This is a genomic window from Kitasatospora sp. NPDC088351, assembly GCF_040685575.1.
GTDB lineage: Bacteria > Actinomycetota > Actinomycetes > Streptomycetales > Streptomycetaceae > Kitasatospora.
Genome location: NZ_JBFBIL010000045.1, coordinates 1 through 57,671 on the forward strand (window position 1 = coordinate 1; position 57,671 = coordinate 57,671).

Sequence of the window (57,671 nt, forward strand, 5' to 3'; positions counted from 1 at the left end):
GGTCCGATATCCGCTCATCCGCAGGCGACTTGACCTGCCCCACCCTCGCCACACCACAACCAACGAGACACCGACCACAAAGTCACCGGCATTGGCCCTAGGCCGGCCGGTGCGCCCGGCCGAACTCCTCGGCGTCCCACCGGCCACCCAGCTCCGGGGCCAGCGAGGCGAGCGCCAGGGCGGCGAAGTCCCCGGCGCCGGCGGCCCGTTCGGGCAGCGCGCCGAGCAGGGGCGCGCCCGCCGAGCGCGGCAGGTCGGCGAGGTTGCACCGGTCGGCGAGGCCGGGCGCGTCCGGCCAGGCGCCGATGACCACCCCGAGCAGGTCGAGGCCGCGGGCGGCCAGCGCCTCGGCCGAGAGGGCGACGATGTTGAGCGTGCCCAGACCGGCCGTGGCCACCAGCAGCACCGCCACCGGCAGGCCGCGGTCGCGGGTGGCCCGGGCCTGGTCGGCCAGGGTGCGGCCCTCGTCGTCGTAGCGGACCAGCAGGCCGCCCGCGCCCTCGACCAGGACGAGGTCGTGGCCCTCGGCGAGCTCCGCGACGGTGGCCGCCACCCGCTCGGGCGAGACGCGGGGCAGCCCGGCCCGGCGGGCCGCCGTGTCCGGGGCCAACGGCTCCGGGTAGCGGCCGAGTTCGCGGGTGGTCAGCCGGCCGGCCAGCCGGGCCACCTCCTCGGCGTCCCCGGGCTCGCCCGGGCCGACGCCGGTCTGCCCGGGCTTGAGCACCGCGACCCGCAGGCCCGCCTGGAGGGCGGCGGAGGCGACGGCGGCCGTGGCCACCGTCTTGCCGACCTCGGTGTTGGTGCCCGTGACGAACAGGATCCGGGCGCTCATCCGGCCACCGCCGCGGCCGTCACGGCGGCGCAGATCCGCGCCACGTCCTCGTCCCCCGTCACATAGGGCGGCATGGTGTAGATCAGGTCCCGGAAGGGGCGCAGCCAGACGCCCTCCCGCGCCGCCGCCTCGGTGGCCGCCGCCACGTCCACCGGGTGGTCCAGCTGTACGACGCCGATCGCCCCCCGCACCCGGACGTCCCGCACCCCGGGCGCGTCCGCCGCGCCCGCCAGGCCGTCCCGCAGGGCGACTTCGATCCGCTTCACCTCCAGCTGCCAGTCCTGCCCGAGCAGCAGGTCGATCGACGCGTTGGCGACGGCGGCGGCCAGCGGATTGCCCATGAACGTCGGGCCGTGCGCCAGCACCGGCATCTCGCCCCGGCTGATCCCGTCCGCGACCTCGCTCGTGCACAGGGCCGCGGCCATGGTCAGATAGCCGCCGGTCAGCGCCTTGCCCAGGCACATCACGTCCGGCGAGACGCCCGCGTGGTCGGCGGCGAACAGGGCGCCGCTGCGCCCGAACCCGGTGGCGATCTCGTCGAAGACGAGCAGCACGCCGTGGCGGTCGCAGAGTTCGCGGAGCATCCGCAGATAGGCCGGGGAGTGGAACCGCATCCCGCCGGCGCCCTGCACCACCGGTTCGACGATCACCGCGGCCAGCTCACCGGCGTGACGCTCCATCAGTTCGTCGAACCGGTCGGCGTATTCGGTGTCCAGCGGGGCGTCGAAGCCGGCCGGCGGCTGCGGCGCGAAGAGCTGGTCGGGCAGTACGCCGCCCCACAGGTGGTGCATGCCGCCCTGCGGGTCGCAGACCGACATCGGGTGGAAGGTGTCCCCGTGGTAGCCGCCGCGCCAGGTGAGCAGCCGCCGCTTCTCCGGGCGGCCGACGGACTGCCAGTACTGCAGGCACATCTTCATCGCGACCTCGACGGCCACCGACCCGGAGTCGGCCAGGAAGACGTGCCGCAGCGGCTCCGGCGTGATCTCCACCAGCCGGGCGGCCAGCCGGACGGCGGGCTCGTGGGTGAGCCCGCCGAACATCACATGGCTCATCCGGCCCAGCTGCTCGCGCACCGCCTCGTCCAGCACCGGGTGTCCGTAGCCGTGGATCGCCGCCCACCAGGACGACATCCCGTCGATCAGCTCGCGCCGGCCGCCCGCGACGGGCTCGGCGAGCCGCAGCCGGACGCCGGACGCGGACTCGACCACGTACGGGGTGGCGGTGCCTGGCATCGGCCCGTACGGGTGCCAGACGTGCGCCCGGTCGAGCGCGAGGAGGGTGTCCGCGGACAGCTGGGTCATGATGAGGGTTCCCCCGGATCGTCAGGCGTTGGGCGCGAGTTCGGTGCCGGCGCCGCGTCGGCGGACCCGGACGAGGCCGTTGCGCGGCTCGTCGTTCTGGTCCTCCTCGGCGGCGGGCTCGTCGCCGTGGCCGCCGCAGGGCCCGCAGCCGCCGCCGGTGCCGCAGGGGGAGACGGCGGCGCCGGGGGCGGCGCCGCAGGAGCCGGCCTGGGCCGTGACGTCCGCGCGGTGCCGGGGCAGGGTGGCCTCGCCGGCGCCCTCGACCTCGAAGCCCGCGTCCTTGATCATGTCGAGGTCGGCCTGCCCGGCCTGGCCCTCGCTGGTCAGGTAGTCGCCGAGGAAGATCGAGTTGGCGATGTGCAGGCCCAGCGGCTGCATCGAGCGCAGGTGCACCTCGCGCCCGCCGGCGATCCGGACCTCGACGTCCGGGCAGACGAAGCGGACCATCGCCAGGATGCGCAGGCAGCGCTGCGGGGTGAGGTTCCACTCCTTGGCCAGCGGGGTGCCCTCGAACGGGATCAGGAAGTTGACCGGCACCGAGTCCGAGCCCAGCTCGCGCAGCGCGAAGACCACGTCCACCAGGTCCGCGTCCGTCTCGCCCATGCCCGCGATCAGGCCGGAGCAGGCGGACAGGCCCGCGCCGTGCGCCTTCCGCACGGTGTCCACCCGGTCCGCGTAGGTGTGGGTGGTGGCGATGTCGCCGTAGGTGCCCTCGGAGGTGTTGAGGTTGTGGTTGTAGGCGTCGGCGCCGGCCGCCTTGAGTCGCTCGGCCTGGTTGTCGGAGAGCAGGCCCAGGCAGGCGCAGATCTCGACCGCCGGGTCGGCGCCCTTGATGGCGGCGATGGTGTCGGTGACCCGGTCGATGTCACGGTCCGTCGGGCCGCGGCCGCTGGCCACCAGGCAGACCCGCTTGGCGCCGCCGGAGACCCCGGCCCTGGCCGCGTCGGCGGCCTGGTCCGGCTTGAGCCAGGTGTACTTGAGGATCTCGGCCTTGGAGCCCAGACGCTGGGAACAGTACGAGCAGTCCTCCGGGCAGAGCCCGCTCTTCAGGTTCACCAGGTAGTTGAGCTTCACCCGGCGGCCGAACCACCGCCGGCGCACCCGGCCGGCGGCCGCGACCACGTCGAGCAGCTCGTCGTCGGTGGTGGCGAGGACGGCCAGGGCCTCTTCCCGGGTGGGGGTTTCGCCGCGCAGGCCCTTGGCGGTGAGGGTATCGAGCAGATCCATGGGCCTGATCCTGCCTGCTGGTCCGTGAGCGACGCCAGAGCAAACCCACCAGAAGATCCAGGGGAGGATGTGCGAGTTGTCACAGTGTCGCAGCTCACGGTAGTGGCGCTGGTCACGTCGGCGAGCCGCGGCCGGTGCGGCCCGTTACCCGTCGGTAGCGGATGATGATCGTCAACGACCGCCCCCGTGATCTGCGCCACCCGCGCACTGCTTAGAATCTGCGCCATGACCACGCAGGGGGAGCGCACCCCGTCATCGGGAGAGCAGGAAGAGCACGGATCCGGCACGCCGGCCGGAGCGTACCGGGGGAGAAGGATCAGTGCCCGCCGGGCCGTGGGCTGGATCGTCGTGGTCGGTGTGGTGGCGGCCGGCGGCTGGATCATCACCCGCCCGACGCCCGGCGACTTCATACCCGGCCTCGGCCCGTCCAGCAAGGACGCGAGCAAGACGCCGCGGGTGGTCGGCGCACCGCCGCCGCGCACCGTGACCGACCCCGAGGGCCTCAACGTCGACACCTACTTCCCCGCCCAGCGGCTGGTCGAGGTCGGCGCCTACAAGGGCAAGCGCTCCGGCGTCCGGCAGGGTGTCGACTGCGCCGAGGCGCTCCAGGACCGGACCCAGGACCCGCTGCGCGACAGCGGCTGCCAGGGCTATCTCACCGTCAGCTTCGTCGGCCAGGAGAAGGCGGTGCTCAGCAGCGTCACCGTGCTGCGCTTCCCCGACCAGGCCACCGCCACCAGGGCCACCGAGGCCCTGCGGGCCAAGCCGGGCGCGCTCGCCTTCATCCTGCAGGACGCCACCACCGCCCCCGCGCAGCCGGCCGGTACCGCCAAGCCCGGCTCGGAGCCCCGCGTCGAGGCCGTCGGGCACTACGTGACCGTCACCAGTTCGCGCCCCGGCGAGGGCCGCACCGCGACGGCCACCGCCTCCGGCGGCGCCACCCCGTCCGGTGCGGCGTCCACCGCCGCGGCCGGCTCGGAGCAGGCGCTGGAAGAGGCGACCCGGGCGATCTCCTACTCGGTGGGCCTGCCGTTCATCTGGATGTGACGGTGGCCGCGTCCTGGGGCCGTGATCCGGGCAGCGCCGATGAGCGGAGCCGATGAACAGGGCTGATGATCCGACAACAGCGGGGGCCCGCGCCTGTGCGCGAGCCCCCGCTTCCGTTCCGTCCTCCGGGCGTCAGCCGCCCAGCCGGTCCACGGCGGTGATCCGGACCACCGCCCGGCCCTCCTCGTCCGAGCCGTACAGGTCGACCTCGGCGCTGATGCCCCAGTCGTGGTCGTCCTCCGGGTCGTCGAAGATCTGCCGGACCCGCCAGGCGGAGTCCTCCTCCTCGATCAGCAGCATCTTCGGGCCACGCGCGTCCGGTCCGGTGCCGAGGTCGTCGTACTCCTCCCAGTACCCGTCCATGGCGTCCGCCCAGCGGTCCCCGTCCCAGCCGTTCTCGCCGTCCAGCTCGCCGAGCGCGTCGTAGTGCTCCAGCGCCGCCAGCTCCACCCGGCGGAACATCTCGTTGCGCACCAGCACCCGGAACGCCCGCGCGTTCGCCGTCACCGGCGCCGGCTTGTCGTCCAGGGTGACCTCCGCCGCCTGCGGCTCGGTCGGGTTGGCCAGTTGCTCCCACTCGTCCAGCAGGCTGGAGTCGACCTGGCGGACCAGCTCGCCGAGCCAGGCGATGACGTCCTTGAGGTCGTCCGTCTTGAGGTCGTCGGGGACGGTCTGCTCCAGCGCCTTGTACGCGCCGGCGAGGTAGCGCAGCACGATGCCCTCGGTACGGGCCAGCTCGTAGTGGCCGACGTAGTCGGTGAAGGTCATCGCCCGCTCGTACAGGTCGCGGACCACCGACTTCGGCTGGAGCTGGTGGTCGCCGATCCACGGGTGCGCCCGCCGGTACACCTCGTAGGCGTGGGTGAGCAGCTCCTCCAGCGGCTTCGGGTAGGTGATCTCCTGGAGGCGCTCCATCCGCTCCTCGTACTCGATGCCGTCGCGCTTCATCTCGCCGATGGCCTCGCCGCGCGCCTTGTTCTGCTGCGAGGCGAGGATCTGGCGCGGGTCGTCGAGGGTCGCCTCGACGACCGAGACGACGTCCATCGCGTACGAGGGCGAGGTCGGGTCGAGCAGTTCGAAGGCGGCCAGCGCGAAGGTGGAGAGCGGCTGGTTGAGCGCGAAGTTCTCCTGGAGGTCCAGGGTGAGGCGGACGATCCGGCCCTCGGCGTCCGGCTCCGGCAGCCGCTCGACCACGCCGCCCTCCAGCAGCGAGCGGTAGATGGCGATCGCGGTGCGGATGTGCCGGCGCTGGGCGGTGCGGTCCTCGTGGTTGTCGGTGAGCAGGTGGCGCATCGCCTCGAAGGCGTTGCCGGGCCGGCCGATCACCGACAGCAGCATCGCGTGGCTCACCTTGAAGCGGGAGACCAGCGGCTCGGGATCGGCGCCGATCAGCCGGTCGAAGGTCTCCTCGGTCCAGCCGACGAAGCCCTCGGGGGCCTTCTTCCGGACGACCTTGCGCTTCTTCTTGGGGTCGTCGCCCGCCTTGGCGATCGCCTTGTCGTTCTCGATCACGTGCTCCGGCGCCTGGGCGACCACCTGTCCGACGGTGTCGAACCCGGCCCGTCCGGCGCGGCCCGCGATCTGGTGGAACTCCCGGGCGCGCAGCATCCGGACCCGCACACCGTCGTACTTGGAGAGCGCGGTGAACAGCACCGTGCGGATCGGCACGTTGACGCCCACACCGAGGGTGTCCGTTCCGCAGATCACCTTCAACAGGCCCGCCTGCGCGAGCCGTTCGACCAGCCGGCGGTACTTGGGCAGCATCCCCGCGTGGTGCACGCCGATGCCGTGGCGAACGAACCGGGACAGGTTGCGGCCGAACTTGGTGGTGAAGCGGAAGTTGCCGATGAGGGAGGCGATGGCGTCCTTCTCCGCCTTCGAGCACATGTTGATGCTCATCAGCGACTGCGCCCGGTCGACGGCCTCCTTCTGGGTGAAGTGCACGACGTAGACCGGGGCCTGACCGGTCTTCAGCAACTCCTCCAGGGTGTCGTGCAGGGTGGTGCGGCGGTACTCGTAGAACAGTGGGACGGGCCGGGTGACGGAGCGGACCACGGTGGTCGGCCGGCCGGTGCGGCGGGTCAGGTCCTCCTCGAAGCGGCGCACGTCACCGAGCGTCGCGGACATCAGCAGGAACTGCGCCTGCGGGAGTTCGAGGATCGGGATCTGCCAGGCCCAGCCGCGGTCCGGCTCGGCGTAGAAGTGGAACTCGTCCATGACCACCTGGCCGACGTCGGCCCGCCGCCCGTCGCGCAGCGCGATCTGCGCCAGCACCTCGGCCGTGCAGCAGATGATCGGCGCGGTCGGGTTCACGCTCGCGTCGCCGGTCATCATGCCGACCTGCTCGGTGCCGAAGATCTTGCACAGGTCGAAGAACTTCTCCGACACCAGCGCCTTGATCGGCGCCGTGTAGAAGGTCCGCTTGCCCTCGGCCAGCGCCGCGAAGTGCGCCCCGGCCGCGACCAGGCTCTTGCCCGACCCGGTCGGCGTCGCGAGGATCACGTTGTTCCCCGACACCAGCTCGATCAGCGCCTCCTCCTGGGCCGGGTACAGCGCGATCCCCCGCTCCTGCGCCCAGACGGCGAACGTCTCGTACAGCGCGTCGGGTGTGGCGGGCTTCGGCATCAGATCAAGGAGGGTCACCCCGCTATCTTGCCTGGTCGCCGTAGTCCCCGGCAAAGCCCGGCGCCGCTCACCGGGCGGGAACGGCGGGCGGGGCCTCCACCGGACCGAGGCCCTCGCGGCGCTCACCGGCGATCGCCCTCCGTACGGTCCGCCGGCCGACGGCGGCCAGGACCCCCCACCCGCGGACGGAACGGCCGGTCCGGCGTGTACCCCGGCGCACGTTGCCCGGCCCGTGGCGCGCGTGCCAGAGTGCCGCCATGGCTCACCGCACCGTGTCCGAACCGCACCTCGCCGCCCCCGCCGCCGTCTTCGACTGGCTCGACGAGGCGGCCGGCCTGCGCGCCGCGGCGGGCCTCACCCGCACCCTGCGCAGCCGGCCGGCCGAGGACCGGGTGCTCGACCTCGCGGGCAACGACTACCTCGGGCTGACCCGCCACCCGGCCGTCACCCGGGCCGCCGCCGACGCCGCCCTGCGCTGGGGCGGCGGCGCCACCGGCTCCCGGCTGGTCACCGGCACCACCGCCCTGCACACCGAACTCGAAACCGAGCTGGCCGAGTTCTGCGGGGCGGAGGCCGCGCTGGTGTTCTCCTCCGGCTACACCGCCAACCTCGCCGCGCTCACCGCGCTCACCGACCCCGACACCCTGATCGTCTCGGACGCCTACAACCACGCCTCGCTGATCGACGGCTGCCGGCTCGCCCGCGGCGACGTCCACCGCGCCCCGCACAGCGACCCGGACGCCGTCCGCGCCGTCCTCGCCGGACGCGCCCGGCGGCGGGCCCTGGTGGTCACCGACTCCGTGTTCTCCGTGGACGGCAACGCCGCCCCGCTGCCCGAACTCTCCGCCGCCGCCCGCGCGCACGGCGCCGCGCTGCTGGTGGACGACGCACACGGGCTCGGCGTTCTCGGCCCCGGCGGCGCCGGGGCGCTGGCGGCCGCCGGCCTCGCGGGGGAGCCGGACACCGTCGCCACCGTCACCCTCTCCAAGTCGCTCGGCGCGCAGGGCGGCGCGGTGCTCGGCCCGCGCCGGGTGATCCGCCATCTCACCGAGACGGCCCGCACCTTCATCTTCGACACCGGCCTCGCCCCGGCCGCCGCCGGCGCCGCCCTCGGCGCGCTGCGCCTGCTGCGCGCCGAACCGCACCGGGCCGACCGCGCCCGCGAGGTCGCCCGCACGCTCGCCACCCGGCTCGCCGCCGCGGGCCTGCACGCCTCCACCCCGGACGCCGCCGTCGTGTCGGTCCGCGCCCCCGGCCCCGAGGCCGCCGTCACCTGGGCCGCCGACTGCCGCCGGGCCGGGCTCGCCGTCGGGTGCTTCCGCCCGCCCTCCGTCCCGGACGGCGTCTCCCGGCTGCGCCTCACCGCGCGCGGCGATCTGACGGACGCCCAGATCGCCGACGCGGTGCGGATCGTCGCGGCCACCGCACCCACCCGGTAGCCCGTCGGCCCGGTCAGACCCCGGCCAGCTCCAGCAGGAACGCCGTCCCCGCGTCGCGTCGGCCCGCCGCCGCCCGCGGAGCGGCGATGAGCACGGCGGTGGCGCGGCACCAGGCGAGCACCCGCTCCGGGTCGGAGCCGGGGACGAGGGCGGTCAGGCCGGTGATCCGTTCCTCCAGGGCGGGCCGGTCGGTGACACCGTCGATCACCCAGTCCACCAGGTCGAAGTCCGGATCCCCGAGGGACGGCCGCGGGTCGATCGCCACCGGGCCGGCCGGGCCGTCCAGGACGTTGCCCGGGTGCAGATCGCCGTGGACCAGCGCGAGCGGACCGCCCGCCGCCAGGTCCAGCGCCGACGCCCGCGCCCGGGCCGGCACCGCGCCCGGGGCCCGCCGCTCGGTGAGGTCGAACAGGAAGTCCACCCGCCCGGCCAACGGCGACAGCACCGACCCGCCCGCCGGTCCCGCCACGGGAACCGACCGCAGCGCGGCCAGCAGCGGCGCGACCTCCGCCGGCCGCCAGGCGCGCTCCCGCAGCGTCGAACCCGGCCTGACGTCCGCCAGCAGCAGCGCGCTCGACGCCGCGTCGTACTCCAGCAGCCGCACCACCGAGGGCAGCCCCGCCCACGCCCGCAGCGCGGCGGCCTCCTGCGCGGCCACCGAGGGGTCGGGGGTGAGCTTCAGCCAGACGGTGTCCCCGGCCGCCCGCGCGCAGCGGAAGACCCGGGCCGTCCCGCCCCCGCCGGCCGCCCGGACCGTCAGGCCCCAGCGCCGGGCCAGCCCGTCCACCAGCGCCGGCAGCGCCTCGCACCACGCCTCGGCGGACGGCCCGAACCGGACCGCCAGCCGGGCCCGCACCCCGTCCGGGACCACGGACAACCGCTCCGCGCTCACGGGCGCCCCGCCACCAGCAGCGTCTCCGCGCCGACCGGGCGGTAGCCGGCCGCCTGGAACGCCCGGACGCTCGCCGCGTTGCCGGGCGCCTGCTGCGCCCAGATCCACTCGCCCTCCGGCAGCAGGTGCCGGGCGCTCAGCGCCAGCGCCCGCCCGAGACCCCGGCCGCGCGCCCGCGGCCCGACCTCGATCGCGCCCTCCCACCGCCCGGCCACCCCGCGCCCCAGGACCAGCACCCCGCCGTCCACCGTGAACACCCGCACGTCCTCCCGGTAGCGCAGGGCGCGCACCACCCGGGGGTGCTCCCGGTCCGTGACCGGCTCCAGCGGCAGCGGCGGCACACCGGGCAGCCGGCCGGCCACCGTCAGCAGGTCGATGCTGCCCGCCACCCGGCCGGTGCGCTCGGTGAACGCCGTCAGAAAGGGCGGACAGAGCGGGGCGGCCAGCGGATCGCCCGGCACGGCGGCGAGCACGCCCCGCACCCAGGCCGGGTCCTCGTCGGTGAACACCACCGCATGGGCGGAGAACGACAGCACCCCGGCCTCGCGCGGCGACGGCTGCGGCACCACCGTCACCCCGCCGTCCGGCGGCGGGAACGCCCCGTTCGCCGCGTCGGCCAGGATCTCCCGCAGCCCGCGCCCGCCCATTCCCGCACCCCTCCGCCACCACCGGCCCCCGAAGGGCGTCAGCCTACGTGATCACCGCCGGGCCGGCGCCGGGCTCACCGCTTCCTGGCCCGGCTCGGCTGCACCCGGGGCGGCTCCCCGGCCGCCTTGGGGTGGTCCGGCGGATACGGCAGCTCGCCGAGGCCGTCGTCCCGCAGCTGCCGCTCGTACAGCTCCAGCAGCGCGTCCAGCCGGTACGCCTCGCCGTCCATCCCGGCCTGCGGATCGCCGGCCTCGGCGAACCGGGCGGGCACCGTCCGCAGGTCGAAGTCCTCCGGTACGGCGTCGTCCAGCTCCTCCCAGCGCAACGGCGTGGAGGCCGTCGCACGCGGCCGGGCGCGCAGCGAGTACGCGGACGCGATGGTCCGGTCCCGGGCCATCTGGTTGTAGTCCACGAAGATCCGCTCGCCGCGCTCCTCCTTCCACCACGCGGTGGTCACCCGCCCCGGCATCCGCTGCTCCAGCACCCGGCCGAGCGCGATCACCGCGTGCCGGCCGTCGGTGAACGTCCACCGCGGCTCCAGCGGCACGTACACGTGCAGGCCGCGGCCGCCGGACGTCTTCGGCCAGCCGCGCAGCCCGTACTCCTCCAGCAGCGCGCGCAGCTCGTGCGCGGCCCGGACGGCGTCGCGGAAGTCGGTGCCGGGCTGCGGGTCGAGGTCGATCCGCAGCTCGTCCGGGTGGTCGGTGTCGGAGCGCCGCACCGGCCAGGGGTGGAAGGTGAGACAGCCCAGGTTGGCCGCCCAGAGGACGGCGGCCGGCTCGGTCGGGCAGATCTCGTCGGCCGACCGCCCGCTCGGGAAGCTGATCCGGGCCGTCGGCAGCCACTCGGGCAGGCTCTTGGGCGCGCGCTTCTGGTAGAAGAACTCGCCCTCCACACCGTCCGGGAACCGCTGCAGCGTGGTCGGCCGGTCGCGCAGCCCGCGCAGCACGCCGTCGGCGACCGCCAGGTAGTACTCCGCGACGTCCAGCTTGGTGAACCCGCGCTCCGGGTAGTACACCTTGTCCGGGTTCGACAGCCGGACGCTGCGCCCGGCGACATCCAGTTCCACGGCTGAGCCCATGCCTCTCACGCTAGGCGGGGTCCGCCCGACGCGCGCCCGGTGGCCGTGCGCGCGAGGATCGGAGCCATGGACCTGCCCGTGATGCCGCCGGTGGCGCCGATGCTCGCCAAGTCCGTGGCCGAGATCCCGCCGGGGATGCAGTACGAGGCCAAATGGGACGGCTTCCGCACCGTCGTGTTCCGCGACGGCGACGAGGTGGAGCTCGGCAGCCGTACCGGAAAGCCGCTGACCAGGTACTTTCCCGAACTGGCGGAGGCGCTGCGGCGGGAGCTGCCGCCGCGCTGCGTGCTGGACGGCGAGGTGGTGATCGCCCGGGAGGGGCGGTTGCGGTTCGAGGAGCTGCTGGAGCGCATCCACCCGGCGGCGAGCCGGGTGCGGCTGCTGGCCGAGCGGACGCCGGCCTCCTTCGTCGCCTTCGACCTGCTCGCGCTCGGTGATGCCGCGCTGCTGGACGAGCCGTTGTCGCGGCGGCGTCCGGCGCTGGAGGCGGCGCTGGCCGGCGCCACCGACCCGGTGTTCACCGCGCCCGCCTCCCTGGACCGCGAGGTGGCGCGGACCTGGTTCGCGCAGTACGAGGGGGCCGGGCTGGACGGGGTGGTGGCCAAGCCGCTGGACCAGCCGTACCGGCCGGGGGAGCGGACCATGTTCAAGATCAAGCACGAGCGCACCGCCGACTGCGTGGTGGCCGGTTACCGAGAGCACAAGAGCGGCCCGGTGGTCGGCTCGCTGCTGCTCGGCATCAACGACGCGCAGGGGCGCCTGCAGCACGTCGGCGTCTGTGCGGCGTTCCCGATGGCGCGCCGCCGGGAGCTGGCCGAGGAGCTGGCACCGCTGCGGATGACCGATGCCTCCGCCCACCCCTGGGGAGCCTGGGCGGAGGAGGCGGCGCACGCCGGCGCCCGGCTGCCGGGTGCGCAGAGCCGCTGGACCGGCGGCAAGGACCTCTCCTGGGTGGCGCTGCGGCCCGAGCGGGTGGTCGAGGTGGCGTACGACCACATGGAGGGGGCACGTTTCCGGCATACCGCGCAGTTCCGCCGATGGCGCCCGGACCGGCGGCCGGAGAGCTGCACCTACGAGCAGCTGGAGGAGCCGGTTTCCTACGATCTCGCCCAGGTGCTGAGGAGTTGACGGCTTGTCAGTGAAGCCGCCCGTTCGGGTGGCCCGAACGGGCATCCCCGCAGGTTGGGCGCGTACATGACGGCCTGTGGCGGGTGCGTGGACAACCCTTGACGGGGCATGGGGTCTATGCGAATCTCTCGGCAGGTCTGGGCCATTGGTCTTTCACGGGGGGAAGACCGGATCCGTTTCGGCGCATCAGGGGGGTGATCCTGGGATGCCGGGCGGGCCGGGCCGCAGCGGCCTGTCGGCCGGTCCCGGGGGCGGGCCGGACACCACCCGGCGGCCGTGCCGTCAACAAGCCCGGGGTCGCCATCGTTGTCGCCGTCCGGGTGCGCGCCCCGCACCGTTCTCCGACTGTCGAAGCGAGCCGCAGATGCCTGAACTCCTCCCCGCGTCCGACCCTGTCGCTCCGGCACCGCCCGTATCGCCCGCTGTGCCGGCTTCGCCCGCCCAGCAGGGGATCTGGCTGACCGAGCGGCTGGGCCTCGCCCGCGAGGCGTTCCACATGCCCGTCCGGATCTCCTTCGACCGGATCGACGCCGAGGCGCTCTCCCGCGCGGTCGACGCCGTGACGCGACGTCACCGGACGCTTTCGGCCCGGCTGGTGGAGCGCGGCGGACAGGTCGTGCTCGAACCGGCCGACCGGGAAGCTCGGTTGGAGCTGGTGGACGCCTCCGCGGACGCCATCGGCGGCCTGGAGAAGCGCCTGGCCGAGGAGACCGCCCGCCCCTTCGACCTGGAGACCGGCCCGCTCGCGCGGTTCACCCTCTACCACGGGCCCGGCGGGGCCGCCGAGTTGCTGGTCGTCGCCCACCACGCGGTCTTCGACGGCAACTCCAAGGACATCCTGGTCGCCGACCTCGCGACCGCCTACGGCGAGGCCCTGTCCGGCGCCACCCCCACCCTCCCCGGCCCACCGGCACCAGCACCAGCACTGATACCGGCACCGGCCGCACCGGACCTCGTCCGGCGCGCCGCCGACCGGTACGGCCCGCGCTGGGCCGCCGCCACCGAACCCGTGCTCCCCGGAGCCCCGCGCGCGACCACCGCCGCCGGGCCGGGCGAGGCCGTCGGCCACCGGCTGGACGCCGCCGGGCGCGCGGCCCTGGACGCGGCCGCCCGGGAAACCGGCGTCACCGTCTTCGAGTTCGTCCTCGCCGCCCTGCACGCCCTGCTGCGCCGGTACGGCGGCGAGGCCGTGCCGGTCTCCGTCCCGCTCTCCACCCGCACCCCCGAACAGGCCGGTGAGCTGGGGCCGTTCGTCAACGAGCTGCCCGTGCACGCCCCGACCGGCCTGCCCGCCGAAGCACCCTTCGCCGACCACGCCCGGGCCGTCCGCGCCGAACTGCGCGGCGGCTACCCCTTCCGCACCGTGCCGTTCGGTACGGCCGTAGGCGGGCTCACCCCCCGGATCGGCCTGGCCCCCGTCTCCCTCGGCTACCGGAGAAGGACCGACCGGGAGCCCCGGTTCGCCGGCACCGACGCGCGGACCGACTGGGCCGTGTACAACCGCACCGCCCGCAACACCCTGCACCTCCAGGCCGTCGAAACCACCGACGGCATCGACTTCTCCCTCCAGTACGACCCGTCGGTGCTCGCCCCCGAGACCGCTCAGCGCATCGCCGGCCACTACACCACCCTGCTGGCCGCCGCCGTCGCCGACCCGGACACCGCGGTCGACGCGCTGCCGCTGCTGGACGCCGCCGAGCACCACCTGGTCACCGAGGCCTGGAACGACACCGCCCGGGCCTACCCGGCCGACCGCACCGCCCTCGACCTGGTACGCGCCCAGGCCGCCGCCACCCCGGAGGCCGTCGCCGTCACCGCCGGCGGGACCCACCTCACCTACCGCCGGCTGATCGCCCGCGCCGACGACCTGGCGCAGGCGCTGACCGCCGCCGGGATCCGGCCCGGCGACCTGGTCGGCCTGCACCTCGACCGCACCGCCGACCTGCCGGCCGCGCTGCTCGCCGTCCACGCCGCGGGCGCCGCCTACCTGCCGCTCGACCCCGGCTACCCCGCCGAGCGGCTGGCGTTCGTCCTCGCCGACTCCGGCGCCGCCCTGCTGCTCACCGACGGCGAGCCCGCACCCGAGGTGGCCGCCGCCGCCCCGGCCGTGCTGCGCCTCGCGGACGCCCGGGGCGGCGGCGAGGCCGTACGCACCGAGCCGGGGAACGTCGCCTATGTGCTGTACACCTCGGGGTCGACGGGGCGACCGAAGGGGGTGGCGGTGGGGCACCGGGCGTTGGTGAACCTGCTGACGTCGTTCGCGGACCGGCTGGGGTCGGGGGCGGGGGACGTGTGGCTGGGTCTGACGTCGTTGTCGTTCGACATCTCGGGTCTGGAGCTGTGGCTTCCGCTGGTGACGGGCGGCCGGCTGGTGGTGGCGGCCGGGGGGCTGGCGGTGGACGGTGCGGGGCTGCGGGCGCTGGTGGCCGGGGAGGGGGTGACGCATGTGCAGGCGACGCCGTCGGGCTGGCGGGTGCTGCTGGCGGGTGGGCCGGTGCCGGGGGGTGTGACGGCCCTGGTGGGCGGCGAGGCGCTGCCGTTGCCGCTGGCGCGGGAGCTGCGGGCGGCCGTGGGCCGGTTGTTCAATGTGTACGGGCCGACCGAGACGACGGTGTGGTCGACGTGCGCGGAGGTCGCGGCGGAGCCGGAATCGGTGGGGATCGGGCGGCCGATCGCCAACACCCGGGCGTATGTGCTGGACGGGCGGCGCCGCCCGGTGCCGGTGGGCGTGGCGGGTGAGCTGTATCTGGGCGGTGACGGCGTCGCGGAGGGCTATCTCGGGCGCCCGGAGCTGACCGCGGAGCGCTTCGTGACGGATCCGTTCGGCGGGCCGGGGGACCGGCTGTACCGGACGGGCGACCTGGCGGCCTGGACGGCCGGGGGTGAACTCGCCTTCCTGGGGCGGATCGACGACCAGGTGAAGATCCGCGGCCACCGGATCGAACTCGGCGAGATCGAGGCGGCGCTGCTGGAACACCCGGCCGTCGCCGAGGCCGCCACCGCCGTGCACGAGGAGAACCCCGGCGAGCCCTTCCTCGCCGGCTACCTCGTCCCCGCCCCCGGCACCGCCGCGCCGGCCCCCGCCGAACTGCGCGAGCACCTGCTCCGCACCCTGCCCGGCTACATGATCCCGCAGCGCTTCCTGACCCTCGAACGGCTGCCCCTCACCCCCAACGGCAAGCTCGACCGCCGCGCCCTGCCCGTCCCGCCCCGCGAGACACCGGCCGCCACCGACCCCGGGCAGGCCCCGGGCGACGCCCTCGACGAGGTGACCGCGACCGTCCTGCGGATCTGGTCCGAGGTGCTGGACCTGCCCGACCTCGGCCCGGACGAGGACCTGTTCGACCTCGGCGGCCACTCACTGACGATCATCCAGATCAGCGCCCGGATCCGCGCCGCGCTCGGCGTGGAGCTCGCCTTCGACGTCTTCTTCGACGTCCCGACCCCGGCCGGCATCGCCGCCGCCGTCCGCGAGCACCTCTGATCCCGGGGCGGCCCGGGTGGGCGACGGCCGGCCCCGCGGCCCGCCGTCGCCCACCCGGGCGCCCGCCCCTGCCCGACGCACGTTCCGCCCGCCTCACACGGTCCGCTTCCCCGCCGTGCGCCCGAATGGAATACCGATGACCGATACCCAGGACCTGCCTGCCGACTGGTCCGCGACCAAGCGCGCCCTGCTCGCCCAGCGCCTGCGCGGTTCCGCCGCGCCCGCCAGAGCGGTCGCCCCCCGGCCCGCCGGGACGGTTCCGCCGCTCTCCAGCGGCCAGGAACGGCTCTGGTTCATGGAGCAGTTCGCGCCCGGCAGCACGGCGTACGCGCTGGCGCCGGCCCGGCGGCTGCGCGGCCCCCTCGACCGGGCCGCGCTGGACGCGGCGCTGACCGGGCTGGTGGCCCGGCACGAGGGCCTGCGGATGGCCTTCCCGACCACCGAGGACGGCACCGCCGAGGTGCGCATCGCCGACCCCGCGCCCTTCCCCGCCCGCTTCCTGGACGCCTCCGCCGACCCGGCCCCCGAACGGCGCGCGGCCGACGAGATCGGCGCCCTGGTCACCGAACCCTTCGACCTCGCCGCCGGGCCGCTGCTGCGCGTCCTGCTGGTGCGGATCGCCGAGGAGGACCACGTCCTCGCCCTGGTGATGCACCACATCATCTGCGACGGCTGGTCGATCGACATCCTGAACCGCGAGATCGACGCCCTGTACGCCCAGCACGCGCACGGCACCCTGGCGGAACTCCCCGCCCTCGACGTCCAGTTCGGTGACTACGCCCGCTGGCAGCGGGACCGGCTGGAGAACGGCCCGCTCGCCGCCTCCCGGGACTACTGGCGGGCCGAACTCGACGGCGTCCCCGCGCTGGAACTGCCCACCGACCGGCCCCGCCCGCCGCTGCTCACCTTCGACGGCGCCGCGCTGGAGTTCCACTGGGGCGAGGAACTGGCCAACGGCGTCCGGGAGTTGTCGCGCGCGTACGGGGCCTCCCCGTACATGGTGCTGATGGCCGCGCTCCAGGTCCTGCTCGGCAGACACTCCGGCCAGCGGGACTTCGCGATCGGCTCGGCCGTGGCCGGCCGGCTCCACCGCGAACTGGAAGGCGTGGTCGGGGCCTTCGTCAACATGCTGCCGATCCGGGCCCGGCTGGACGAGGAGCTGGGCTTCGGACGGCTGGTCGGCCGGGTGCGCGAGACGACGCTGAACGCGTACGCGCACCAGGAGGTGCCGTTCGAGCAGATGGTGGCGGACCTGGAGGTCGAGCGGGACGTCAGCCGCTCGGCGGTCTTCCAGGTGACGTTCGCGTTCCAGAACTACGGCGACCGCGCGGCCGCAGGCGCCGCCCCGGCGCTCGACTCCGAGGGCTTCGGGTACGAGGCCACCACCACCCACGGCGACCTCGCCCTCTACATGCGGGAGAAGAAGGACGGCGGGCTCTACGGCCTCCTCACCTACCGGACCGACCTCTTCGACGACGTCACCGTCCAGCGGCTCGCCGAGCGCTTCGAGCTGCTGGTCACCGCCGCCGTCGCCGACCCCGACCTGCCGGTCTCCCGGCTCCCGCTGCTGACGGCGGGGGAGCGGCGGGACGTGCTGGAGCGGTGGGCCGTCGGCCCGGAGCTGCCGGAGGGCGGTCCGGCGACGCTGACGGCCCTGCTGGCCGGGACGGCGGCGCGGACACCGGCGGCGCCGGCCCTGGTCTTCGAGGACCGGGTGGTGACGTACGGGGAGCTGGAGGCCAGGGCCAACGGGCTGGCCCGGCGGCTGCGGTCGCTGGGGGTGGGCCGGGACGACCGGGTGGCGGTCTGCCTGGAGCAGTCGCCGGAGCTGGCGGTGGCGCTGGTCGCGGTGCTGAAGGCCGGTGGCGGCTATCTGCCCCTGGACCCGGAGCAGCCGCCGGCCCGGCTGGCGCACCTGGTGGCGGACGCGGGTGTGCGGGTGCTGGTCACGGACTCGGTGCTGCGTGAGCGCTTCGGCGACCACTCCGGTGCCCAGGTGCTGACCGACGTCGACGACCTCACCGGCGACGACGGGCCGCTGGCGGAGGTCTCGGGGCCGGACGACCTGGCGTACGTGATCTACACCTCGGGCTCGACCGGGACGCCCAAGGGCGTGGCGGTGCAGCACCGGCAGATCCTGAACTACCTGGCGGGTGTGCGGGAGCGGTTGCGGGTCGAGCCGGACGCCTCCTACGGACTGCTGCAGTCCCTGTCGTTCGACTTCAGCATCACGATGCTCTACCTGGCGCTGTCCACCGGAGGACGGGTGCATCTGCTGCCGCGCCGGATCGCCGGGGTCGAACTCGCCGACGCCGTCGAGACGCTGGGGATCGACTATCTCAAGATGACGCCCTCGCACCTGGCGGCGCTGACGGCGGACGTGCCGGTGGAGCGGCTGCTGCCGCGCCGGGCGCTGGTGCTGGGCGGGGAGGCGTCGTCCTGGGCGTGGGCCGCGGAACTGGCGCAGCCCGGCCGGTGCGCGGTGTTCAACCACTACGGTCCGACCGAGGCGACGGTCGGGATCACCGTGCACGAGGTGGTGGCCGGCGCGGCGGCCGGGCACGGGAGCACGCCGATCGGCACGCCGCTCGCCGGCGCCCGCTGCTACGTCCTCGACCAGGCGCTCCAGCCGGTGCCGCCGGGGGTGACCGGGGAGCTGTTCCTGGGCGGTGACCGGCTGGCGCGCGGGTATCTGGGCCGCCCGGAGCTGACCGGGGAGCGCTTCGTCGACGACCCGTTCGGCCCGCCCGGCGGGCGGATGTACCGCACCGGCGACCTGGCGCGCTGGCGCGCGGACGGCGCGCTGGACTACCTGGGCCGCAGCGACGACCAGATCAAGGTGCGCGGCTACCGGGTCGAGCCCGGGGAGATCGAGGCGGCGCTGACCGAACTGCCCGGCGTCACCCAGGCCGTCGTCCTGGCCCGCGGTGAGGGCGTCAAGCAGAACCTGGTCGCCTACCTGGAACGGCCCGGCGACCCCGAGCCGCTGGTGCCCGCCGAACTGCGGGCCCGCCTGCTGGACGTGCTGCCGGACTACATGGTCCCGGCCCGGTACGTGTCGCTGGAGGGCTTCCCGCTCCAGGCGCACGGCAAGGTGGACCGCAAGGCGCTGCCCGAACCCGAGGACGGCCCGGTGAGCGGCGCGTTCGTCGAGCCGGACGGCGAGGCCGAGACGCTGATCGCCGCCATGTGGGCCGACCTGCTGGACGTGGAACGGGTCGGCGCGCTGGACGACTTCTTCGAGCTGGGCGGCCACTCCCTGCTCGCCACCCAGGTGGTCGCGCGGCTGAGACGGGCGTTCCCGGAGCTGCCGACACCGGTCGGCGTGATGGACCTCTTCAAGTACCCGACGGTCCGTCAGCTCGCCGCACTGGTGAGCGATCCGCAGGCCGACCGCGGACCGCGCCGGCTCCTGCACCGCCTCACCCCGGAGCGCCGCCGCACGGCGGGCAGCGTCGTCTGCGCACCGTACGGCGGTGGCAGCGCGCTGATCTACAAGCCGCTGGCGGACGCGCTGCCCGAGGACTGGGCGCTGCACTCGATCGCCGTGCCCGGCCACGAACTGGGCGAGGAGGCGATGGACACCGACGAGGTCGCCGCCCTCTGCGCGCAGGAGATCATCGAGAACGTCGAGGGCAGGGTCGTCCTCTACGGCCACTGCGGCGTCGGCGTGCGGCTGGCGGTGGAGATCGCGCGCCAGGTGGAGGCGGCCGGGCGCGAGATCGAGGCCGTCCACCTGGGCGGGATCTTCCCCTTCGCCCGCCCCCAGGGGCGCGGCGCGGCCGTGGGCGAGTGGTTCGCGGAACTCGCCGACAAGTGGCGCAGCGACCAGGGCATGATCAACGCGCTGGCCGCCGCCGGTCTGGACACCGACGAGGTGGAGGCCGAGCAGCTGCGGCTGATCGTGCGCAACCGCCGGGTCGGGACCAAGGAGGCGGAACGGTACTTCACCCGCCTGTTCGAGAGCGAGGGCGGCACCATCAAGGCGCCCGTCATCGCCGTCTGCGGTGACCGCGACCCGGCGACCGACTTCTACCAGGAGCGGTTCCGCGAGTGGCACCGGATCACCGGCACCACCGCCGTGGTGGTGCTGGACGAGGCCGGGCACTTCTACCTCAAGTACCGCGCGGCCGAGCTGGCCGACATCATCACGACCGTCCACCGCTCCGTCGCCGCCGGCACCGAGGACGCCCACCGCCGCGCCGACGACTCCACCTGGTGGCTGGCCGGCGTCTCGCGGGACGCCGAGGCCCCGGCGCCCGAGGCCGAGGCCGGGACCGAGGCCGAACCGAAGGCCGCGCCGATCCGCCCGACCATGCGGCGCTTCCTCACCGTCGCCTCCGGGCAGCAGGTGTCGATGATCGGCTCGGCGCTCACCGAGTTCGCCCTGCCGATCTGGATCTACCTCAAGACCGGCTCCCTCGCCCAGTTCGGACTGCTGGCCGCCTTCGGCCTGGTCCCCGGCATCCTCGCCGCGCCGATCGCGGGCGCCATCGTGGACCGGGGCGACCGCCGCCGGATCATGCTCTACGGCGACATCGCGGCCGGCGCCACCCAGGCGGTGATGCTCGCGCTCTACCTCTCCGGAGGCCTGGAGGTCTGGCACTCCTACGTCCTGATCGGCGTGCTCTCCACCGCGCTGACCTTCCAACGCCTCGCCTGGGGTTCGGCGGTGCCGCAACTCGTCCCCAAGCGCTTCCTCGGCCGGGCCAACGGCGTGGTCCAGATGGCGTTCGGCTTCGCCCAGTTCCTCGTCCCGCTGTTCGCCGTCGGCCTGCTCTCCGCGATCGGCCTCGGCGGCATCCTCACCCTCGACGTGACCAGCTATGTCGTCGCCACCGGCATCACCCTCGCGGTCCGCTTCCCGGACGTGATGGCCTTCAGCCGGCGGGAGAGCGTGGGCGCCGAGATCCGGGCCGGCTTCCACCGGGCCCTCGGCAGCCGCCACTTCCGGGCGATGCTGTTCTTCTTCGCGGTGCTGAACATCTTCCTCTCGCCGCTGTTCCTGCTCACCACCCCGCTGGTGCTCTCCTTCGCCCCGCTCTCGGCGGCCGGCTGGGTCTCGACGGCGGCCGGCGCCGGCGCCGTGCTCGGCGGCATCACCCTGCTGGTCTGGGGCGGCCCGCGCCACCTGCGGCTGCGCGGCGTGCTCCTCTCCACCCTCGCGCTGGCCGCCGCCTGCCTGGTCACCGGCCTGCACCCGTCGATCCTGGTGGTCGCCCTCGGGGCGTTCGGCATGACGTACGGGCTGGCGCTGGTGAACGGCGTCTACGCGACGATCATCCAGACCAAGGTGCCGCTGCGCTTCCACGGCCGCGTGATCGCCGTCAACACCATGGTCGCCTGGTCCACCCTGCCGGTCGGGTTCGCGCTGGTGGCGCCGTTCGGGCCGAAGCTGCTCCAGCCGCTGATGGACGAGGACGGCGCGCTCGCCTCCACCGTCGGCCAGGTCATCGGTACCGGCGAGGGCCGCGGCATCGGCCTGCTCTACCTGGTGTTCGGCCTGGCCATGGCCGCCCTGGCGCTGATCTGCCTCTGCATCCCGGTGCTCGCCCGGTTCGACCAGGAGGTGCCGGACGCCGAGTCCGACGACCTGGTGGGCCTGGAGGCCGTCCAGGCCCGCGTCCGGCAGACCACCCGGCCCGCCGCTCAGTCCGCCGCCCGGTCCACTCTCCAGCCCACCGTCGAGCCCACCACCCAGCCTGCCGTCCAGCCCGTCGGCCGGTCCGCCGCCGAGCCCGTCGCCATGGCCGCCGCCACCGTCGCGGCCGTGCACCACCCCGAGAACGAGGTCGCCCGATGACCGGCCCTGACCGCAACGGCGCCGACCGCGCGCCGAGCCCCGTCGCCACCCACCCGCTGACGGACGAGCAGCGCCGGCTCTGGTTCCTCCAGCAACTCCACCCGGACGACGCCGGGTTCAACATGTACCTCAACCGGCGCTGGACCGGCCCGATCGACCCGGCCGCCCTGCGTACCGCGCTCCACCGGCTGACCACCCGGCACGAGATCCTGCGTACCCGCTTCGCGCTCGACGGCGAGGAGCCCGCCCAGCTCGTCCAGCCCCCGGCCGAGATCGACCTCGTCCGGGTCGAACTCCCGGACGGCGCCACCGAGCAGGACTTCACCGAGGCCTGCCGCCCGTTCGTCAACGCGCCGTTCGACCTCGCCGCCCGGCCGCCGCTGCGGGCGGCGCTGATCAGCGCCGGAGAGCGGCAGCACGCCCTCTGCGTGGTCCTGCACCACATCGTCTCCGACGGCTGGTCCTTCCGCACCATGTGGCGCGAGCTGCTCGCCCTCTACCGCGAGGCGATCGGCGAGGCGCCCGCCGGCCTGCCGCCACTCGACCTCCAGTACGGCGACTTCGCCCGCGCCGAACGGGCCCGGGCGGACGGCGGGGCCGCCGAGGAGGCGTTCCGCTACTGGACCGAGCGGCTGGCCGGCACCGGCACCCTGCGGATGCCGCTCGACCACCCCAGGCCCGCCGAACCGGCCCACCCGGCCGGGTTCCTCACCGTGGACCTCGACCCCGCGCTCACCGCCGGACTCGACCGGCTGGCCCGCGAACAGCGCTGCACCCCGTTCATGGTGCTGCTCGCCGCCTACCAGAGCGTGCTGGCCCGCTGGACCGGCAGCCACGACTTCGTCGTCGGCACCCCGCTGGCCGGCCGCAACGAGACCGCGTACGAGCCGCTGCTCGGCTACTTCAGCAGGACCGCGGTGATCCGCGCCGATCTCACCGGCGAGCCGGACTTCCGGACCGTCCTGCGCCGGGTCCGCTCCGCCACGCTCGCCGCGCTCGGCCACCAGGACGTGCCCGTCGAGCGGGTCGCGGCCCACCTCGGCCTGCCCGCCGAGGCCGGCGCCGGGCCGCTCTACCAGGCCGTCTTCGTCCACCAGAGCCAGTACGAACTGGCCGACGGCAGCGGCGAGCCGTCGCTGCCCGCCGGCGTCCGCACGGCGAGCATGGACTCGGGCTTCGAGCAGGCCAAGACCGATCTGCTGCTGGACAGCTGGCGCACCGCCGACGGCGGGATGGCGCTCTCCTTCTGCTTCGACCGGGAGGTCTTCGAACGCGACACCGTCGAGGCGCTCGGCCGGCGCTGCCGCACCCTGTTGTCGCGGGTCGTCGGCGATCCCGAACTCCCGCTGCACGGCGACTGGCTGATCGGTCCGGAGGAGCGTGCCACCCTGCTCGCCCTCGGCACCGGGCCCACCGTGCCGGCGGCGCCCGAGGCACCCGACGCGGCCCGGCCGGTGCTGACGCGGTTCGCCGAGCAGGTCGCGGCCCGGCCCTCGGCGCCCGCCCTGGAGTGCGAGGGAGAGCACCTTACGTACGCCGAACTCGACCACCGCTCCACCGTGCTGGCCGGCCTGCTCGGACCGGTGGCCGGCCGGGCGGTGGCGGTCCGGATGGCGCCCTCCTTCGACTTGGTCACCGCGCTGCTGGCGATCTGGAAGGCCGGCGCCGGCTACCTCCCGCTCGACCCCGCCCACCCCGAGGAGCGGCAGCGCCTGATGCTCCACGAGGCGGACGCCGCCCTCCTCCTCACCACCGGCGGACCGCGGCCGGACCTGGGCGTGCCGACCCTCGCGCCGCCCGCCGACTGGACCGCCCACGGGACCGCCGGGTCGCCCGCGCCGTTCGCCCCGTCCGACCCGGCCGGCCTCGCCTACGTCCTCTACACCTCGGGCTCCACCGGCACCCCCAAGGGCGTCGCCGTCGAACACGCCGCGCTCGCCGCCCGCGTCGACTGGATGGCGGGCCCGGACGGCTACGCGCTCCAACCCGCCGACCGGATCGTCCAGTTCGCTTCCATCGGCTTCGACACCCACGCCGAGGAACTCTGGCCCGCCCTCTCCGCCGGCGCCTGCGTCGTGCTGCTCCCCGGCGGCGGCCGGACCCTGCCCGACCTGCTGCGCGGCCCCCAGGGCGCCTCCGTCACCGTGCTCGACCTGCCCACCGCCTACTGGCAGGAGCTGGTCTCGCTCGACGACCAGGCACCCTGGCCGGCCGCCCTGCGCCTGCTGGTGCTCGGCGGCTCCGAGGCCCGCGCCGACACCGTCGCCCGCTGGCGCGACCGGCACGGCGACACCGTCCGGCTGGTCAACACCTACGGCCCCACCGAGGCCACCGTCATCGTCACCGCCGCCGAACTCGGCGCACCCGACGAGACCCGCCGGCCCCCGCTCGGCCGCCCGCTGCCCGGCGTCCGCCTCTACGTGCTCGACGAGCGCGGCGCCCTGCTCCCGGCCGGCTCCGAGGGCGAGCTGTACATCGCCGGCACCGGCCTCGCCCGCGGCTACCTGAACCGGCCCGAGCTGACCGCGGCCTCGTTCCCGCCGGACCGCTACGCCCCCGACCCGGCGCCCGGCGCCCGCATGTACCGCACCGGCGACCGGGCCCGCTGGCGGGCCGACGGGCAGCTGGAGTACCTCGGCCGCGCCGACGACCAGCTGAAGATCCGCGGCTACCGGATCGAACCCGCCGAGATCGAGGCCGCCCTGACCGCCCACCCGGCGGTCGCCCGCGCCGCCGTCGTGGTCCGCGACGGGCGCCGGCTGCTCGGCTACGCCGTCCCCCGCCCGGGTGCCGCGCTCCGGCCCGCCGAACTGCGCGAGCACCTCGCCCTGCGGCTGCCCGCCTACATGGTCCCCGACACCGTCGTCCCGCTCGACCGGCTGCCGCTGACCGCCAACGGCAAACTCGACACCGCCGCACTGCCCGAGCCCGACCCGGCCGCCGGGACGGGCCGCGAGTACCTGGCACCGCGCACCGACGCCGAGCAACTGGTCACCGAGCTGTGGCAGGAGGTGCTCGGGGTGCCCAGGGTCGGCGTGCTGGACGACTTCTTCGAACTCGGCGGCGACTCGCTGCTGGTCACCCGGGTCGCCGCCCGCATCCGGGCCGGGGTCGGCCTGGACGTGCCGATCCGCGACGTCTTCGAGAGCCCCGTCGCGGCGGCCCTCGCCGCCCGGATCGAGGCCCTGCTGATCGCCGAGATCGACGCCCTCACCGAGGCCGAGGCGGCCGGCCGGCTCGCCGGGTAGCCGGCCCGGCGCCCGCGGCCCGGCGTACTGCGGCCCGGCCCCTCGGTACCGGGGGGCCGGGCCGCAGTTTCACGACCGGACTCAAGCCACCTCGGGCGACGGCGAGTTGGAGGCGGTGGCCGGCGGGAAGGAGTAGACGTTCCCCGGTGAGACGATCTTCGTGATCGCCTGCCCGAACAGGGTCGACGGCTCCTCGCCCTGGTACGAGATGTCGGTGTTCAGCAGGACCACCAGCGTGGCCTGCGCCTGCGGCAGATACACCGTCAGGCTCTGGTACCCCGGCAGCGAGCCGTTGTGCCCGATCCACCCGTGGTTGGAGAACACGCCCAGGCCGTACCCGATGTCCGCCGACGAGGTCGGCAGCGACTTCAGCCGCTCGGCCTGCGTCGCCGGGCTCAGCAGCGAACCGGTGGCCAACTCCTTCGCCCAGGCCTGCAGATCGGACAGGTCGGAGATGACCGCCCCCGCCGCCCACGCCCAGGACGGGTTCCAGTCCGTGGCGTCCGTGACCGACCCGTCCGGCGTCTGGTTGGTGTAGCCGCGCGCGTGCGGCTGCGGGAACGACGCGTCCGTCGGGAACACCGTCCGGTTCAGCCCGGCCGGGTCGAACACCTGCTGCTTCAGGTAGTCGCCGAGCGACTGCCCGCTGAGCTTCTCCACCACCAGGCCGAGCAGCACCGTATTGGTGTTGGAGTACTCGAACCGCGCGCCCGGCGCGAAGTTCGCCGGGTGCTTGAAGCTGTACGCCAGCAACTGCTGTGGCGTGAAGACCCGGTTCGGATCGCCGATCACGGCCTGCGTGAAGTCCGGGTCCGAGGTGTACGGGAAGAGGCCGCTGCGCATCCCGGCCAGCTGCCGCAGGGTGATGGCGTCCCCGTTCGGCACGTCCGGGACGTACGCGGAGACCGGGTCGTCCAGCCCCGCCTTGCCCGCGTCCACCAGCCGCAGCAGGCCGGTCACCGTGAACGTCTTGGTCACACTGCCGATCCGCATGTTCAGCCCGGTGACCATCGGGGTGCCCGCGACCTTGTCGGAGACCCCGAAGGCCCGCTGATAGCTGCCGCCGGGGGTGGTGAGACCGACGATCACACCGGGCACGGACGCCTGGCTGAGCACCTGCTTGACCGCGTCGTCCAGTTTCGCGGTGACGTCGGGGGTGAGCGCCACCACGCCGCCGCCCGACGCGGAGGCAGAACCGGACGGGCCGGCGCTGCCGGACGGGCTCGCCGAACCGGACGGGCTGGCTGAACCGGACGGGCTCGCCGAACCCGTGGCACTGGGGGAGCCGGTGGCACCGGGAGAGCCCGTGCCACTGGGGGAACCGCTGCCGGGGGAACCGGGGGAGCCGGCGGGGTACGACACCGACGGGCTCACCGCCGTCGGACTCGGCGCCGTCGGGCTGACCGCCGCCGGAACGGCCGTCACCACCGGCCCGCCCGGGGCGGCCGCCTGCGGGTCACCGGAGCAGCCGGCACCCGCCAGCAGCCCGGTCAGGGCCAGCGCGGCGGCGGTCACCCGCCCGCCGGGGCGGGGAGCGGCGGAGTGCGGCCGTCGTTTCTTCGTCGTCATGTTCGAGGCGCCTCTCTGGCCGGACGGCCCCGGAGCGGCGCTCCACGAGGCCGTGGGGGAGCGATCGCCACCGTATGCGCGCCACGACCGCCCCGCGCGGCGGCCGCCGACCCGCTGGCCCGAACGGACCCACCGCTCAGCCGAGTGCCCCAACCCCGCTGGCGCCCCGCGCCGTTCTCCCCCAGAGTCCCCTGTCCCACCCCCGGGCGGGCCCCGCCGCACCCCGCCCGGACCGCCGGTCAGCAGCCCGCCGCCGAGGCCAGCGCCGCCTCGAACTCCCCGGCCAGCTCCGCGATCGCCGCCGCCGGGAACGCGTACTCGTTGTACCGCAGCCAGCACCGCAGGCTCCCGTCCGGCTGCTCGGCCGCCATCAGCTCCGGCACGTGCAGGTCCCCGCCGGGCAGCGGCCACGGCACCGTCGTGTTGCGCGGCAGCTCCCACTCCTCGCACGCCACCCCCGGCAGCTGCGCCGGCGCGTTCCAGCTCTCGTACCGCAGCCAGGCGGCGAACGGGGCCCGCGGGCTGAACTCGGCGAACGGGTACAGCTGGTGGTCCAGCGCGCCCGTCGAGGCCGCCCGCACCCGGTCCAGCAGCTCGGCGAAACCGGGGGAACCGCTCGCGTCCACCCGCACCAGCAGCGACTGCACGAAGCACCCCACCGCCCGCTCGGCCTCCGGCCGCGGCCGCCCCGGCACCGGCGTCATCAGCACCAGGTCCGGCTGCCCGCTGCGCACCGCCAGCAGCCCGCTCCACACCGCCGCCACCGCCAGGAACGGCGTCGCGCCCAGCTCCGCCGCCCGCGCCCGCAGCGCCTCCGCCCGGTCGGCCGGCACCGTGAACCGGTGCGCGTCACTGAGCACCGTCTCGGTCACCCGACGGCCCGGGAACGGGTCGATCGCCTCCGGCGCCCCCGCCAGCGTCCGCCCGAAGTACGCCCGCGAGACCGGCCAGTGCCCGTTCGACCACTCCACCAGCTCGCGGTACGCCGGGCCCGGCCGGGGCGCCGGCACCGGACGGCCCCGCCGCAGCGCCGAGTACAGCACACCCAGCTCGCGCAGCAGCACCCCCACCGACCAGCCGTCGGCGACGATGTGGTGCACCGCGAGGAGCACGATGTGCTCCTCCGGTCCCCGGCTCACCACCGCCAGCCGGGTCATCGCCCCCTCGGCCAGGTCCGTCAGCCGGTCCCGCTCGGCGATCAGCCGCGCCGAGACCTGCTCGTCGCTCTCCCCGGGCGCCTCCACCAGCAGCACGTCCGCCCGCGGCTCCTCGTCCACCACCGTCCGCACCACGCCCTCCCCGGCGTCCGGCACCGGCACGAACCGGGTACGCAGCGCCGGATGCCGCCGGACCGCCTCGCGCAGCGCCTCGGCCAGCACATCCGTCCGCAGCGCCTCCGTCACCCGGAACACCACGGCCACCGAGCCGACGTTGCGGCCCTGCGCCTCGGCCATCCAGCGCAGGAAGTTCTCCTGCTGCGCGGTGAGCGGCACCTCGTGGGGCTGCGCCCGCAGCGCGCGCAGGAACGGTGACACCTCGGTGTGCTCCCGTACCGGCTCCACCGGTCCGGCCGCCCCCGCCTCGCCGAGCCAGGCGGCCTGGGCCCGCAGCGAGGGCCGCTCGAAGACCAGCGCCGTGCCGGCCGTCACGCCGAACTCGGCGGAGATCGCGGCGGCCAGCTGCACCGCCCGGAAGGAGTCGCCGCCGAGCGCGAAGAACTCCTCCTCGACCGCGCGCACCGGCCGCCCCAGCACCCGCCGCCAGAGCGCGGCCAGCGCCACCTCCCGGTCCGTCGCGGGCGCGGTTCCGGCGCCGTCGTCCGCCGCGGGCTCCGTGAACCGGGCCCGCAGCTCGTGCTTCACCACCTTGCCGCTGGGGTTGCGCGGCAGCCCGTCCGTCACCAGGATCCGCACCGGCAGCTCGGGCCGGGCCAGCCGGGCCCCCAGGAAGAGCCGCAGCGCGTCCACGTCCAGCCCGCCCGCCGCCGGTACCACGGCGGCCACCGGCACACTGCCCATCACCGGGTGCGGCACGCCCAGCGCCGCCGCGTCCGCGACCTGAGGGTGCTCGTGCAGCGCCTCCTCGATCCGCAGCGTGGAGACCTTCAGCGCACCCGACTTGATGATGTCGCTCTCCCGGTCCACCAGGTACAGGAAACCGTCCTGGTCCAGCCGGCCGAGATCGCCCATCCGCACCCAGCCGTCCCGGAAGACCGCCTCCGACCGCTCGGCCGCGCCCACGTACCCGCGCGGCGGTCCTGGCTGGCGCAGCCAGATCTCCCCGGTGCCGCCCGGTGGCACCGGCTCGCCGTCGGCGCCGAGGACGCGCAGGTCGGCCGGATCGGCCGGGCGGCCCACCGAGCCGGGCCTGCGGGTGTCGACGATGGCCGAGATCTGGGCGGGCGAGGCCTCGGCGGAGGTGTAGGTGTTGACCAGGGTGGCCTTCGGCAGCGCGGCGGCCAGCCCGGCGGCCACCGCCCCCGGCAGCGCCGCGGCAGAACAGCTGACCAGCAGCACGCCGCCCAGGTCGCGCCGCCCGGCGACACCCGAGTTCAGCAGCTCCACGGCCATCGACGGAACCAGGAAGACGGTGCCCGCCCGGTACTCCTCCACCACCCGTCCGAACTCCTCCGCGTCGAAGCGGGGCAGGCAGATCGTGGCCGGCTGCGCGGTGAGCGCGTTCACCAGCACCACCTGGGCGGCGTTGGTCCCGATCGGAAAGGCGTGCACCGCGAACCGGGAGTGGGCGTACGGGCGCGGCCGCGGGTCGGCCACCAGCCCGGCGGTGAGGCTGGCGTGCGCGGCACGCACGCCCTTGGGCGCGCCGGTCGTGCCGGAGGTGCCGATCACCTGGGCGACGTCCCCGGGCGCCGGCCGGTGCGGCGGCTCCCCGCCGGGACCACCGGCGGCCGTCAGCGCGTCCAGCCGGAACGAGGCGAGCCCGGCGGCGGCGCCGCGGCCCTCCCCGGGCGAGTCGCCGGATATCGCCCAGCGCGCCCCGGCGGCCGCGACCAGCCGGTCGGTGTCGCCCTGCGACAGGTCCTCGCGGATCACCAGCGCCGCCGCCCCGGCGTAGTGGGCGGCCAGGAACGCGACGGCGTACCCGTCCCACTCCCGGTTGGCGAACAGCAGGGCGATCCGGTCGCCCGGCCGCACCCCGGCCCGGGCCAGCCCGTGTGCCGTCCGTACCGCCCGCTCCCGCCACCGCCCGTAGGTGAGGGAGCCGCCGCCCGGCACCAGCAGGGCCACCCGCTCGGGATGCCGGGCTGCCCGGTGGTCCAGCAGATCGGGGAGGGTGAGCGGCGGGTGCGCGGTGCGGGCGGTGCTCTGGGCGTTGATGACGACTCCCGGGATGGCCGGCTGCGGGGCGGTGCGACCGCGGGCCTCCCGGGTCGCCGACTGGTCCAGACCGTAGCGGAGCCGTGAAGCCGTGCGCTACACCTCGCTACACATCGTCAAGGATCTTCACGGCCAAGGAAGTTCGCCCCCGGACGGTTCCGGGCGCCCGCCGCCCACTCGTCGCTCGCCCCTTGGGCGCTCCCTTGGGCGCGCCGTCGGGCGCTCCGCCGAACGGGTGCCGCCCGGCACGCCGCACCGCCCACCGGGCCGGGCTCGGGCACGATCGTTTAGCCCAGCTGTGGCGGCCCTTAAGAATTCCTCGATGGACCGCACCCCCTCCCACCAGGCAGATTGCTCCATGCCCGGTGCGACGGAGGCAGGAGCAGCCACCCCGCCGGGCCCCGCCGGCCTGCCCACACCAGGCCGCCCCCTCGTGCGTCAGGAGCCGCCGCAGTGAAGGCACTCGTCAAGCAGAAGGCCGAGCCAGGGCTCTGGCTGATGGACGTACCCACGCCTGCCATCGGCCCCGGCGAGGTGCTGATCAAGGTGCTGCGCACCGGCATCTGCGGCACCGATCTGCACATCCGCAACTGGGACGGCTGGGCGCAGCAGACCATCACCACCCCGCTCGTCCTCGGCCACGAGTTCGTCGGCGAGGTCGCCGAGGTCGGCGCGGCCGTCGCGGACATCGCCGTCGGCGACCTGGTCAGCGGCGAGGGCCACCTGGTCTGCGGCAAGTGCCGCAACTGCCTGGCCGGCCGCCGCCACCTGTGCCGCAACACCGTCGGCCTGGGCGTCGGCCGGGACGGCGCGTTCGCCGAGTACGTCGCCCTGCCCGCCGCCAACGTCTGGGTGCACCGGGTGCCGGTGGACCTCGACGTCGCCGCGATCTTCGACCCGTTCGGCAACGCCGTGCACACCGCGCTGACGTTCCCGCTGGTCGGCGAGGACGTGCTGATCACCGGCGCGGGCCCGATCGGCATCATGGCCGCCGCCGTCGCCAAGCACGCCGGCGCCCGCAATGTGATGATCACCGACGTCTCCCCGTACCGCCTCGACCTCGCCCGCAAGGTCGGCGTCACGCTGGCGCTGAACGTCGCCGAGCACACCATCGAGGAGGGCCAGCGGCAGCTCGGCCTGCGCGAGGGCTTCGACGTCGGCCTGGAGATGTCCGGCCGCCCCGAGGCGATGCAGTCGATGATCGCCAACATGACGCACGGCGGGAAGATCGCCATGCTCGGCCTGCCCGCCGAGCAGTTCCCGGTGGACTGGGCCTCGATCGTCACCTCGATGATCACCATCAAGGGCATCTACGGCCGCGAGATGTTCGAGACCTGGTACGCGATGTCCGTCCTGCTGGAGGGCGGCCTCGACCTCAACCCCGTGATCACCGGCCGGTACGCCGCCACCGACTTCGAAGCCGCCTTCGACGACGCCGCCGGCGGCCGCTGCGGCAAGGTCATCCTCGACTGGACCGTCTGACACTCTGTAGGGAGACACCGTGTTCGACAACGTGCGCGACGACCTGGCCGCCACCCTCGACGAGATCCGCGAGGCCGGCCTCTTCAAGCCCGAGCGGGTGATCGGCAGCCCGCAGAGCGCCGCCGTCACCGTCACCACCGGCGGGCGCCCCGGGGAGGTGCTCAACTTCTGCGCCAACAACTACCTCGGCCTGGCCGACCACCCCGAGGTGATCGGCGCGGCCAAGGAGGCGCTGGACCGCTGGGGCTACGGCATGGCCTCGGTGCGCTTCATCTGCGGCACCCAGGACGTCCACAAGGAGCTGGAGGACCGCCTCTCGGCCTTCCTCGGCCAGGAGGACACCATCCTGTACTCCTCCTGCTTCGACGCCAACGGCGGCGTCTTCGAGACCCTGCTCGACGAGCGGGACGCCGTCATCTCCGACGCGCTCAACCACGCGAGCATCATCGACGGCATCCGCCTCTGCAAGGCCCGCCGCCACCGCTACGCCAACCGCGACCTGGCCGACCTCGAACAGCAGCTCAAGGAGACCGCCGACGCCCGCCGCCGGCTGATCGTCACCGACGGCGTCTTCTCGATGGACGGCTACGTCGCCCCGCTGCGCGAGATCTGCGACCTGGCCGAGCGCTACGACGCCATGGTCATGGTGGACGACTCGCACGCCGTCGGCTTCGTCGGCCCCAACGGGCGCGGCACCCCCGAGCTGCACGGCGTGCTGGACCGCGTCGACATCATCACCGGCACCCTCGGCAAGGCCCTCGGCGGCGCCTCCGGCGGCTACGTCGCCGCCCGCCGGGAGATCGTCGCCCTGCTGCGCCAGCGTTCGCGGCCGTACCTGTTCTCGAACTCGCTCGCCCCGGTGATCGCCGCCGCCTCGCTGAAGGTGCTCGACCTGGTCGAGCGTTCGACGGAGCTGCGCGAGCAGCTGGCCGCCAACACGGCGCTGTTCCGGTCCAGGATGACCGAGGCCGGCTTCGAGATCCTGCCCGGCGACCACCCGATCGCCCCGGTGATGATCGGCGACGCCGCCAGGGCCGGCCGGCTCGCCGAGCTGCTGCTGGAGCGCGGCGTGTACGTGATCGGGTTCTCGTTCCCGGTCGTCCCGCACGGCCAGGCCCGGATCCGGGTGCAGCTGTCCGCCGCCCACTCCACCGAGGACGTCGAGCGCGCCGTCGCCGCCTTCATCGACGCCCGGGCGGCCCTGGGGGAGTAGCCCCCTGGGGCGGCTCCGCTCGGCTCGGCTTGGCGCCCGGGCGCCCCTCGCCGGGTGCGCCCCACCGGACCGCCCGTGGCCCGTCCGCTCGGAACCGGACGCGCCACGGGCCCCAAGCCGCCGTGCGGCGGAGGCTGGACCAGCCCGCCTCCGCCGCACGGCACACCAGACCACCTGCCCCACCCTCCTGCCCCGGAGTGAGAAGTCGGCCCTGTCGACTTTCCACTCCGGTTTCCACTCCGGGGAGGGCGGGCCGCGCCGCACTGGCAGAATTGGCCCGTGATCGACGCACGACGGCTGCGGACCCTGCGGGCCGTGGCGGACCACCGCACCGTGACCGCCGCGGCGGCCGCCCTCTACCTCACCCCCTCCGCCGTCTCCCAGCAGCTGACCGCCCTGGAACAGGAGACCGGCCACCACCTGCTCGCCCGCGAGGGCCGGGGCGTCCGGCTCACCGCCGCCGGGGAGATCCTGCTCGGTCACGCCGACGCCGTACTCGCCCAGCTCGAACGCGCCGAGGCCGACCTCGCCGCCTACAGCGCGGGCGTCGCGGGCGAGGTCACCGTCGCCTCCTTCGCCACCGGCATCGCCCTCGTCCTCGCACCCGCCATCGGCACCCTGGTGACCCGTGCGCCCGGCGTCCGCCTCAAGGTGCTGGACGCCGAGGGGGACGCCAGCCTTCCGATGGTCCTCGACGGGCGGGCCGACCTCGCCGTGGCCGTCGAGTACCGGGGCGCGCCGCGCGCCGACGACGCCCGGCTCACCCGCGTGCCGCTGTACGCCGAACCGTTCGAGGCGGTGCTGCCGCTCGCCCACCCGCTGGCGGCCGGCCGGGGCCCGATCGCCGTCGCCGACCTCGCCGCCGAACCCTGGATCGGCCCCTACCCCGGCAACCCCTGCCACGACGTGGTCCTGCTGGCCTGCGAGCACGCGGGTTTCCAGCCACGCCTGGTGCACTCCTCGGACGACTTCCGCGCGGTGGTCGCGCTGGCGTCGGCCGGTGCCGGTGTCGCCCTGGTGCCGCGCTCCGCGCTGCGCGGGGTGGACCTCGGCCAGGTCGCGGTGCGGCCGGTGGACAGCGCCCTCGCGACCCGCCGGGTCTTCGCCGCGGTCCGGGCCGGGGCGGACGGACACCCGCTGATCCGTCCGGTGCTGGACGCCCTGGCCGAGGCGGCGGCGGCCACCGGGTGAACGACGGGACCCTCGCTGACATCGAGGAATGCGCCTGCCTCTGGGACGGGTCGGAGCCCGGCCGGGTTCTCCGCCGGGGCGGGATCGTCGACATCCCGACGATCTTCAACCGGATCACCCGCATGGTCCTGCTGATGGAGGACGGCGATGAACGGCGTGCGGTGACGGAGCGGATGCTGGACCACGGCGTTCCGCTGCCGGACGGCATCGGCCGAGGAACAGCCGGAAGGGGCGGGCCCAGTGGGCGGGTGGTCGGCTGTCCCGGCTCAGGGCGATCGGAACAGCTCGTCCAGGTGATGGGTGAGGATCGCCAGCGCGGCGTCACCGGTGCGCTGGCCGCCGAGCACGCTTGAGCCCAGGCCGTTGACCAGGGCCAGCAGTCCGGCGGCGGTCATCTCGGGGTCCTTGCCGGGGTCGATCTCCCCGGCCTGCCGGGCGGCGCGGATCTGCTTGGCGAGGAAGCCCTCCAGCAGGTCGGGCTGGGCCGTCCCGTGCTTCTCCAGCACTTCGGGATCGCTGAGCACCAGCGTGTAGTACGCGGCGTAGGTCCTGGTGATCCGGCGGCTCTCCGGATCGGTCGGCAGGATGCTCGACAGGACCGCGGTCACCAGCCCGCGCGGTGTGGGCGGGGAGCCCGCCGCGCCGATCCACTGCGCCATGCGGGCCTGGATCTGGGCGCCGAGCCGGTCCAGCGCGTCCAGCAGCAGCCCTTCCTTGGTCGCGAAGTAGTACTGCACCAGCCGCAGGGAGACGCCGGCCTCGGCGGCGACCGCCCGCATGCTGGCCGACTGCAGACCCTGGGTGTCGGCGATGCGCAACAGCGCCTCGGCGATCTGCCGTCTGCGTTCCTCGTGATCGACCCGCACGTTCATGTGCACCTCCCTGGTACACCCGTATCATGTCGTGATACACACGTATCATGCGAATCAGCCAGTTCAGGAACGACCAGGCCAGGGACCGATTTCGGGCCGCCTACGAGCGGACTCTGGCGGACCTGTGGCCCGGGCCGCGGACGGCGCTGGACCTTCCGACCACGTTCGGGACCACCCGCGTCTACCGAACCGGCCCGCAGAGCGGCGAGCCGATCGTGCTGCTGCCCGGCTCGGGCGGAAACGCGCTGATGTGGTACCGGTACATCGACGTGCTGGCTCGGCACCGCCCGGTCATCGCCGTCGACGCGATCGGCGAGCCGGGCGCGAGCGTGCAGACCGCCCCGATCGGCGACGGCCGGGACGGAGCCGACTGGCTGGACGAACTCCTGGCCGCACTGGAGGTGACGGCCGCCCAGGTCGTCGGCTGCTCCTACGGCGGCTGGCTGGCGCTCAACCACCAGATCCACCGCCCCGGCCGGGTCGCCTCCCTCACCCTGCTGGACCCCGCGGGCTTCGCCGGCACCGGCCCCCGGTTCTACGCCTGGCTGGTCGCCGGCGGACTCGCCGCGGCCGCGCCGCGCCCGCTCCGCCCCCGGCTGGCCCGCCTGGTCGGCAACAGCGCCATCCTGGAGAGCGAACTGATGAGCCTGCTGCGGGCGTCGATGGGATTCCGCCGCGCACTCCCGGTGCCCCCGGTCTTCTCCGACGAGGAACTGCGCCGCCTGCGTGTCCCCGCGCTGTTCCTGCTCGGGGCGCGCAGCGCCATGCACGACGCGCGCGAGGTCGCCGACCGCCTCGGCCGGCTCGTCCCCTCCGCCCGGGTGGAGATCGTGCCCGGCGCCGGCCACGCCTTGCCGACCGACCGGCCGGACCTGGTGGCCGACCGCATCCTCCACACCGCCGGACGGTAGTGCCACCGGGCCGGTCCCGGCGGGCCGCCGCCGATGAGCCGCGGCCGGCCGGGAGCCCCCGTCGCGGCAGTGCCGCCCGGATCGGGCTTTCGGCCGCGGTCCTCGGGTGCGCGGGCGGGGTCGGTGGCCCCTGTTTTCGAGGCGGGTGCCGGGCCTGGCATGATCGGTGCATGGTCGAACGAGTCATCGCAGCCTGTGACGGAGCCGCCAAGGGCAACCCCGGCCCGGCGGCCTGGGCCTATGTGGTTGCGGACAGTGCCGGGGCTCCCCAGCGCTGGCAGTCCGGTCCGCTGGGGCACAGCACCAACAACGTCGGTGAGCTGACCGCGCTGGAGCGACTGCTGGCCGCGACGGATCCCGCCGCGCCGCTGGAGGTCCGTCTCGACAGCACGTACACCCGCGACGCGGCGACGAAGTGGCTGGCGGCGTGGAAGCGCAACGGCTGGAAGACCGCGGCCGGCAAGCCGGTGGCCAACCGCGAGCTGATCCAGCGCATCGACGCGCTCCTGGAGGGGCGCGACGTCACCTTCGTCTATGTCCCCGCCCACCAGGTGAACGGCGACCCGCTGAACGCGGTCGCCGACAAGGCCGCCAGCGATGCCGCCCGTACCCAGGAGGGTGCCGGTGGCACCGCTGCCGACCTCCCGGTACCGGATCCCGTTCCGGCCCCGGCGCCGCGGGGCGGGCGCCGCGCCTCCTCGCCCGCGGCGAAGAGGACGTCCTCGGGCGCTCCGAGGACGCTGTCCGCGCGATACCCCGGGACGTGCGCGTGCACCCGCCCCTACGCCAAGGGCGACACGATCACCAAGGTCGGCACCGGCTGGGGACACCCGCAGTGTGCGGGTGCGCAGGCCTGAGCCCCGGCCCGCGGCCGTACCCGGGGCGTCGTCACCGGCATGACGGCAGGTAGGGGGACCTGAGCACCTGAGCCCGCCGTACCCCGGCGGGCCGACGCCACCCGAGGGCCCGCCGGCGGATCGTGACGGCCCCTGCTCCGCCGTCACCTGCGCGGTTTCGCTATCTTGTTCGCTGCATCGCCGCGAAGCCGTGGCCATCGGGTCGCGGTCGCCACGTCGCGGCCGCGCAACCCGCCGTCAGGATCCCGGAGCCCACTTTCCATGGACGCCGTACCCGTCGCCGAGGGGCCGCAGGCCCCCGAGACGCCGCCCACCACCTGTTTCCGGCATCCCCGCCGGGAGTCGTACATCCGGTGCACCCGGTGCGAGCGCTACATATGCCCCGACTGCATGCGGGACGCGCCGATCGGCCACCAGTGCCCGGAGTGCGTGAGGGAGGGGCAGCGCAGCGTCCGGCAGGCCCGGACGGTCTTCGGCGGACGGCTCGTCAGCACGCCGGTGCTGACGTACCTGCTGATCGGCGTGAACGTCCTGGTGTACCTGCTGGAGCTGGTCCGGCCCTGGGTGGTCGAGCGCTTCGAGAACCTCGGCCAGGGCGTGCTGGGGCCGGACGGCCACCTGTACGTCGTCGAGGGCGGGGTGCTGCCGCCCGGCTTCCACGAGGCCGGGGTCGCGCACGGCGAGTGGTACCGGCTGATCACCTCGGCCTTCATGCACCTGCCCGCCACCGAGGGGCGGTTCGGCATCGCGCACATCCTGCTGAACATGTACTCGCTCTGGCTGTTCGGCCGGGTGATCGAGCATCAGCTCGGCCGCACCCGCTTCCTGGCGCTCTACCTGACCGCCGCTCTCGGCGGCTCCGTCCTCGGGTACGTGGTCGCGCCCGAGCAGGCCTCGCTGGGCGCGTCCGGGGCGATCTTCGGCCTGGTCGGGGCGTACTTCCTGATGACCCGGCGGATGCACCACGATCCGCTCGGCGGCGGACGCCAGCTGGTGGGCTCGCTGCTCTGGCTGGTGCTCTCGGCCGGCTACACCTCCTGGCAGGGCCACCTCGGCGGACTGCTGGCCGGCGGCGCGCTGGGGGCCGCCCTGGTCTTCGCGCCCCGTACCGGCCGGGCGGCGGTGCAGACGGCCGGGGTCCTGGTGGTGCTCGCCGTGCTGGTACTGCTGGTGGTCGGCAAGACCTCCGAGCTGTCCGCCGCTTCCCCCTGGGGCTGACGGGCCGTACGGGCGGTCCGTCAGCGGGCGGGGTCGGCCGGTGGCCGGACCCGAACGCCTCCCGGGCGGGGTCGACAGATCGCGTCGAGAAACCACGGTCGGTCGCCCGGCGGGTCGGGAACCGCCGGGCGACGCTCAGGAACGTCCGTGCTGTCAGCTGTCAGCTGTCAGCTGTCAGCTGTCGAAGCCGAGGCCGAAGCGGTCGAGGGTGCGCAGCCAGAGGTTGCGCCGGCCGTTGTCGGCGTCGGCGCGGGTGAGCGCCCACTGGGTGATGCCGATGCCGATCGAGCGGGCCGGCTCGGGCGGGAAGGGCACCGGCTTGCGCCGGACCATCTCCAGAGCGGTGCGCTCGGTGCGCTCGCCGGCCAGCAGATCGAGCATCACCTCGGCGCCGAAGCGGGTGGCGCCGACGCCGAGGCCGGTGAAGCCGGCGGCGTAGGCGACCCGGCCGCCGTGCGAGAGGTCGAAGAAGGCGCTGAACCGGGTGCAGGTGTCGATCGCACCGCCCCAGGCGTGGCTGAACCGGACGTCGGCCAGCTGGGGGAAGGTCTGGAAGAAGTGCCCCGCGAGTGTCGCGAAGGTCTCCGGCCGCTGGTCGCGCTCCGCCCGGACCCGGCTGCGGAACTGGTGGACCACGTCGTACCCGCCCCACAGGATGCGGTTGTCGGCGGAGAGCCGGACGTAGTGGAAGTGGTTGGCGCTGTCGGCGAAGCCCTGGCGGTTGCGCCAGCCGACGGAGGCGAGCTGTTCCTCGCTGAGCGGCTCGGTCATCAGCGCGTAGTCGTAGACCGGCACGGTGTAGAGCCGGTGGCGGCGCAGCAGCGAGGGGAAGGCGTTGGTGGCGAGGGCGACGCGCCGGGCGCCGACCCGGCCGTACGGGGTGCGGACGGTGATCCCGCGCGGGGAGTCGGTCAGTGCGGTGGCCCGGGTGTGCTCGTGGATGCGGACGCCCAGGTCCAGGCAGGCCTGCTTGAGGCCCCAGGCGAGGCGGGCGGGGTTGACCATGGCCACGCCCTCGCGGTCCCACAGGGCGCCGAGGAAGGCGGGGGAGTCGATCTCGGCGCGGACGGCCTGGCGGTCGAGGAAGTCGAGTGTGCCGCCGTAGCGGGCGGCGAGTTCGGCGAACTCGTGCAGGCCGTCGACCTGGTAGGGCTCGGTGGCGACGACGAGTGAGCCGGTGCGCTCCCAGTCGCAGTCGATGCCGTACCGCTTGACGGTGTCCTCCATGGCCTGCAGGTTGGCGGCGCCGAGCCGCTCCAGCGTGGCGAGTTCGCCCGGCCAGCGCTGGTGCCCGTTGGCGAGGCCGTGGGTGAGGCTGGCCTCGCAGAACCCGCCGTTGCGCCCGGAGGCGGCCCAGCCGATCTCCTGCCCCTCGATCAGCACCACGTCGAGTGAGGGGTCGCGTTCCTTGGCGATCAGCGCCGTCCACAGCCCGCTGTAGCCGCCGCCGACCACCAGCAGGTCGCACCGGACGTCACCGACCAGGGCGGAGGCGGCCGTGGGACGGCCGGGGTCGTCGAGCCAGAACGGTACGGGCTGGGTGTCCTGGAGGGCGCGGACGGGGTCGGCCATGGCGGTGGCTCCTTCGGTGCATGGAGGGTCAGGGCCTCTGGATACGGTCATCAGACCGCCGGGCCGCTTTCAACGTCAATGGTGTTGACATAAGCCTCACGCCGCCGGGACCTCGATCCGGTCCAGGATCTCGGCGGCGATCGCCTCGGCCCCCGGCTCGTAGCGGTGCGCCGGGTCGCGGAACAGCCGCTCGGCGGCCTCGGCCGGCCAGTCGGCGGGCAGATGCTCGGCCGACAGGTGCGGATCGCCCCGGACGAGGTCCAGTCAGTCGGTGTGCAGCAGGAGCCGGCGGGCCAGGTCGTCCTCGGCCGGGGCGCCGGGCTCGGCGCCGCCCCAGCGGGCCAGGAAGGCGCGGTACCCGACGGCGGCCGAGGCGAGGTCGAAGGCGGCCGGCAGGCCGGCCGCCTCGGTGCGGGCGGCGGCCCGGCCGTGGAAGACCCGCAGGTGGCCCTCCAGCCCGAGCCCCTCGACCAGGGCGGCCACGTCCACCTCGCCGGGCGCCGTCCACAGGCCGCTCTGCAGCGGGGCGAGCCCGCCCCGGACCAGCCGGGAGCGCAGGTCGTGCCGTTCGCGGCGCCAGGCCCCGGGGAGGGAGAAACCGGCCACCGTCCAGGTGCCGTCCCACTCCCGGTTGACGGCGCCGGTGCGCCAGATCCGGCCCCTGGTCGAGGAGTTCGGGGTGAAGGGCTTCAAGTTCCACCCCAGTATCCAGGCCTTCCACCCCAATGACCGGCTCTCCTGCCCGCTGTACGAGGCCATCGAGGAGGCCGGTGCGATCGCCGTCTTCCACACCGGCCAGACCGGGATCGGCGCGGGCGCGCCCGGGGGCGGCGGCATCCGGCTCGAGTACTCCAACCCGATGGACGTGGACGACGTCGCCGCCGACTTCGCCGCGCCGCCGGTCAAGGACGAGGTCCGCCCGAAGATCCTCAAGGAGAGCGCGGCCCGGCTGCTCGGCCTCGACGGGAGGTGAGGAGGCCCATGCGCAACCAGGGCTGACCGAATCCGAACGCGCATCCCGGCTCGGTGACATGACGACCCATCAGTTCACCTCCGCCACCGTGGCCGACCCCGCCGCCCTCGCCGCCATCATCACCTCCGCCGCCCGCGACGGTCGCGCCCTGGTCGACCAGGAGCTGGAAGAAGGCCTGCGCTCGCTCGCCGTCCCCGTCCACGACGGCCACGTCGTCGCCGCCGTCAACGTCGCCCTCCACGCGGGCCGTGGCACCCCCGCCGAAACCCGCGCGATCCTCCTCCCGCCGCTGCGCGAAACCGCCGCCGCCATCACCGCCGACCTCGCCACCGTCCGCCGCTGGTCCGGACCGCCGATCCCCTGACTCGCCGTAGGGCGGTCTCCGTGCCGCGGATGGCGCGGTCGGCAGCGTCGGCGACGCGATCAGGGTCCTGTTCGGCGGGCCTCCTGGCTGACGGACGGCCCCGGTGCTTCGAGTCGGCTCCGCCGCGTGCCCGCCGCAGGGAGGCGGGCCGCGGCGGCGTCGAGGAGGAGGTCGAGGGCGTAGGGGTAGCCGCTGCGGCGCATGTCGGTGGCGAGGAGGTGGGCCGTGGCGGCGATGTGGGGGTGGGTGGTGGCGTCGAGGCGGGCGTAGGAGGCCTGCCAGACCTCGAGGTCCGCTGTCTGGGCGGCGACGGGCAGGGCGAGGGCGGCGGCGTCGAGGGCGGCGAAGCCGAGGCTCTGATCGACGAAGGCGTGGTAGATCCGGACGGCCTCGGGGTCGGGGAAGCCCGCCGCGCGCAGGATTCCGAGGAGGGTTTCGACGGCGGCGATCTCGTGGGTGCGGCCGGTGGTGCGGTGGGCGGCGAGCAGGGCGGCCTGCGGGTGGGCCTGGTAGGCGGAGTGGATGCGCAGGCCGAGGGAGCGCAGATCGGCGCGCCAGTCGCCGGTGGGCTGCCAGCCGGCCCGGGCGCGGCCGATGAGTTCGTCGGCGACGGCGAGCAGCAGGTCGTCGGTGCTGCGGAAGTAGCGGTAGACGGCGCTGGGGTCGGCGCCGAGCGCGGCGCCGAGCCGCCGTACGGTGAGCGCTTCGGCGCCGTGCTGGCCGATCAGCCGGAGCGCGGTGTCGACGATCAGCTGCGCGGAGAGGACGACACCCTGCTTGGTGGGCCGCCTGCGCCGCCGCTGGGGCTCGGGGACTACGCGTTCGCTCATGCCGGGAAGGCTATGTCAACGTCCTTGACGTAGGAAGGGCCGGACGGAGGAGGGCCGGATCTCCAGCAGGGTGGGGACGAGCGCGCCGGTCGGTTCCCGGCTGCCGCTCTCCAGGGCGGCCATCAGCAGCTCGATGCCCTTCTCCGCGACGAGGGCGGGCTGGAGGCTGAGCGTGCTGACCGGGGGGTGGGTGTCGGCGGCGGAGGCGTCCTCGCTGGCGCGGACCAGCAGCAGGTCGTGCGGGACGGCCCGGCCGGCTCTCCGGCAGCCCAGCGGATCCGACAGCTTCGACATCGCGCTCGGCGTCTGCGAGCACCGAGACCGCCCCGGGCGCCGACGCCACCGCCCTGCTGCGGGACGGCCGCATCTCCGTCACCCCCGTCACCGCCGATCGCACCTATGGTGTCCGCACGGTTGACCCCCAGGAGCTCAACCGGCTCCGGCACTACATCGAGCACGAGGCCCCGCGCCCGTGACCCCAACGCGGGGCCCCGAGCCCGTGACCCCCAGCGGAAAGAGCAGAGCATGACCACCGCAGGACCGCAGGACCACCCGGTCGTCCCGACCCGCCAGGGCCCGGTGCGCGGCGAGCGCCGCGCCGGCGGCAGCGTCCGCTTCCTCGGCGTCCCGTACGCCCAGCCGCCCGTCGGCGACCTGCGGTTCGCCGCGCCCGTACCGCCCCGGCCGTGGACCGGGGTGCTGGACGCGACCGCCTACGGGCCGACCGCCCAGCGCCGCCCGTTCGGCGAGGTCACCACCATCCCCGAGCCGACCATCCCCGGCGGGTCCATCCTCAACCTCAACGTCTTCACCCCGGATCCCGCCCCGGCCGCCGGCCTGCCGGTGCTGGTCTGGATCCACGGCGGCGGCTTCGTCGCCGGCTGCTCCGCCAGCCCCTGGTACGACGGCGCGGCCTTCAACCGGGACGGCGTGGTCGTGGTCTCGATCGGCTACCGACTCGGCATCGAGGGCTTCCTGCACCTGCCGGACGCCCCCGACAACCGGGGCGTGCGGGACTGGATCGCCGCGCTGGAGTGGGTCCGCGACAACATCGCGTCCTTCGGCGGCGACCCGGCGAAGGTCACCGTCGCCGGGCAGTCGGCGGGCGGCGGCGCCGTCCAGACGCTGCTCGCGACCCCGGCCGCCCGGGGGCTGTTCCGCGCGGCGATCTCGGCCTCCGGCGCGGTGATGCGGCCGCAGGACCGCGCCTGCGCGGAGTCCGTCACCCAGCTGTTCGCCGACCGCACGGGGGTGCCCGCCACGGCGGCCGCCCTGCGGGACGCCACCGACGCGGAGCTGCTGGCCTTCCAGGACGCGCTGGACGCCCCCGGTGAGGGACGGGACGGGCTGCCTGCGCTGCTCCTCGCGCCCTTCGCCGATGGCGAGCTGGTCCCGGTGCCGGTGCAGGAGGCGCTGGCCGACGTGGACGTGCCGCTGCTGCTCGGCTTCACCGCGCACGAGTTCGCGGCCCCGGCGGAGCAGGGCGCTTCCCCGGCGGAGGCCGAACTGATCAGCCTGCTCGCCGAGTTGGGACTGGACGACAGCCGTGCCGCGCGCTTCCTCACCGAGCGCCCGGGAGCGGGCGGCGGCGAGGCGATCACCGACTGGCTGTTCCGCGCCCCCGCCCTGGCGGCCGCCGACGCCCGGTCCGAGGGCGAACGCCCCACCTGGCTCTACCAGTTCGACTGGTCGGGCACCGCTCCCGGTCGCACCGGGCAGGCCTACCACTGCATCGACCTGCCCTTCGCCTTCGACCTGCTGGACGCCGAGGGAGCCGAGGCGGCCCTCGGCGCCCACCCGCCGCAGGCGCTGGCCGACGCCGTCCACGGCGCCTGGGTCGCCTTCGTCCGCGACCTCGACCCGGGGGCGGCCTGGCCGTCGTACCGGGACGGGCGCGCCACCATGCGATGGGGTGTCGAACCCCGGGTGGAGCGCGACCCGTTGCGCGCCGTCCGGGAGATCTGGCTCCTCTGACGCGGGGAACCGGGGGAGTCTACGTGCGGCCCGGAGTTCGGGACCTGCCTCCCGCCCGGGCCGCCCGGTCTGCTGCTCGCCCTGATCGCGAGGAGAGGCCGGGGCCGGCACAGTCGACCGCCCCACCTGAGGCAACCGGAGCGGGACGGGCGCGGTCGTGTCTTCCCGGCCTCGGTCCACCGGCCCGTCGGCGCCTGCGCGTCGGCTCGGTCTTCTCCGTCGCCGCCGCGGTTCGGGAGTCACCCGCTCGGCCATGGGCGCGCTTATGACAACGGCATTGACCTGTGAAGGGCTTGCGGGTTGCATGGCCTGCCACCGGCCCGTTCGGCCGACCCCCCCACGAAGACGGCGGTGACCCGTTGGCAAACTTGCTCAACGACGCGGGCCCAGACCCGAGAACCCGGACCACCGGGACCACCCGGCCCGCACTGCGCAGGTCGCTGGGCGTCGGCGGCGCCGTGGCGCTCGCCGCATCGAGTACGGCGGCCACCAGCAGTATCGGCATCGGACTCGGTCTGATGGCAGGCATCGTCGGTCTGCACCTGCCGGCGATCATGGGACTGGCCTTCCTGCCCGTCCTCGCCATCGCGGGCGGCTACGGACGGCTCAACCGGGTCGACCCCGACGCCGGGAGCAGCTACCGGTGGGTGGGCGCGGCCCTCAACCCCTGGCTGGGCTTCCTGACCGGCTGGGTCAACATCCTCGGCACGGTCGTGTTCATGGCCTACACCACCACGGTGACCGGATCCGCGCTGATCCAGCTGCTCGGTGCGGCCGACGTGCACAGTGTCGCGGGCCTGTCCCTGAGCCCGGACTCCACCCTTCAGTGCACCGCCCTCGGCATGGTCGTGCTGATCGCGTCGGCGCTGGTCGCGGTGCGCGGGCTCGACCTCGCCGCCCGGCTGCAGAAGTACCTGCTGATCTTCGAGTACGTCGTGCTGCTCGGCTTCTGCGGATACGGCCTGTTCGCCGGCGACCAGCCCTTCTCGCTCGACTGGTTCAATCCGCTGGCCATCCCCTCGTTCCACGCCCTCGCCCAGGGCATGGTGCTCGCGGTGTTCTGCTACTGGGGCTTCGAGTCGGTCTTCAGCGTGGGCGAGGAGGTCCGCGACCCGCGCGACGCCTCGCGCGGCGGCTTCATCGCCCTCACCGTGATGATGCTGCTCTTCGTGCTCGCCGGCACCGCCTTCCAGCGCGTTCTCCCCATCGACGAGTTGGTCGGCAACGGGGCGCAGGGCCTGACGTACTTCGGTAACCGGCTCGCCGACCAGCCGCTCGCCGCACTGCCGCTGATCGCCCTGACCTTCTCGGCCATGGCCTCGCTGCAGGCCTCCGTCGTGCCCACCGCGCGCGGAATGTTCGCGATGGGGCGCGACGGCACCCTCGGACCCGTCTGGACGCGCCTGCACCCCCGCCACGGGACCCCCGCCGCGGGCACCCTGCTGGTCACGGCGATCGCCACCGCCCTCGCCCTGCTGTCGCTGGTCATTCCCACCGTCAGCTCGCTGATCTCCGCCACGGTCAACGCGATCGGCATCGTCGTCGCCCTCTACTACGCCCTGACCGCCGTCGCCGCCGCCGTCCGCTTCCGGTCCCTGCTGCGCACCTCGCCCGTCGAGGCGCTGCGGGCGGTCGTCGCCCCGCTGCTCGGCGCGGCCACCCTGCTCGGCGTCGGCGGATACCTCGCCTGGAGCTTCTACGACTCGGCCGACCACTTCGAACTCTCCGCGGAAAACGGCTGGTTCGAGCTGCTGATCCCGGTGCTGATGGTCGGCTCCGGCCTGCTGGCCGCCGCCTGGGCCCGCTGGCACCGCCGATCGCCGTACTTCACCGCCGGGTTCGGAGCGGGCAATGCCGACAGCCGGGCCGGTGCCGACAGCCGGGCCGGAGACGACGGCCCGCTCGCCGCCGACATCCCGGCCGGCAGCGGCAGTTCGGCCCGCACCGTCTGACGGACGCCGCGCGGTCCCGTCCGCGCGCTGCGCCGCCCTTTCCCACCGCGGTCCCCCCGAAGACCGCCGACCCCAGTTGGAGCACGTCCATGCACCAGGCAGACCTGGTATTCACCCACGGTCCCGTCCACACCGGGGACTCCGCCCGGACCCGGGCGAGCAGCCTCGCCGTGACCGGGGAGCGGATCACGGCCGTCGGCCACGACGAGGTACGGGAGCTGATCGGCCCGAAGACCGAAGTGATCGACCTGCGAGGCAAGTTGCTGCTCCCGGGCTTCCAGGACTCGCACATCCACGCCGTCTACGGCGGCGTGGAGCTCGCCCAGTGCGACCTCACCGGCACCACCGGTGTCGACGAGTACCTCCGGCGCGTCCGCGAGTTCGCCGATACCCACCCCGAGCGGGCGTGGATCACCGGCGGCGGCTGGTCGATGGAGAGCTTCGACGGCGGCCTGCCGACCCGGCAACTGCTCGACTCCGTGGTCCCCGACCGCCCGGTCTACCTGCTGAACCGCGACCACCACGGCGCCTGGGCCAACACCCGCGCGCTCGAACTCGCCGGTCTCACCCGGCAGAGCCCGGACCCGGCCGACGGCCGGATCGAGCGGGAGCAGGACGGCACGCCCAGCGGCGTCCTCCAGGAGGGCGCCACCGGCCTGGTCGCCCGGCTCGTCCCGCCGACGAGCGCGGCCGAACGGCTGGCCGGGCTGCTGCGGGCCCAGGCGCTGCTGCACTCGCTCGGCATCACCGGCTGGCAGGACGCCCTGCTCGGCGAGTTCAACGGCCAGCCCGACCCCTCGGACGCCTACCTCGCCGCCGCCCGGGACGGCTCCCTCACCGCCCGGGTCACCGGCGCCCTCTGGTGGGACCGCGATCGGGGCGCGGAGCAGATCCCGGAGCTGGTCGCCCGGCGGGCGGCGCTGCGCCACGGCCGCTTCCGGGCGGACTCGGTCAAGATCATGCAGGACGGCATCGCGGAGAACTTCACCGCGGCCCTGGGCAGCCCGTACCTGGACGCCTGCGGCTGCGCCACGGCCAACTCCGGTCTGAGCTTCGTCGATCCGGTGGCCTTGCGGTCCTACGTCACCGAGCTGGACGGGCTCGACTTCCAGGTGCACTTCCACGCGCTGGGCGACCGCGCGGTGCGCGAAGCACTGGACGCCGTCGAGGCCGCTCGGGCCGCCAACGGCCGCCGCGCGACCCGGCACCACCTCGCCCATCTGCAGGTGGTCCACCCCGACGACGTGCCACGCTTCGCCCGGCTCGGCGCGATCGCCAACATCCAGCCGCTGTGGGCCGCCCATGAGCCGCAGATGGACGAGCTGACCATCCCCTTCCTCGGTCCCGAACGCGCGGCCTGGCAGTACCCGTTCGGTTCCCTGCTGCGGGCCGGTGCCACGCTCGCGGCCGGCAGCGACTGGCCCGTCAGCAGCCCCGACCCGATCGCCGGCCTGCACGTCGCGGTCAACCGGATGGAGCCCGAAGCCACCGACGGCCGGGTCTTCCTTCCCGAGCAGCGCCTCGACCTGGCGAGCGCCATCGCCGCGTACACGGCGGGCTCGGCCCACGTCAGCGGCCTGGACGACACCGGGATTCTGCGGGTCGGCCGGCTGGCGGACCTGGTGGTGCTCGACCGCGACGTCTTCGCCGCGCCGGCGGAGGAGATCTGCGAGGCCAGGGTCCTCCGGACCTATACGGGGGGCGCGTTGGTGCACTCGGCCGAGTGAGGTCCGGCGTCCTGGCCGTGGCCCCTCGCCCGCCCCGTCCTCCGCACGTGACACGTGCGGAGGACGGCCCCGGCTGTCGCCGGTGCCCGACGCGTAGGGTGGATCCGCCTGATGACCGTCCGTCCCGTAGCAGGAGCTTCCATGAGTGAGACCGCCGTTCCCGATGCCGTGCTGCCGGTCGGGGTGATCGGCCTCGGCGACATCGCGCAGAAGGCCTACCTGCCGGTCCTCACCGCCCTGCCCGGACTGGACCTGCGGCTGATGACCCGGGACCGGGCCAAGCTCGACCGCCTCGGCGAGACCTACCGGATCGCCGCCGGGCACCGCTTCACCGACCTCGGTGAGCTGATCGGCTCCGGCATCCGGGCCGCCTTCGTGCACGCCGCCACCGACCAGCACGTCCCGATCGTCGAGCAGCTGCTCACCGCGGGCGTGGACGTCTACGTGGACAAGCCGCTCGACTACACCCTGGACGGCGCCCGCCGGCTGGTGGACCTCGCCGAGCGCACCGGCCGCTCGCTCATGGTGGGCTTCAACCGCCGCCACGCCCCGGGCTACCTGCTCGCCAAGGAGCGCCCGCGGGACCTGATCGTCCTGCAGAAGAACCGCGAGGGCCTGCCCGAGGCGGCCCGGTCCCTGGTCTTCGACGACTTCATCCACGTGGTGGACACCCTGCGGTTCCTGGTGCCCGGCGAGATCGAGCACGTGGACGTCCGCTCCCGCACCCGCAACGGTCTGGTGGAGCACGTCGTCCTCACCCTCGCCGGTGAGGGCTTCACGGCGCTGGGCATCATGAACCGCGTCTCGGGTTCGACCGAGGAGATCCTCCAGGTCTCCGGCGCGGATTCCAAGCGCGAGGTGGTCAACCTCGCCGAGGTGATCGACCACCGCGGCCAGCCCACCGTCCGCCGCCGTGGCGACTGGGTCCCGGTGGCCCGCCAACGCGGCATCGAGCAGGTGGTGCAGTCCTTCCTGGAGGCCCTCCGGGCCGGAAAGACCCTCACCGCCCGCGACGCGCTGCGCACCCACGAGCTGTGCGAGCTGATCGTCGAGCGGATCGAGTCCGCCTGACACCGGCGGCGGCCCGGCACCGCCGGGCCGCGACCCGCGCCGGGCGCCCCGGTACGAGCGAGGGGCGGGCGGCCTCGTCCGAGACCGCCCGCCCTGTTCACCCCGGTGAGGCTCAGCCGCCGCTCTTGCGGCGGAAGTTGCGCTTGCCGCCGGCCGCGCTGTGCGCACCGTGGATCTTGCCGTCGGCGCCCGGGCCGCCGCCCGCACCGTCCGTGCGGACGCCGTGCTTGCGCTCCAAGGCGGCGAGGAACTTCGCCTTGACGTCGTCCTGGGCGGGCGCGGCGGCCTCGCCGGCCGCGGGTGCCTCGGAAACGTCGGTTGCCGCTATGTCATGCGTATCGCTGCTCATGCAGGACCTCCTGGACGGGGTGGAGCCGGATCACGCGCTCACCGCACACAATGCCACGTCCCGAGGGGTGCGCCGGCCGCGCGGCCACCGGCCGGCCCCTCAGGTCCGTCGACGTGAGGGGCCCGGCCGGTGCGGCGGACCGGCAGATCATCAGCAGATCAGCAGGAAAGCGTCCCATTCCTGGCCGGTGTCGCCGGCACGGGCGTGGGCGTGCAGGGCGAGGGCCGCGCCCGCCGTCCCCTCCAGCAGGCCGGACGGCCCGTCGGCACCGAGCGCGGTGTCGAGCCCGGCCGCGACCGCGGCGGCGAGCGCGGGCAGGTGTGCGGCCAGCTCGGCGGATCCGAACTCCTCGGCCATGCGCTGCGCGATCCGCAGCAGGCCGCCGGTGCCGTGGCAGAGGCCGGGACCGTCGAGATTCCAGCCGGACGGGTCGCGCAGCGTGTCGGCCAGGGCCGCGACGGCGGTGGCCCGCCAGTCGGAGCGGCCCAGGGCGGTGCCCGCCAGGAAGAGCGCGCGGGCCGCACCGGGGGTTCCGTAGCACCAGGCCGCCCGGGTCGGCGGGTCGGCGGGCAGCCGGCCGGCCTCCTCGTCCTCGACGCGCACGGTCATCGGCCAGGAACCGCCGGTGCCGGGGTGGGCGGTGTCGGCGTGGGCGGTACCGGGGCCGCCGGTGCCGGGGCGGGTGGGGACCCGCCGGGCGGCGAGCCAGCCCGCCAGCGCCTCGATCGCCTCGTCCTGGCCGGGCACGCGTGCGCCGTGCAGCCGGGCCAGCGCCAGCAGCGCGAGCGGTCCCGGAACCCCGTGTGCCAGACCGAGGTTGAGATGGCCCCGGGGGTGCTCCGGATCCGCGCCGGGCAGCCCCGGTCCGCCGGCGGTCCACCAGCGCGGCAGCACGCCGTCGCCCGGCCCGGCCAGTTCGACCAGCGCGGTGAGCAGGTCGGCCAGCGCCGGTCCGTGCGGCTCCAGTGCGAGCAGCAGCCGGCCGAGGCCCGCCGCGCCCGAGACGGTGTCGAAGGTGTGCGCGCGCAGGCCCGCGCCGGCGGCCAGGTCGGCGCGGAGCCCCGCGGTGCGGCCGGCGGCGGCCTGCCGGACCCGGGGCACCAGCCCGTCGAGCAGCGTGCGGTACTCGTCGGGGCGCCGGGCCATGGTGCGGGCGGCGAAGGCGATCGCGGCGGCACCGGAGTAGAGCCCGCCGCCCCGCATCGCCCCGGGGGACCGCACGGCGGCGGCGAGGTGCCCGTGTGCGGCGCGGCGCAGCCCGGCGTCGTCCTCGCCCAGGACGGCGAGCGCGAGCGCGGCACCGCTGCGACCGGAGCCGAGCGCGTGCGCCGCGCCCTGCGGCGAGCCGCCGGGCCCGCCGTCGGCGGCCGGGCCGCCCGGCGGCTCGGCCGCGTCGGGCCTGCTGAGCAGCTCGGTCACCGCGCGCACGGTCTCCGTCGCATTCATCGTGCCTCCCTCGGGCTCGACCGGCGGGCCCGGTGGGCCTCGACGGCTCCTCTGGCCAGCGCGTAGGCCCGGCGCTCGGCCTCGCGGTCGATCCCGACCAGCCGGTTGTGGCCCATGTGCAGCAGCGAGGCCAGCACCGGGTCGACCGACGGCGGGTCCAACCGGGCCGCGTACCGCGCGAGTTCGGCCGCCCGCTGCTGCCAGGCCGCGAGCAGCGCGGGATCGGCGGGCAGCAGGCCTCCGGCCGGGGCGGTCGGCCCGTCGGGGCCGATCGCCCGCAACGCGGCCGCGCGCAGGGCCCGGAACGCCTGGTGGTGCTCGTGCGACTTCGGGTACACCGCGGCCAGCCACGCGCCGGCCGACGGTCCGCCGGGTGCGCCTGCCGGGGGCCGGGGTCCGGCTCCGGGACCACGTGACCCGGCGTCGGCGACGGTGTCGGTGTCGGCGGCAGGACGGTCCGCCGGCGGCCCACCGAGGCCGGCCAGGAAGGCCTGCGCGGTGCCGGCGATGTTCACGGCGGCCAGCAGCTCCCGGGAGAGCCCGCGTTCGGCCCGGGCCAGCCGCAGCGCGGCGAGCGCGACCAGACTGTCGGCGTGGAAGACCCGTTCGGCGTCCGCGAGCACCTCGGCGCCGCCGTAGCGGTCGGTCTCCGGGGCGTAGCTCTCCAGGCGCAGGTCGGCGGCGAGCCCGGCCCGGCGCAGTTCCAGCACCCAGTCGTGCAGCGCGGGCAGCAGGTCCCTGGCGAGGGCCTGCGGTGCGCCGTGGAAGCGCAGCCGCAGATGCGGTGCCGGGTCCTGGTAGCGGATGAAGAACCAGCGGTCCACCTCGCCCGGCAGCGTGCCGACCAGCCGGGGCAGGTGGTCGGCCAGGATCTCGTCCTGACGCGCCTCGGTGGCCACCAGCCGGGCGAACAGCCAGGAGCCGCCGGGCAGTTCGACGGTCCGGTGGTGCCGGGCGGGCAGCGGGCGGCGGGGCCGGGCCGCCGCCGGCGGGGTCGCCCTGCGGCGCAGCGGGACCACCAGCTCGGCGGTCCGCGCGCCGTCCGGCCCGCGCAGCCAGCCGCCGTCGCCGACGGGGGCGAGTTCCTCCTGGAGCACGGTGGGCCCGGCGGAGCGCGCCTGGCTGTGCAGCAGCTGCTGGTGCCACGGGAGGTCGAGGTCCAGGCTGATTCGCTGGTCGCCGCTGACCAGCCGGACGGCGGCCGGCACCCCCCAGCGGCGGCGCCAGCGGGCCAGCCCCTCGGCCCACTGCTCGAACGGGGCCGAGGCGGCGGGGACGGGCGCGGTCAGCCGCCAGGCGGCCGGGGCCAGCACCACCCGGCCCCGGCGGACCCGGGGCAGCGCCGGCGTGCTGCTCGCCGCGCCCCAGTCCCAGGGCTGCCAGGGCCGCTGCCCGGTCAGCGTCACCTCCTGAAGGAAGCGGGCCGCGTTGGGCGCGCCGCTGCGCAGGTTGAGCGCGTGATGGGTGGTGGCCCTGACCTCCCGGCCGAGGCGGCGGGAGTACACCGCGAGCCGCTCGGGATCGGCCAGCACGACCAGGTCGTCCAGCGGCAGCACGGCGGGGCCGCCCGGGTCGGCGAAGGCGCTGACCACCACCCGGTGGTCGAGCCAGCGCGGGGTCAGCGCGATGTTGGCGTGGCGCGGACGGTACGGGGTGAACTCCAGGTGCGCTTCGAGCGCGTCGTCGTCGCCGGCCCCGGCGGCCTCGGCCAGCAGCGCCGCACCGGCGAGGGCCGGGTCGTCCGCCGGCGCACCCGCACCCGGCGCACCCGCGACCAGGGTGGCGAAGCGGCCGAAGGTGGCCCCGGCGCGGTCGCTGCCGGCCACCGGGGAGAGCACGAGTCGGAAGTCCCCGGCGTCCAGCGCCTCGACGGAGTCCGCCGCCAGTTCGGCGTACAGCTCCAGGGAGGCGGGAGGGGTGTCGGCGGCGCCGTCCGTCCCGTCGCGCGGCGGCGTCAGCCGGGCCAGCAGGTCGTCGTCCAGGACCACTTCGGGCAGCAGGCCGTCCGGCCCCCGGTCGGCGAGGGCGCCCGCCGCCAGTTCGGCCAGCAGCCGGTCGCGGGCCGCGTCGGCGTCGGTACGGGCGCGGGACGGCTGCGGGTTGGCCGAGCCGCGCCCGCCGGCCGGGCGCCGGTAGCCGGCCGGCGGCCCCAGGCCGGTGTCGGGGTCGAGCAGTTCGGCCAGCGGGACGGGGCTGTCCGTCCCGTACCGCTCGATGAACTCCACGTGGTACGAGCGCAGATGCTCGGGTGCGGTGGTCGGCGGCGACAGCCGCCAGAGGACCGCGGCGGCCTGCTCCAGCTCGGTGCGGACCTGGTTCGGCAGGACCACCTCGGCGTCCAGCGCGAGGTCCGCGTGGAGCGGGCGGTCCGCCGGGGCGAGCCGGGTCATCCGGGCCCGGGCCTCGCGCAGCAGGCCGGTGGCCCGTCCGCGCGGCAGGGCGGCGGCTCGCGTCAGCACGTCCCGGACGGCGGCGAGTTCGGCGTGCACCGGGTGGCCGGCGGGCAGCCGGTCGAGGACATGGCCCAGCAGGTCGGTGCTGTCCGGCGGGGGCGTCAGGTCGGTGAGCAGGAAGCCCTGTCCGACCAGCGAGCGGACCAGCGCCGCGACCGCCTCGGCCGGGGCCGCCGGGAACTCGGCGGCCAGCGCGGCGAGCAGTTCGGCGTGCCGGACCGGTTCGGCGGCGGCCTCGACCGCGGCCCGGACCACGGCGGTGGCCCGGACGGTCCGCTCGGCGACCGGCTGCGCCTCGGCGCCGGCGCGGGGCCGGCCCTCGGGCAGGTAGGGCAGGACCAGCCGGTCACCGCGCAGGCGGGCCTGCTGGTCCACGGCCAGCCGCAGCCCGGGCAGCACCGCCGGGTCGGTCCGCAGCCGGTCCAGCAGGGGGAGCAGCCAGCCGAGGTCGGGCCGGAAGACGCGGCGGTCCGCCCCGTCCCAGCGGACCTTGGCCGCCGCGTCGAACCGGGCCGGTGCGACGGCGGCCATCAGTCCGAACGGGGTCGGCCGGGTGGCCATCCGCAGCCGGTAGCGGCTGACCGCCTCGGCCGCCCGGCGCAGGGCGGCGGGGCGGGGCGTGGCGCCGGCGGCGGTCTGGTCGAGCAGGTCGGCCAGGGAGGGGCTGGAGACCTCGATGGCCTCCCGCAGGGCCGGGTCGGCGACGGCCTCGGCGAGGAGGGCCCGCAGCGCGGCGCCGTCGGGCCCCGGCGTCGGCGAGTGTGCCGGGCCGGCCGGGTGCTCGGGGCCGGCCGGGACCGTGCGGCGCTGCGAGCGCGGCAGCGCCGGTGTCCGCAGCAGGACCGGGCCGGTCGCGGTGAAGGGTCCGTCCTGCCGCGTTCCGTGCGTCTCGCCCACCGTGCTCCTCGTGCCGCGTGCCGATGCCGTCACCGCCGTGGTGCGGGCGTGGGTCGCGCCCCTGACGGCGGGTCGGGTCGTGTCTATCCCGGAGATCGAAAGCTGTCTACTGTTGATCGAGGGCTGTCAATAGTTGGCTGAATTTGTCTATTCATCTGTGCGCAGTCATTGTCGGACCCATGCACGAGTGCCTAGCGTCCGCATCAGTTCGCCGCGGTCAGTCGCGGCACTGACGAAGGGAGGCCCCCATGGCCACCGACATGCAGGAGCTGTTCGACCTCGACGTGCAGGACCTGGTCTCGGCCGAGATCGGCGAGCAGGAGGAGGCTGTCATCAGCATCTCCTGTGAGGGGTCCTGCACCCGCCCGTACTGCATCTGATCCAGAGGCAGCACCGGTACCGGAGGGCGCGGTTGCCCGGACCGTTCATTCGGTCCGGGCGGCCGCGCCCTTGCGCGTCCAGGCAGGCCAGAGGGCACCGGCGGATCGCCGGTGCCCTCTGCCGTTCTGCTCTGCCGTTCCGCTCCGCCGTTCCCGGCCGTCCGCTCAGCCGCCGGCGGCCAGCGGTCCCCGGCCCGCCGCGGCCGGACCGTCGTCCGCCACCGGCCCGGGCAGCGGTCCCCGGGCCAGCCGCAGCAGTTCCTCCGGGGTCAGCCCGGCCAGCCGGGCGCGGCCCAGCCGGAGCACCTCGGCGGCCGTGGCCAGCAGCTCCGCCGTGGTCGCCGGGCGCTCCGGCAGTCCGTCCGCCCAGCCGCCGCCGGCCAGCCACTCGCCGACGGCGCCGCGCAGCTGTCCGGTGCCCACCTCCCGGACGGTGAACGAGAGGTGCACCGAGAGCCCCTGACGGCCCGTCGCGCTGTGCGGGGCACCACGCGGCACGTACAGCACCTCACCGGGCCGGAGCACCGTGCTGAGCGCCACCGCCCCGGGCTCCGGGGCCAGCCCCGGGCGCCAGCGCCCGTCGGCGGGGGACTCGTGGACCGTCCACTCCTTCTCCCCGGCGAGCTGCACGACCAGCACGTCCGCGTCGTCCCGGTGCACGTCCAGCCCGCGTTGGCCGGCACCCGTGGCGAAGCAGAACGCCTCGGTCCTGCGGCCCAGTTCGACCGCGATGTCGGCGGCCAGCGCGCGCACGGGCGCGTGCCACTGGTCCAGCTGCGGCAGCAGCAGCGAGGCGCCCTCGGCCAGCAGGGCGGCGATCCGGACCGGATCGGCGAAGCCGTCCTCCCGGCGCCCGGCCACCGTCCGGACCGTGCAGAACTCCGCGGCCGGGACGACCGCGCCGGCCTTGACCATCTCGACGTACGGCACCCGCAGCAGGCCGCCCCACAGCACGGCGTCCAACTCGCTCGGCCGGGGCAGCCCGGGCGGCCACTCGGCGGTGCGGAACACCTCCGGCCGGCGTTCCTCCAGCATCCTGGCGAAGGCCGCCGTGTCCCCCACCAGACCGGCCAGTACTCGTGTCATCGTCCATTCCCTCCATTCGGCGGCCCACCACCTGCTGACCGCTGGATAACCTACGGGTGAACACCGGGAATCGGTTCACCGACCGGTTCGCCGCCCGACCGGGACCGGTCGGCTTCACGCCACATCGGGACGGTCGGCGCGCACCACCCGCCGAACCCGCCCTCAGGACGGATCGCCGCCCCGACCGGGCGGCTGGCGGTCACGCCGTCGACGGCCACCGGCACCCCCGGCCGCCGGCCGGATCACGGTCCTCGCTGGTCAGCGCGGTCCGGAAGGGCGGACCTGGCCCGCTCCCGGCGCGGGCCCGCACCGGCCGCCGCCCCCGGCACCACCCCCGACCGGCCGGCCGGCGCCGGCGCCGCCCCGAACGCACGCTCCGGTCGATCCGGGCACGCGTGGGGAACATCACATCCGCGGGGACCGGCCTTGGCGTGGACCGGGTGGTCCACCGGTTGCCGGGAGGAACGGCCGGCCGCGACGGCCCGGCGCGGCCTGAGCGGAGTCGGCGGCGGAGTCGGCGGGAGACCTCGGAGGGGTGACGACGGGTCCTGCCTGCGGGGGGTTCACGCAGGACCCGTTGGCTCATGGCTGGGTACCGTCCACCGGCGTGGCGAGCCGGTAGCGGCCGGCGTCGCGCTGAAGGGCCCCGGCGTCGACGAGGCTGCGCCGCAGGGAGACGGCATCCGGCGCGCCGTCCGCGCACCACGGCTCCAGCCGGTCGGTCACCGTGCGCTCGTCGTACTCCTCCGCGCGCTCGAAGGCCGTCTCCGCCACGTGCCGCAGCACCGCAGGGCGGGCCTCGTCGCCCTCCTCCGGCAGCCTGACCAGGACATCGCCGCGCACGAAGCCGCGCAGGCGCGGGTCGGGCTGCTCGGCGGCGGCCTGCTCCTCCTGCCGGGCCGCCGCGGTCGCGGCCGCCGTGGCGAGGGCGTCGCCGTCCAGGGTGAGCCGGCCGCGCCCCTGGGTGAGCACTCCGGCCCGGACGAGCTGCCCGATGGCCTTGGCGGCCTCCGGAGTGGCGAGCCCCGAGGCGCCGAGGATCTCCGAGGAGGTCTCCGAGCCCAGGGCGACCGCGGCGAACACGCGCCGCAGGGTGGGGTCGGACAGGACAAGGGTGAGTTCTTCAGGTGTCATCAGTCTGTTCGCTTCCTGCTGCCGGGTGCCGGCGGCCTGGACGGCCCGGCACCCGGCGGCCGGATCAGCGTCCCTTCCGCTTGATCTTGATGCTGTCGAGGTCGGTCGACCTCGATTTGAGGTCGCGGAAGCCGGCCCCCAGCCTGCGGACGGCCTCGGCGGTGAGCTTCTCCGCCTTCTCCAGGACGGTCTCGGGCTTGTCCTCGGGGGTGGCCGGGACGAGGACGCGGAAGGTGAACGTCAGCAGGGCCCGGTCGTAGGTGACGGTGCCCTCCTCGGTGAACCTGGCCTTCATCAGGTCGTGTTCGTCGGCCTGGGCGAGCAGGGCGGCGCGCTGCTCGTCGTCGAGCGGGGCGAACTTGCCCTGGGTGATGACCTGGTAGGTCTTTCGGCTCATGAGCGCGGATCTCCAGACAGGGATTCGAGCGGCACCCGGCGCCACGGCGGTCGCCGGTGGCGTGAACCAATCGGGCGCTGCCGGGCGGAAGTTGGGGCGGTGGCGGCAGTCGGGCTGCCGTGGATCACGCCTCGGCCGGTCGGTGGGGCCGGTGCGGCAGCAGGAACAGCAGACAGGTGACCACGGCCAGACCGCCGGCCGCCCAGTACAGCGCCTCGCTGTAGGTGGCGACGAAGGTCCTGGCACGGATCTCGTCGAGCGCGCCGCCGATCGCGTCCTGGCTGCCCCGGTCGCTGGTCGCGGCGAGCGCGGTGCAACTGGCCGGAACCGCCGTGAGGTCGTCCTGGCCGAGCGAGTCGGTCGCGCAGGCCCGGATGCCGTCGGCCTGCTGGACGGAGACCGCCTGGACGGTCGGCACGACGCGGTCGGCCTGCGCCCCGACGTTGCCCGCCAGGGCGGAGAAGAAGATCCCGCCGATGACGGCGACACCCAGCGCGGCGCCGAGCTGGCCGGTGGCGTTGATGATGCCGGACGCGGCGCCCGCCTCCTGCGGCTTGACCTCACGGAGGATCAGGCCGGTGAGCGGGGCCATCAGCAGGCCCATGCCCGAGCCGAGCAGCAGCATGGACGGCGCGGCGTGCCAGGAGGTGATGCCCGTGCCCAGATGCTGCGCCACCCAGGCGTACGAGGCGACGCCGGCCGTCATCATCAGCGAGCCGGCCATCAGGCAGTACCGCCCGTACCGGGGGAACAGCGTGCGCACGGCGATGGTGCCGACGATCGGGACGCCGAGCGAGAACGGGATCGCGGTCAGGCCGGTGTGCAGCGCGGACCAGCCGAGGCCGCCCTGCAGATACAGCGTCCAGCTGAGGAAGAACCCCGCCGGTACGCAGCTGAAGAGCAGCTGGGTGCCGATGCCGGCGCCGAACGCGCGGACCTTGAACAGCGAGAGGACGACCAGCGGCGAGCCGTCCTTGCGGGTCTTGTGGCGCTCGTAGCAGACGAACAGCACGATGACCGGAACGGCGGCGACGAGCGAGACGACGCTCCACACGGGCCAGTCGAGCTCGCGCCCGAGCATGAGCGGCAGCATCAGCAGCAGCAGCCCGATGATCGCCAGCACCATGCCGACGGGATCCAGCCGCATCGCGTGCGGTGACTTCGATTCGCGCATCCACGCCCAGGCGCCGGCCAGCGCGGCCAGGCCGACCGGGAGGTTGACCACGAAGATGCTCCGCCAGCCGAGGCCCAGCGGGCTCCAGTCGACCAGGACACCGCCCAGGATCGGGCCGGCGACGATGGCCAGGCCGATCATGCCGGCGTAGAGGCTGACGACCCGGCCGATCTCCTGGGGCGCGAAGGTGACGTGGATGATCGCCAGCACCTGCGGCACCATGATCGCGGCGGCGAACCCCTGCAGGATCCGGGAGCCGACGAGCATCTCCGAGTTCTGGGCGACCGTGCACAGCGCGGACGCCGCGATGAACCCGGCGACGCCGGTCAGGAACATCCGCTTCCGGCCGAAGATGTCACCGAGCCGCCCGCCGGTGATCAGGATGACGGCGAAGCTCAGCGTGTAGCCGGCGGTCATCGCCTGGAGGGCCACGGCGGAGGCGCCGAGGTCCTGCTGGATGCTCGGGATCGCCACGGTGACGATGTT

41 protein-coding genes (1 of these 41 running past the window's edge) are annotated in these 57,671 nt (G+C 74.8%); 19 read left to right on the top strand and 22 right to left on the bottom strand.

What is annotated here, in order from left to right; all coding sequences use genetic code 11:
- Window positions 1-97: 97 nt before the first annotated feature.
- Genes bioD through bioB form a run of 3 tightly spaced genes read right to left on the bottom strand, consistent with a single transcriptional unit; the run spans window position 98 to window position 3,360 of the window.
- Window positions 98-832: a dethiobiotin synthase gene (gene bioD / locus AB0P06_RS26505; RefSeq protein WP_363611490.1), complete on the bottom strand. Its 735-nt coding sequence runs from the start codon at window positions 830-832 to the stop codon at window positions 98-100.
- Window positions 829-2,133, bottom strand: coding sequence for an adenosylmethionine--8-amino-7-oxononanoate transaminase (locus AB0P06_RS26510; RefSeq protein WP_363611492.1), 1,305 nt, complete (start codon window positions 2,131-2,133; stop codon window positions 829-831). The genes bioD and AB0P06_RS26510 overlap by 4 nt, the downstream gene beginning before the upstream one ends.
- Before the next feature lie 21 nt (window positions 2,134-2,154).
- Window positions 2,155-3,360: a biotin synthase BioB gene (bioB, locus tag AB0P06_RS26515; RefSeq protein WP_363611494.1), complete on the bottom strand. Its 1,206-nt coding sequence runs from the start codon at window positions 3,358-3,360 to the stop codon at window positions 2,155-2,157.
- Window positions 3,361-3,585: 225 nt separating this feature from the next.
- Here bioB and AB0P06_RS26520 point away from each other — a divergent pair, with 225 nt between their 5' ends.
- Window positions 3,586-4,407 carry a hypothetical protein gene (locus AB0P06_RS26520; protein WP_363611496.1) on the top strand — a complete coding sequence of 274 codons (822 nt, stop codon included), beginning with the start codon at window positions 3,586-3,588 and terminating at the stop codon, window positions 4,405-4,407.
- A 132-nt stretch (window positions 4,408-4,539) separates the two neighbouring features.
- On the opposite strand, the gene AB0P06_RS26525 is transcribed toward AB0P06_RS26520, so the two are convergent.
- Window positions 4,540-7,050 carry a DUF3516 domain-containing protein gene (locus tag AB0P06_RS26525; RefSeq protein WP_363611498.1) on the bottom strand — a complete coding sequence of 837 codons (2,511 nt, stop codon included), beginning with the start codon at window positions 7,048-7,050 and terminating at the stop codon, window positions 4,540-4,542.
- A gap of 239 nt (window positions 7,051-7,289) precedes the next feature.
- Between AB0P06_RS26525 and AB0P06_RS26530 the strand changes: the two genes are divergently transcribed.
- Window positions 7,290-8,471, top strand: a complete 1,182-nt coding sequence (locus tag AB0P06_RS26530; protein ID WP_363611500.1) for an 8-amino-7-oxononanoate synthase — start codon at window positions 7,290-7,292, stop codon at window positions 8,469-8,471.
- A 13-nt stretch (window positions 8,472-8,484) separates the two neighbouring features.
- Here AB0P06_RS26530 and AB0P06_RS26535 read toward each other — a convergent pair whose 3' ends face one another.
- The 3 genes from AB0P06_RS26535 to ligD all read right to left on the bottom strand — a co-directional run bounded on the left by AB0P06_RS26535 (window position 8,485) and on the right by ligD (window position 11,092).
- A complete protein-coding gene (locus tag AB0P06_RS26535) occupies window positions 8,485-9,363 on the bottom strand; it encodes an aminoglycoside phosphotransferase family protein (protein WP_363611502.1) in 879 nt (292 codons plus the stop codon).
- Window positions 9,360-10,010, bottom strand: a complete 651-nt coding sequence (locus AB0P06_RS26540) for a GNAT family N-acetyltransferase (protein WP_363611504.1) — start codon at window positions 10,008-10,010, stop codon at window positions 9,360-9,362. The genes AB0P06_RS26535 and AB0P06_RS26540 overlap by 4 nt, the downstream gene beginning before the upstream one ends.
- A 74-nt stretch (window positions 10,011-10,084) precedes the next feature.
- Complete coding sequence (gene ligD / locus AB0P06_RS26545) at window positions 10,085-11,092, bottom strand: non-homologous end-joining DNA ligase (protein WP_363611506.1); 1,008 nt, start codon at window positions 11,090-11,092, stop codon at window positions 10,085-10,087.
- Window positions 11,093-11,158: 66 nt separating this feature from the next.
- Here ligD and AB0P06_RS26550 point away from each other — a divergent pair, with 66 nt between their 5' ends.
- The 4 genes from AB0P06_RS26550 to AB0P06_RS26565 all read left to right on the top strand — a co-directional run bounded on the left by AB0P06_RS26550 (window position 11,159) and on the right by AB0P06_RS26565 (window position 24,755).
- Window positions 11,159-12,220 carry an ATP-dependent DNA ligase gene (locus AB0P06_RS26550; RefSeq protein WP_363611508.1) on the top strand — a complete coding sequence of 354 codons (1,062 nt, stop codon included), beginning with the start codon at window positions 11,159-11,161 and terminating at the stop codon, window positions 12,218-12,220.
- 424 nt (window positions 12,221-12,644) lie between these two features.
- Window positions 12,645-15,704, top strand: a complete 3,060-nt coding sequence (locus AB0P06_RS26555) for an amino acid adenylation domain-containing protein (protein WP_363611510.1) — start codon at window positions 12,645-12,647, stop codon at window positions 15,702-15,704.
- Between the two features lie 136 nt (window positions 15,705-15,840).
- Window positions 15,841-21,507 carry an amino acid adenylation domain-containing protein gene (locus AB0P06_RS26560; RefSeq protein ID WP_363611512.1) on the top strand — a complete coding sequence of 1,889 codons (5,667 nt, stop codon included), beginning with the start codon at window positions 15,841-15,843 and terminating at the stop codon, window positions 21,505-21,507.
- Window positions 21,504-24,755 carry an amino acid adenylation domain-containing protein gene (locus AB0P06_RS26565; protein WP_363611514.1) on the top strand — a complete coding sequence of 1,084 codons (3,252 nt, stop codon included), beginning with the start codon at window positions 21,504-21,506 and terminating at the stop codon, window positions 24,753-24,755. Before AB0P06_RS26560 ends, AB0P06_RS26565 begins: the two co-directional genes overlap by 4 nt.
- 81 nt (window positions 24,756-24,836) lie before the next feature.
- Here the strand turns inward: AB0P06_RS26565 and AB0P06_RS26570 are convergent, their stop codons facing one another.
- The gene (locus AB0P06_RS26570; protein ID WP_363611516.1) at window positions 24,837-26,324 is read right to left on the bottom strand and encodes a serine hydrolase domain-containing protein; all 1,488 of its coding nucleotides are present in this window, start codon (window positions 26,322-26,324) and stop codon (window positions 24,837-24,839) included.
- A 239-nt stretch (window positions 26,325-26,563) separates the two neighbouring features.
- Window positions 26,564-29,677 carry an AMP-binding protein gene (locus AB0P06_RS26575; RefSeq protein WP_363611572.1) on the bottom strand — a complete coding sequence of 1,038 codons (3,114 nt, stop codon included), beginning with the start codon at window positions 29,675-29,677 and terminating at the stop codon, window positions 26,564-26,566.
- Window positions 29,678-30,115: 438 nt separating this feature from the next.
- On the opposite strand from AB0P06_RS26575, the gene tdh reads away from it, so the two are divergent.
- From tdh to AB0P06_RS26590, 3 genes are all read left to right on the top strand, one after another.
- Window positions 30,116-31,144, top strand: a complete 1,029-nt coding sequence (gene tdh, locus AB0P06_RS26580; RefSeq protein WP_363611518.1) for an L-threonine 3-dehydrogenase — start codon at window positions 30,116-30,118, stop codon at window positions 31,142-31,144.
- Window positions 31,145-31,163: 19 nt separating this feature from the next.
- Complete coding sequence (locus AB0P06_RS26585; RefSeq protein ID WP_363611520.1) at window positions 31,164-32,357, top strand: glycine C-acetyltransferase; 1,194 nt, start codon at window positions 31,164-31,166, stop codon at window positions 32,355-32,357.
- Between the two features lie 279 nt (window positions 32,358-32,636).
- On the top strand, window positions 32,637-33,548 hold the full coding sequence (locus AB0P06_RS26590; protein WP_363611522.1) for a LysR family transcriptional regulator: 912 nt from the start codon (window positions 32,637-32,639) through the stop codon (window positions 33,546-33,548).
- A gap of 266 nt (window positions 33,549-33,814) precedes the next feature.
- On the opposite strand, the gene AB0P06_RS26595 is transcribed toward AB0P06_RS26590, so the two are convergent.
- Complete coding sequence (locus AB0P06_RS26595) at window positions 33,815-34,414, bottom strand: TetR/AcrR family transcriptional regulator (RefSeq protein WP_363611573.1); 600 nt, start codon at window positions 34,412-34,414, stop codon at window positions 33,815-33,817.
- A 53-nt stretch (window positions 34,415-34,467) separates the two neighbouring features.
- Between AB0P06_RS26595 and AB0P06_RS26600 the strand changes: the two genes are divergently transcribed.
- The 3 genes from AB0P06_RS26600 (at window position 34,468) to AB0P06_RS26610 (ending at window position 37,406) form a co-directional block, all read left to right on the top strand.
- Entirely contained in the window at window positions 34,468-35,331 is an 864-nt protein-coding gene (locus tag AB0P06_RS26600) for an alpha/beta fold hydrolase (RefSeq protein WP_363611524.1), read from the top strand.
- A 170-nt stretch (window positions 35,332-35,501) separates the two neighbouring features.
- On the top strand, window positions 35,502-36,188 hold the full coding sequence (locus AB0P06_RS26605) for a ribonuclease H (RefSeq protein WP_363611526.1): 687 nt from the start codon (window positions 35,502-35,504) through the stop codon (window positions 36,186-36,188).
- A gap of 261 nt (window positions 36,189-36,449) precedes the next feature.
- Entirely contained in the window at window positions 36,450-37,406 is a 957-nt protein-coding gene (locus AB0P06_RS26610) for a rhomboid family intramembrane serine protease (protein ID WP_363611528.1), read from the top strand.
- Window positions 37,407-37,580: 174 nt separating this feature from the next.
- On the opposite strand, the gene AB0P06_RS26615 is transcribed toward AB0P06_RS26610, so the two are convergent.
- The 3 genes from AB0P06_RS26615 to AB0P06_RS26625 form a co-directional block, all read right to left on the bottom strand.
- Window positions 37,581-38,978, bottom strand: a complete 1,398-nt coding sequence (locus AB0P06_RS26615; RefSeq protein WP_363611530.1) for an FAD-dependent oxidoreductase — start codon at window positions 38,976-38,978, stop codon at window positions 37,581-37,583.
- A 96-nt stretch (window positions 38,979-39,074) separates the two neighbouring features.
- A complete protein-coding gene (locus AB0P06_RS26620; RefSeq protein ID WP_363611574.1) occupies window positions 39,075-39,242 on the bottom strand; it encodes a PaaX family transcriptional regulator C-terminal domain-containing protein in 168 nt (55 codons plus the stop codon).
- Window positions 39,243-39,671, bottom strand: a complete 429-nt coding sequence (locus AB0P06_RS26625) for a hypothetical protein (RefSeq protein WP_363611532.1) — start codon at window positions 39,669-39,671, stop codon at window positions 39,243-39,245.
- Between AB0P06_RS26625 and AB0P06_RS26630 the strand changes: the two genes are divergently transcribed.
- Window positions 39,592-39,951, top strand: coding sequence for an amidohydrolase family protein (locus AB0P06_RS26630; RefSeq protein ID WP_363611534.1), 360 nt, complete (start codon window positions 39,592-39,594; stop codon window positions 39,949-39,951). The genes AB0P06_RS26625 and AB0P06_RS26630 overlap by 80 nt on opposite strands.
- A gap of 22 nt (window positions 39,952-39,973) precedes the next feature.
- Window positions 39,974-40,315: an IclR family transcriptional regulator C-terminal domain-containing protein gene (locus AB0P06_RS26635; protein WP_363611575.1), complete on the top strand. Its 342-nt coding sequence runs from the start codon at window positions 39,974-39,976 to the stop codon at window positions 40,313-40,315.
- Between the two features lie 59 nt (window positions 40,316-40,374).
- Here the strand turns inward: AB0P06_RS26635 and AB0P06_RS26640 are convergent, their stop codons facing one another.
- On the bottom strand, window positions 40,375-41,145 hold the full coding sequence (locus tag AB0P06_RS26640; protein ID WP_363611536.1) for a TetR/AcrR family transcriptional regulator: 771 nt from the start codon (window positions 41,143-41,145) through the stop codon (window positions 40,375-40,377).
- A 15-nt stretch (window positions 41,146-41,160) separates the two neighbouring features.
- Window positions 41,161-41,439, bottom strand: a complete 279-nt coding sequence (locus AB0P06_RS26645; protein ID WP_363611538.1) for a substrate-binding domain-containing protein — start codon at window positions 41,437-41,439, stop codon at window positions 41,161-41,163.
- A 231-nt stretch (window positions 41,440-41,670) separates the two neighbouring features.
- Between AB0P06_RS26645 and AB0P06_RS26650 the strand changes: the two genes are divergently transcribed.
- The 4 genes from AB0P06_RS26650 (at window position 41,671) to AB0P06_RS26665 (ending at window position 47,869) form a co-directional block, all read left to right on the top strand.
- A complete protein-coding gene (locus AB0P06_RS26650) occupies window positions 41,671-43,119 on the top strand; it encodes a carboxylesterase family protein (RefSeq protein WP_363611540.1) in 1,449 nt (482 codons plus the stop codon).
- Between the two features lie 368 nt (window positions 43,120-43,487).
- A complete protein-coding gene (locus AB0P06_RS26655) occupies window positions 43,488-45,071 on the top strand; it encodes an APC family permease (protein WP_363611576.1) in 1,584 nt (527 codons plus the stop codon).
- An 89-nt stretch (window positions 45,072-45,160) separates the two neighbouring features.
- A complete protein-coding gene (locus AB0P06_RS26660; RefSeq protein WP_363611542.1) occupies window positions 45,161-46,798 on the top strand; it encodes an amidohydrolase in 1,638 nt (545 codons plus the stop codon).
- A gap of 171 nt (window positions 46,799-46,969) precedes the next feature.
- Window positions 46,970-47,869 (top strand): Gfo/Idh/MocA family oxidoreductase, encoded by a 900-nt coding sequence (locus AB0P06_RS26665; RefSeq protein WP_363611577.1) that lies wholly within the window; start codon window positions 46,970-46,972, stop codon window positions 47,867-47,869.
- 112 nt (window positions 47,870-47,981) lie between these two features.
- On the opposite strand, the gene AB0P06_RS26670 is transcribed toward AB0P06_RS26665, so the two are convergent.
- The 3 genes from AB0P06_RS26670 to AB0P06_RS26680 all read right to left on the bottom strand — a co-directional run bounded on the left by AB0P06_RS26670 (window position 47,982) and on the right by AB0P06_RS26680 (window position 53,014).
- Window positions 47,982-48,218 carry a DUF5302 domain-containing protein gene (locus AB0P06_RS26670; protein WP_363611544.1) on the bottom strand — a complete coding sequence of 79 codons (237 nt, stop codon included), beginning with the start codon at window positions 48,216-48,218 and terminating at the stop codon, window positions 47,982-47,984.
- Window positions 48,219-48,368: 150 nt separating this feature from the next.
- Window positions 48,369-49,664, bottom strand: coding sequence for a lanthionine synthetase LanC family protein (locus tag AB0P06_RS26675; protein WP_363611546.1), 1,296 nt, complete (start codon window positions 49,662-49,664; stop codon window positions 48,369-48,371).
- A complete protein-coding gene (locus AB0P06_RS26680) occupies window positions 49,661-53,014 on the bottom strand; it encodes a lantibiotic dehydratase (protein ID WP_363611548.1) in 3,354 nt (1,117 codons plus the stop codon). Before AB0P06_RS26680 ends, AB0P06_RS26675 begins: the two co-directional genes overlap by 4 nt.
- A 248-nt stretch (window positions 53,015-53,262) precedes the next feature.
- Here AB0P06_RS26680 and AB0P06_RS26685 point away from each other — a divergent pair, with 248 nt between their 5' ends.
- Complete coding sequence (locus AB0P06_RS26685; protein ID WP_363611550.1) at window positions 53,263-53,394, top strand: hypothetical protein; 132 nt, start codon at window positions 53,263-53,265, stop codon at window positions 53,392-53,394.
- A gap of 165 nt (window positions 53,395-53,559) precedes the next feature.
- On the opposite strand, the gene AB0P06_RS26690 is transcribed toward AB0P06_RS26685, so the two are convergent.
- The 4 genes from AB0P06_RS26690 to AB0P06_RS26705 form a co-directional block, all read right to left on the bottom strand.
- Window positions 53,560-54,480, bottom strand: coding sequence for a cupin domain-containing protein (locus tag AB0P06_RS26690; protein ID WP_363611552.1), 921 nt, complete (start codon window positions 54,478-54,480; stop codon window positions 53,560-53,562).
- 582 nt (window positions 54,481-55,062) lie between these two features.
- Window positions 55,063-55,614, bottom strand: a complete 552-nt coding sequence (locus AB0P06_RS26695) for a DUF2087 domain-containing protein (protein WP_363611554.1) — start codon at window positions 55,612-55,614, stop codon at window positions 55,063-55,065.
- 64 nt (window positions 55,615-55,678) lie between these two features.
- Window positions 55,679-56,011 (bottom strand): DUF6204 family protein, encoded by a 333-nt coding sequence (locus AB0P06_RS26700; RefSeq protein WP_363611556.1) that lies wholly within the window; start codon window positions 56,009-56,011, stop codon window positions 55,679-55,681.
- A gap of 124 nt (window positions 56,012-56,135) precedes the next feature.
- Window positions 56,136-57,671 carry the 3' portion of an MFS transporter gene (locus tag AB0P06_RS26705; RefSeq protein WP_363611558.1) on the bottom strand. Its footprint extends 138 nt past the window's final position, so 1,536 of the gene's 1,674 nt are visible here — the last part of the coding sequence; the start codon falls outside the window, past its right edge; the stop codon is at window positions 56,136-56,138.

Excerpts from the sequence above, each read along its gene's own strand:
- AB0P06_RS26565 (WP_363611514.1), top strand. The coding sequence starts at position 21,504 with ATGACCGGCCCTGACCGCAACGGCGCCGACCGCGCGCCGAGCCCCGTC.
- AB0P06_RS26700 (WP_363611556.1), bottom strand. The coding sequence starts at position 56,011 with ATGAGCCGAAAGACCTACCAGGTCATCACCCAGGGCAAGTTCGCCCCG.
- AB0P06_RS26640 (WP_363611536.1), bottom strand. The coding sequence starts at position 41,145 with ATGAGCGAACGCGTAGTCCCCGAGCCCCAGCGGCGGCGCAGGCGGCCC.
- AB0P06_RS26685 (WP_363611550.1), top strand. The coding sequence starts at position 53,263 with ATGGCCACCGACATGCAGGAGCTGTTCGACCTCGACGTGCAGGACCTG.
- AB0P06_RS26560 (WP_363611512.1), top strand. The coding sequence starts at position 15,841 with ATGACCGATACCCAGGACCTGCCTGCCGACTGGTCCGCGACCAAGCGC.
- AB0P06_RS26645 (WP_363611538.1), bottom strand. The coding sequence starts at position 41,439 with ATGTCGAAGCTGTCGGATCCGCTGGGCTGCCGGAGAGCCGGCCGGGCC.
- AB0P06_RS26670 (WP_363611544.1), bottom strand. The coding sequence starts at position 48,218 with ATGAGCAGCGATACGCATGACATAGCGGCAACCGACGTTTCCGAGGCA.
- AB0P06_RS26550 (WP_363611508.1), top strand. The coding sequence starts at position 11,159 with ATGGACCTGCCCGTGATGCCGCCGGTGGCGCCGATGCTCGCCAAGTCC.
- AB0P06_RS26605 (WP_363611526.1), top strand. The coding sequence starts at position 35,502 with ATGGTCGAACGAGTCATCGCAGCCTGTGACGGAGCCGCCAAGGGCAAC.
- AB0P06_RS26530 (WP_363611500.1), top strand. The coding sequence starts at position 7,290 with ATGGCTCACCGCACCGTGTCCGAACCGCACCTCGCCGCCCCCGCCGCC.
- AB0P06_RS26675 (WP_363611546.1), bottom strand. The coding sequence starts at position 49,664 with ATGAATGCGACGGAGACCGTGCGCGCGGTGACCGAGCTGCTCAGCAGG.
- bioB (WP_363611494.1), bottom strand. The coding sequence starts at position 3,360 with ATGGATCTGCTCGATACCCTCACCGCCAAGGGCCTGCGCGGCGAAACC.
- AB0P06_RS26690 (WP_363611552.1), bottom strand. The coding sequence starts at position 54,480 with ATGACACGAGTACTGGCCGGTCTGGTGGGGGACACGGCGGCCTTCGCC.
- bioD (WP_363611490.1), bottom strand. The coding sequence starts at position 832 with ATGAGCGCCCGGATCCTGTTCGTCACGGGCACCAACACCGAGGTCGGC.
- AB0P06_RS26570 (WP_363611516.1), bottom strand. The coding sequence starts at position 26,324 with ATGACGACGAAGAAACGACGGCCGCACTCCGCCGCTCCCCGCCCCGGC.
- AB0P06_RS26520 (WP_363611496.1), top strand. The coding sequence starts at position 3,586 with ATGACCACGCAGGGGGAGCGCACCCCGTCATCGGGAGAGCAGGAAGAG.
- AB0P06_RS26510 (WP_363611492.1), bottom strand. The coding sequence starts at position 2,133 with ATGACCCAGCTGTCCGCGGACACCCTCCTCGCGCTCGACCGGGCGCAC.
- AB0P06_RS26600 (WP_363611524.1), top strand. The coding sequence starts at position 34,468 with ATGCGAATCAGCCAGTTCAGGAACGACCAGGCCAGGGACCGATTTCGG.
- AB0P06_RS26695 (WP_363611554.1), bottom strand. The coding sequence starts at position 55,614 with ATGACACCTGAAGAACTCACCCTTGTCCTGTCCGACCCCACCCTGCGG.
- AB0P06_RS26610 (WP_363611528.1), top strand. The coding sequence starts at position 36,450 with ATGGACGCCGTACCCGTCGCCGAGGGGCCGCAGGCCCCCGAGACGCCG.
- AB0P06_RS26650 (WP_363611540.1), top strand. The coding sequence starts at position 41,671 with ATGACCACCGCAGGACCGCAGGACCACCCGGTCGTCCCGACCCGCCAG.
- AB0P06_RS26615 (WP_363611530.1), bottom strand. The coding sequence starts at position 38,978 with ATGGCCGACCCCGTCCGCGCCCTCCAGGACACCCAGCCCGTACCGTTC.
- ligD (WP_363611506.1), bottom strand. The coding sequence starts at position 11,092 with ATGGGCTCAGCCGTGGAACTGGATGTCGCCGGGCGCAGCGTCCGGCTG.
- AB0P06_RS26660 (WP_363611542.1), top strand. The coding sequence starts at position 45,161 with ATGCACCAGGCAGACCTGGTATTCACCCACGGTCCCGTCCACACCGGG.
- AB0P06_RS26540 (WP_363611504.1), bottom strand. The coding sequence starts at position 10,010 with ATGGGCGGGCGCGGGCTGCGGGAGATCCTGGCCGACGCGGCGAACGGG.